Source organism: Pseudomonas flavocrustae, assembly GCF_029872515.1.
Lineage (GTDB): Bacteria > Pseudomonadota > Gammaproteobacteria > Pseudomonadales > Pseudomonadaceae > Chryseomonas > Chryseomonas aestiva.
The window spans coordinates 1-54,701 of the sequence record NZ_JAPDIQ010000007.1; the positions used below are offsets into that span (position 1 = coordinate 1).

Here is a 54,701-nt window from a genome sequence, read left to right on the forward strand (position 1 = left end):
CGCGGGCCGCCAGGGACAGGCCCTGGGCGTGGTTGCCGGCGCTGGCGGTGATCACCCCGCGGGCCTTCTCGCTGGCCGAGAGGCTGGCCAGCTTGGTGTAGGCGCCGCGGATCTTGAAGGAAAACACCGGCTGCAGGTCTTCGCGCTTGAGCAGCACCTGGCAGCCCAGCCGCTCGGACAGCGCCCGCGCCGGTTGCAGGGGCGTTTCGATCGCCACGTCGTAGACGGGGGCTTCGAGGATCTTGCGGGCATAGCGATGCAAGAGATCGGTGGCGGGTTCCTGGACGGTCATGGCGGGCTCCTGGGGTGTTTCGTCGGGGCCCAGGAGTCAGAAAGTACAAACCCGCCTCTTGGGCGGGTCTGGTTACGCAGCTAACGCTGTCCCGCCATCAGGTAATGGCGGTAATAATGCTGGGGCGTTGGCGGCTGCGCGTGTTCATGAGCGCTACCCTAGGGCCTGGCCGGGCACGGCGTCAAGCGGCGCCGATGGCTGTGGCACAATGGTCAACCTGTTGCCCACTTCCCGCGACCCGATCGCCTCTGCCGAGAATCCCGATGGCCCGCAAGAAAGCTCCCGACTTCGAACAATCCCTGGCCGAACTGCAGACCCTGGTGGAACGCCTGGAGAGCGGCGAGCTGTCCCTGGAGGACTCCCTCGGCGCCTTCGAACAGGGCATCCGCCTGACCCGCGAATGCCAGGGTGCCCTGGCCCAGGCCGAGCAGAAGGTGCAGATCCTGCTGGAAAAGGACGGCGAACTCAGCACCGCCCCCTTCGCCCCGGTCGGGGACGACGCATGATCGAGGCCTACCAGCAACGCTGCCAGACCCGCGTCGATACCGCCCTTGCCCCGCTCTTCACCGCCCCCCGCGCCGAACTCGCCCGGCTCTATGCCGCCATGGCCTACAGCGTCATGGGTGGCGGCAAGCGGGTACGGCCGTTGCTGGTCTATGCCGCCTGCGAAGCCCTGGGTGGCGATCCGGCGCGCGCCGACCAGGCCGCCTGCGCGGTGGAGCTGATCCACGCCTATTCCCTGGTCCACGACGACCTGCCGGCCATGGACGATGACGACCTGCGCCGCGGCCGGCCCACCACCCACAAGGCCTATGACGAGGCCTGCGCCATCCTTGCCGGCGACGGCCTGCAGACCCTGGCCTTCGAGACCCTGCTGGCGGCGCCCCAGGCTGCCGCGGTGCGACTGGAGATGATCGCGGTACTGGCGCGCGCCAGCGGTCCGGCGGGCATGGTCGGCGGCCAGGCCATCGACCTGGAGTCGGTCGGCCGGCGCATCGACCAGCCGGCGCTGGAGACCATGCACCTGCACAAGACCGGCGCCCTGATCGCCGCCAGCGTGCAACTCGGCGCCCTGGCCAGCGAAGCCGCCGGTGCCGCCGAGCGCGACGCCCTGGCCCGTTATGCCGAGGCCATCGGCCTGGCCTTCCAGGTCTGGGACGACGTGCTCGACATCGAAAGCGATACCCAGACCCTGGGCAAACGCCAGGGCGCCGATCTCGCCCGCGACAAACCGACCTACCCGGCGCTGCTCGGCCTGGACGCCGCCAAGGCCTATGCCCTGGAGCTGCGCGACACCGCCCTGGCCGCCATCGAGCCGCTTGGCACTCCGGCCGAACCCCTGCGCGCCCTGGCCCGCTACATCGTGGAACGACGTAGCTAGACGCGCCTCCGGCGGAAAAACTCGTGCCCCGGGCCGCATTTGCCCCCGGGTCCGTTGTCACAGGGGCATAACAAGACGCCCTGCCCGCTGTTGGGATGCCACGCGGGCATCGGGTAAACTGCCTAATTCTCTGCGCAAAGTGATCAGCCAGATGCCCAAGACGTTTCACGAGATTCCCCGCCAGCGTCCCGCGACGCCCCTGCTCGACCGCATCGACTCGCCGGTCCAGCTGCGCCAGCTCGGTGACGCCGAGCTGGAAGCCGTCGCCGACGAACTGCGCGCCTTTCTCCTGTGGACCGTGGGCCAGACCGGCGGTCACTTCGGCGCCGGCCTGGGTGTCATCGAACTGACCGTGGCCCTGCACTACGTCTTCAACACCCCGGAAGACCGGCTGGTGTGGGATGTCGGTCACCAGGCCTATCCGCACAAGATCCTCACCGGCCGTCGCGAAGGCATGGCCAGCCTGCGCCAGAAGGACGGCCTGGCCGCCTTCCCGCGCCGCAGCGAGAGCGAGTACGACACCTTTGGCGTCGGTCACTCCAGCACCTCCATCGGCGCCGCCCTGGGCATGGCCATCGCCGCCCAGCTGCAGGGGCTCGAGCGCAAGTCGGTCGCTGTGATCGGCGACGGCGCCCTGACCGCGGGCATGGCCTTCGAGGCGCTCAACCACGCATCTGACACCGGCGCCAACATGCTGGTGGTGCTCAACGACAACGACATGTCCATCTCGCGCAACGTCGGTGGCCTGTCCAACTACCTGGCGCGGCTGCTTTCCAGCCGCACCTACCAGCACCTGCGCGAGAACGGCAAGAAGGCCCTCTCCAAGCTGCCCGGCGCCTGGGAAATCGCCCGCCGCACCGAAGAGGCCGCCAAGGGCATGCTGGTACCCGGCACCCTGTTCGAGGAGCTGGGCTGGAACTACATCGGCCCCATCGACGGCCACGACCTGCCGACCCTGGTCACCACCCTGCGCAACCTGCGCGATGCCAAGGGTCCGCAGTTCCTCCACGTCATCACCCGCAAGGGCAAGGGCCTGTCCATCGCCGAGGCCGATCCCATCAGCTACCACGCCATCACCAAGCTGGAGCCGCTGGACGCCAAGCCCAAGCGCCCGGGCGCACCCAAGTACTCCAACATCTTTGGCGACTGGCTGTGCGACATGGCCGCCGCCGATACCAAGCTGGTGGGCATCACCCCGGCGATGAAGGAAGGCTCCGACCTGGTCCGCTTCGCCGAACGCTATCCCGAGCGCTACTTCGACGTGGCCATCGCCGAGCAGCACGCGGTGACCCTGGCCGCGGGCCTGGCCTGCGATGGCATGAAGCCGGTGGTGGCCATCTATTCCACCTTCCTGCAGCGTGGCTACGACCAGCTGATCCACGACGTGGCGGTGCAGAACCTGGACGTACTCTTCGCCATCGACCGCGCCGGCCTGGTCGGCGAAGACGGCCCGACCCACGCCGGCAGCTTCGACCTGTCCTACCTGCGCTGCATTCCCGGCATGGTGATCATGGCGCCCAGCGACGAAAACGAGCTGCGCCGCCTGCTCACCACCGGCTATCGCCACCAGGGCCCCGCCGCGGTGCGCTACCCGCGCGGCAGCGGTCCCAACGCCGCCCTCGATCCGGGCCTGGAACCCCTGCCCATCGGTAAGGGCGTGGTGCGTCGCCAGAGCGGCCTGAAGAGCGGCCCCAAGGTCGGCTTCCTGGTGTTTGGCGTGCAACTGGCCGAGGCCCTGCAGGTCGCCGAGCGCCTGGACGCCAGCGTGGCCGACATGAGATTCGTCAAGCCGCTGGACGAGGCGCTGATCCGCCAGTTCGCCGCGGACCACGATCTGCTGGTCACCGTCGAGGAAAACAGCGTCATGGGCGGCGCCGGCAGTGCGGTCAACGAATTCCTGCAGGCCAGTGCCCTGGTCCAGCCCGTGCTCAACCTGGGCCTGCCGGACAGCTACATCGAACACGCCAAGCCGGCCGACATGCTGGCCGAGTGCGGCCTTGATGAAGCCGGCATCGAGCGCGCGGTCCGCGAGCGCCTGGCCCTCCCGGACCTTGCGGCAGCGCCGACCGGTCTGCGCAAGGAAGCCTGAGCGGCAGCCAGGCTGAGATGAAAAAAGGCGCCCTAGGGCGCCTTTTCCACGTCTTCGTTCTGATGCAGATTGCCGAGCATATGGCCGAGCTTGCCGGCCTTGGTCAGCAGATAGCGGCGATTGTGCGGATTGAGGCCTTCCTGCAGCGGCACCCGCTCGGCGACCGGAATGCCCAGGACCTCGAGCGCCTTCACCTTGCGCGGATTGTTGGTCATCAGGCGCAGCGAAGTGACCCCCAGGTGGTCGAGCATCGGCTTGCACAGCGCATAGGTGCGCTGGTCGGCGCCGAAGCCCAGGCGCTCGTTGGCTTCCACGGTATCGGCCCCGGCATCCTGCAGCTCATAGGCGCGGATCTTGTTGAGCAGGCCGATGCCACGCCCTTCCTGACGCAGATAGAGCAGCACGCCACGACCGGCTTCGGCGATGGCGCGCAGCGCCGCCTCCAGCTGGAAGCCGCAGTCGCATCTCAGGCTGAACAGCGCGTCGCCGGTCAGGCACTCGGAATGCAGGCGGCCCAGCACCGGCTCGCCATCGGCCACGTCACCGAAGGTCAGGGCGACATGCTCCTTGCCATCGGTCTCGTCGAGGAAACCGTGCATGGTGAACAGGCCGAAGGGGGTGGGCAATTGGGAGGCGGCGACAAAGACGACGGACACCTGCGGGCTCCTGGCGGGGAAAGACGTACATTGTAACCTTTTCCCCGGGCCCGGCGTCATCGCCAGGGGTTATGACGTCGATACCCGCTGATCTATCAGCGTGCCTGCACGTAGAAGATGCCCTGGGCCTCCCGCCAGCCCACGCGATTGAGGAAACTCATGCCCAGCAGGCCCTGGCTGGGATAGTTGCCCTCCAGGACCATGGCGTCCACCCCGACCACCTCGATATCACCCAGGCGCACCTGCTTGAGCGTGGTGCGCCAGGCGCGGGCATGACCGCTGGCGGTTTCCACCCAGCCCGGGGTGCCGTCGCGATAGCTGATGCCCAGCTGATCGGCCTGGGCGCCACTCAGGGCGACACTGGTGGCGCCGGTGTCCACCAGCAGCGACACCGGACGGCCATTGACGTTGGCGGTGACCTGGTAATGACCGTTGTTGCTGCGCGGCACGCTGAATTCTCGGCGCTGCGGAGCGCTGTAGCCGTCGCTGTATTCGCGGTCGAGGGCAAAGGTCTGGGTCCGGCCGTCGATACGCAGCACCGCCTGCTGGGGATCGGCGCTGACCACCTCGACGTCGTCCAGGCGCTGGCCGACTCGCAGCAATTTGCGCTGGCCATTGACGTTGACCACCGCGGCGCCATTGAACAACCCCACGACCCTGACCTGGGGTTGCGCCCAGGCGAGCGTACCGACGGCCCAGATGAGGCCGCACGCGCCCAGTCTCTTCACTGCCCTGCTCCTTGGGCCTGCGTCTCGTCAGCCGACGAGATGACCCCAACCGATGTGTAATCCCTGAACCACCAGCCAGGCGAGGATGCCGGCCAGTACATCGTCGACCATGATGCCGACGCCGCCGCGGACATTGACATCCAGCCAGCGGATTGGCCAGGGCTTGCAGATGTCCAGCACGCGGAAGGCGACGAAACCCACCAGCAGCCAGATCAAGCCCGGAGGCGCCAGCCAGAAGGTGATCCAGATGCCGACCATCTCGTCCCAGACGATGCCCTCGTGGTCGTGCACGCCCAGCTCCCGGGCGACCTTGCCGCACAGCCAGCAGCCGAACACGGAGAGCAGCACCAGCAGCAGCGGATAGCTCCAGCCGCTGAGCAACTGCCAGAGCGGCACGAAGGGCAAGGCGATCAGTGACCCCCAGGTGCCGGGCGCCTTGGGCAGGGTGCCGGAACCCAGGCCAAAGGCCAGGAAGTGCCAGGGATCGCGCCAGACCGACAGGGGGACCGGCTGGGCGGGGGCTTGCTGTTCGCTCAAGGATGGACTCCGCGCCAGGGCGCTAGAAATGTTGGAAACCGGTGTGTATCGGCGTCAGCGGCTGACCGTCGGCGGCGAGCACCTGGACGCCGCTACCCGTCTCGACCCGCCCGATCACCTGTGCCTGGGGCCAGGCGGCGGCCAGGGCCGGCGCCTGCTCGGGCGGCAGGGTGAAGACCAGCAGGTAGTCGTCGCCGGCGCCCAGGGCCAGGCGCAGCACCTCGTCGGCGGGGAAGAGTTCGGTCAGCGCAGGACTCACCGGCAGCCGCGCCGTCTCCACGACCAGGCGGACGCCGGAGGCGGCGGCGATGTGGCCGCAATCGGCGACCAGGCCGTCGGAAACGTCCTGGGCCGCCGTCGCCCGCCCGCGCAGCCAGAGGCCGAGCTCGAATTGCGGCTGGGGTGCCCAGTAGCGCGCCAGCAGGTGCCGACTGGCGGCGCCCTCCGCTGCACGCTGACCGAGGACGAAGGGCAAGGCCCCGCCCGCCTCACCCGGCGCACCGCCCAGGCACAGCAGATCGCCCGGGCGGGCACCGCTGCGCAGCAGCGCCTGGCCGGCCGGCACCTGGCCGAAGACCGTGAGGGTGAGGGACAGCGGACCGCGAGTGGTGTCACCACCGACCAGGCGCAGCTCGCACTGTTCGGCCATCTGCGCGAGGCCTGCCGCCAGGCCTTCCAGCCAGGCGGGCTCGACGGACGGCAGGGTCAACGCCAGGGTGAAACCCAGGGGCGCGGCGCCCATGGCGGCCAGGTCGCTGGCGCTCACTGCCAGGGCACGCTGGCCGAGGCCATGGGCATCCGGGCAGGGATCGGGGAAATGCACCCCGGCGGTCAGGGTGTCGGTGGAGACCGCCAGTTGCTCACCGGGAGCGGGTGCCAGCAGCGCGCAGTCATCGCCGATGCCCAGCGCCACGCCGGGACCGCCGCGAGCGCAGGGCGCCGCGGCGAAATAGCGACGGATGAGTTCGAATTCACCCATGCCGACGTGGGCAATCAGCGCTTGCCGCGCAACTCGGCGCTGCGCAGCTTGGGCGCCAGCTTGTCCAGCACGCCGTTGACGAACTTGTGGCCATCGGTGGCGCCGAAGATCTTGGCCATCTCGATGCCTTCGTTGATCACCACCCGGTAGGGCACGTCGATGCGCTTGAGCAGCTCGTAGCAGGACAGCCGCAGCACGGCCAGCTCGACCGGATCCACCTCGTTCATGGCGCGGTCCAGGCAGGGCAGGATCAGACCGTCGATCTCGCTCTTGTTGGCCGGGACGCCATGCAGGACTTCATGGAAGTAGGCGCCGTCGACCTTGGCGAAATCGTTGTCGACGCGAAACTGCGCCTCGATCTCGTTGATCGCCTGGCCCGCCATGTGCCACTGGTACAGGGCCTGGACCGACAGGCTGCGCGCTTCGCGGCGAGCAGCCAGTTTGCCGGTGGGGGCCTTCTTGCCCGCGGGCTTGCCGGCCGCGGGCGGAGTCAGATCGCCGCTCACTTGGCCTCCAGCTGCGCCAGCAGGCTGACCATTTCCAGAGCGGACAGGGCCGCTTCGGCGCCCTTGTTGCCGGCCTTGGTGCCGGAGCGCTCGATGGCCTGCTCGATGGAGTCGACGGTGAGGACGCCAAAGGACACCGGTACGCCGAATTCCATGGAGACCTGGGCCAGGCCCTTGGTGCACTCGCCGGCCACGTATTCGAAGTGGGGGGTGCCGCCACGGATCACCGCGCCGAGGGCGATGATGGCGTCGAATTCGTCGCGCTGGGCGATCTTCTGCACCGCCAGCGGGATCTCGAAGGCGCCAGGGACGCGGATGATGGTCAGGTCGTCCGGCTTGATGCCGTGACGCACCAGGGCGTCGATGGCGCCCTGCAGCAGGCTTTCGACGACGAAGCTGTTGAAACGACCGACCACCAGGGCGAAGCGGCCCTGGGGAGCGATGAAGGTGCCTTCAAAGGTCTTGATGTTCATGTGCGGGTCCAGTTGTCAAAGAGCCGGACGGCCGGCAGTGCCAGGCCGTCCGTGGAAATCCAGGTGAAGCGCGCCGCACCACCCGGGCGGGGCGCGCCAGGCGGAAGGGTCATTCTTCAGGAGGCAGATAGTCTACTACTTCCAGGTCGAAGCCGGATATGGCGTTGAACTTCATCGGCGAGCTGAGCAGGCGCATCTGACGAATGCCCAGGTCGCGGAGGATCTGCGAACCGGCACCGACGGTGCTGTAGGTGGACAGCGCCTTGGGCACCGGCAGCGGCTCGCGCAGGTGCGCCAGCAGGTCGTCGCCCTCGATCGAGTGACCGAGCAGCAGCACCACGCCGGTGCCCTCGCGGGCCACGCGCTCCATGGCGCCACGCAGACTCCAGCGACCCGGTTGCTGCACCTGCAGCAGGTCGCGCAGCGGATCCATGTTGTGCACCCGCACCAGCGGCAGCTCCTGGCCGGCCAGGTCGCCACGGATCAGCGCCAGGTGGACGTCGCCCTCCACCTCGTCGCGGTAGGTCACCAGCTTGAACGGACCGAGCTCGGTCTCCAGCTGCTGCTCGTCGATGCGCTTGACGGTGTGCTCGTGGAGCAGGCGGTAGTGGATCAGATCGGCGATGGTGCCGACCTTGAGGCCATGCTGCTCGGCGAAGGCTTCGAGTTCGTCGCGACGGGCCATGGTGCCGTCGTCGTTCATCACCTCGCAGATCACCCCGCTCTCGGCGAAACCGGCCATGCGCGCCAGGTCGCAGGCGGCTTCGGTATGGCCGGCACGGGCCAGCACGCCGCCGGGCTGGGCCATCAGCGGGAACATGTGGCCGGGGCTGACCACGTCGCCGGCCTTGGCGTCCTTGGCGATGGCGGCCTGCACGGTACGGGCGCGGTCGGCGGCGGAGATGCCGGTGCTGATGCCCTCGGCGGCCTCGATGGAGACGGTGAACTTGGTGCCGAAGCCGGAGGCGTTGCGGCTGGCCATCATCGGCAGGTTGAGGCGCTCGCAGAGGCCCTTGCTCATGGGCATGCAGATCAGGCCCCGCGCGTGGCGGGCCATGAAGTTGATGTGTTCGGCGGTGACGCATTCGGAGGCGATGATGATGTCGCCTTCGTTCTCGCGGTCCTCGTCGTCCATGAGGATGACCATCTTGCCCGCGCGGATGTCCTGGATGATGTCTTCGATGCTGGAAAGTGCCACGGTGTCGTCCTTAGCGCTGCAGATAGCCGTGTTCGGCGAGAAAGGTTTCGGTGACGCCGCCCTTGCTGGACTCGGCGGCCTTGTCGCCCAGTAGCAGGCGCTCCAGGTAGCGGGCCAGCAGGTCCACCTCCAGGTTCACCCGCCGACCGGGGCGGTAGTCGGCCATGATGGTCTCGCCGAGGGTGTGGGGGACGATGGTCAGCTCGAATTCGGCGCCGTCCACCGCGTTCACCGTGAGGCTGACGCCGTCCACGGTGATCGAGCCCTTGAGGGCGATGTAGCGGGCCAGCTCGGCCGGGGCACGCAGGCGAAACTGCACGGCGCGGGCATTATCGGTGCGGGAGACCACTTCGCCGAGGCCGTCCACGTGGCCGCTGACCAGGTGGCCGCCGAGGCGACTGGTGGGCATCAGCGCCTTTTCCAGGTTGACCTTGCTGCCGGGCTTGAGGCCGCCCAGGCTGGTGAGGCTCAGGGTCTCGCGACTGACGTCGGCCCAGAAGCCGTCGCCAGGCAAGTCCACGGCGGTAAGGCAGACTCCGTTGACGGCGATGCTGTCGCCGAGCTTGACGTCGGCAAGGTCGAGCTTGCCGGTGGCGACATAAAGGCGCACGTCTCCGCCCTTGGGCGTGAGCGCGCGGATCTCGCCGAGGGCTTCGATGATTCCGGTAAACATCAGCTCAGGCCTCCGCGAGGTAGAGCCAGAAAGGCGGTGCAGCTAGACATCGACGAACTCCTGTTTCGGTGAAAAAACAGGGCGTACGGACAGAAGGGAAATCAGACGGACGAGGGGCTCGCACCCCTGCCAGGCAAGGCTATCCCGTTCTCTCTCATCCGGACTATGACCGTCGGCCCCGGAATCCAACCGGGTCTGCTGACCTCTCCCGCCGCAGAGGACGAGAGAGCGCTCGCGGGCTCGTCCCGACTTATCGGGCGTTACCGCCGGTGGGGAATTGCACCCCGCCCTGAGAACTCGCCACCCGAGGGCAGCGCAGGTTTTGTAACACAGTTCGCCGCCGCGGGGCCAGGGGCGTCAGGTGTCCCTGGCCGGTCGGGCGATCAGGTGCAGGTCGGCGCCTACCGGGGTGACGCTGAGGATCTCCAGCTGCGGGGCCTCGGCCAGGTGCACCAGCGGCCAGTCCAGCAGCGGCCGGGCGCTGGAACCGAGGAACCTGGGCGCCAGGAACAGGTGATATTCGTCGACCAGCCCGGCCTGGGCGAAGGCACCGGCCAGACGCGGCCCGGCTTCCACCAGGACGTCATTGACCTGCTCGCTGCCCAGGCGGGTCAGCAGGGCCGCCAGATCGACCTGGCCCTGGCTACCGGGCAGCGCCAGGTAGTCGTGACCGGCCGCTGCATAGCCGGGCGCCGCCGCGGCCATACCGGCGACCCGTGCCGCGCCGGCCTGAAAGAAGGGGGCATCCAGCGGCACCCGGCCACGGCCGTCCACCAGCAGCCGCTGCGGCGTACGCAGGGTGGCCAGTTGCAGTTCGTCTCCGCTCAGGCCCAGTTCCGCCTGACGCACGGTCAGGCGGGCGCCATCGGCCAGCACGGTATCGGCGCCGGTGATCACCACCCCCGCCTCGGCGCGCAGCCGCTGGACGCTCTGGCGCGCCGCCGGGCCGGTGATCCACTGGCTTTCGCCATTGGCCATGGCGGTGCGGCCATCCAGACTCAGGGCCAGCTTGACCCGCACGAAGGGCCGCCCGGTGAGCATGCGCTGGATGAAGCCGGCGTTGAGCGCTCGCGCCTCGGCTTCCAGGACGCCAGCGCGGGTGGCGATGCCGGCGGCGGAGAGCCGCGCCAGGCCGCGCCCGGCCACCAGCGGATTGGGATCGGTCATGGCCGCCACCACCTCGGCCACGCCGGCGGCTACCAGGGCATCGGCGCAAGGCGGGGTGCGGCCATGATGGCTGCAGGGCTCCAGGGTCACATAGGCAGTGGCGCCACGCGCCGCCTCCCCCGCCTGGCGCAGCGCGTGCACCTCGGCATGGGGACCGCCGGCCTGGCGGTGCCAGCCTTCGCCTACCACCTGGCCGTCGCGGACGATGACGCAGCCCACCCGCGGATTGGGCGCCGTGCTGTAGCGGCCGCAGGCGGCCAGCGCCAGGGCGCGGGCCATCCAGACTTCGTCGCTCCCCATGGCGCTCATACCGGCTGCTTGCCCGGATCCTGGGCCAGGCGCTCGATCTCGTCGCGGAATTCGGCCAGGTCCTGGAATTGCCGATAGACCGAGGCGAAGCGGATGTAGGCCACCTGGTCCAGCTTGCGCAGTTCGTCCATCACCAGTTCACCCACCACCCGCGAACGGATCTCGCGCTCGCCAGTGGCGCGCAGGCGGTGCTTGATCAGGGCGATGGCTTCTTCCAGACGCTCGACGCTGACCGGCCGCTTCTCCAGGGCACGCTGCATGCCGGCGCGCAACTTGTCCTCGTCGAAGGGCTGGCGGGTGCCGTCCTGCTTGATCAGCCGTGGCAGCACCAGTTCGGCGGTCTCGAAGGTGGTGAAGCGCTCCTGGCAGGCCAGGCACTCACGTCGCCGGCGCACCTGCTCACCGGCCGCGACCAGCCGGGAATCCGTGACCTTGGTGTCGTGGGCGCCGCAGAAGGGACAATGCATGAGAGAGTCGATCGCCGGAAGGGAAAGCCCTCATGGTACCCGATCACTCCCTGCCGGGAACCTCCGGGTGCCTGACGAATCGACAGCCAGGGGCCGCCGGGCTATAAGAGCGCCCTGTGTTCGACGACCTCTCCAGCCTCCCGTGCAGCCCTCGCCGGCCGCGACCTCCGGATCCCGCCATGACCCCACGCGCCCTCCTGCCCCTGCTCTTCACCGGTCTGCTCGCGGCCTGCTCCAGCCCACCCGAAACCACGCCGCCGCAGCCCACCACCCCGGCCGACGAACCGGTTCCGGTGGTCGGTGCCCCCACTCCGGCCAACCTGCGCGAGATCTCCGGGGTGCTGCGCAATGCCCAGGGTCTGGTCCCGGCGGGTGCCCAGGTCGAGATCGCGCTGCTGGCGGTCAACGCCAAGGGCCTGCCCCAGCGTCTGCTGGCCAGCGAGACGGTGACCGGCAAGGGCGCGCCCCTGGCCTTCCGCCTGCCCTTCAATCCAGAGATCTTTCCCACCCGCCCGGATCTCAAGGTGGAATTCCACGCGCGCCTGATCCAGGCCGGGCAACTGGCCAGCTATCTGCCGCCGGTGAATGTCGGCGGACCGACCACGCAGAATCTCGGCGAACTGGTGCTGAACCAGACCCCGTGACGCCCCCTGCCGATCTCGCTGCCGCCCTGACCGCCCTGCTGGGCGACGCCTGCCTCTCCTTGCAGGCATTGCCCGGCAGCGACCTGTCGCTGTGGCTGATCGATCCGGCCAATATGGCGCGGGCCTTTTCCCCGGCGGAAACCCAGCGCCTGCTGGAGGCACCGCCCTACTGGGCCTTCTGCTGGGCCAGCGGTCTGGCCCTGGCGCGCTGGATCGTCGCCCATCCCGAGCACGTCGCCGGCCGCCAGGTGCTGGATTTCGGCAGCGGCTCGGGCATCGCCGGACTCGCCGCCGCGCGGGCCGGCGCGGCGCGGGTGGTCTGCTGCGACCTCGATCCGCTGGCCTTGAAAGCCTGCCGTGCCAATGCCCGGGCCAACGCCGTGCAGATCGAGACGCTGGACGATCTGCACGCCAGCACCGAGCGCTTCGAGCTCATCCTGGCCGCCGATGTGCTCTACGACCGTGCCAACCTGCCGCTACTGGCGCTCCTGCAGACGCGTGCAGAACGGATCCTGCTGGCCGACTCGCGGATGCGCGACCTGGCCCACCCCGGCTTCACCCGCATCACCGAACTCCACGCCTGCACCCTGCCGGATCTGGCCGAGCCGGACGAATTCCGCCGCGTGGCGCTCTATCGGGGTTGAGCTGGCCCGCCTTGTTTCCAAGCCCGGCGCCCCCACCTATAGTGCATCTTTCGGTGCGACACGAATGCTCGTGTTGTGCTTGGTCGACCAGCTTAGTCTTGGCGCCGAAACCCTTGTTCTCCAGGGGTTTGAAGCCTAAATAAAGCACGAGAGCCGGCTCTGCCGCGCCTGATTCGACCCACTTGTGGGGACAATGCGATCCCTGCTTGCCAGGGTAAGTACGTCTCAAATTTGGCCATTTTTGGCTATAAATTGATCAGTCAGACGTAACAGAGAGCAGTTTCCGCCATGGAAATTGTATCTAAATGTAACAAGAATCCCTGTGGGTGATTTGACCCCGCAAGGGGTCAATCCATCTCTGGGATGCCTTGGTCTCATTTGGCCCATGCCAACGTCGTGAGACGCTAGGGTATCTCGTCCAAGCACGGAGCAACCGCTCCGCTTGTGCATTGCTCAACCTTGCTAATACAGGGGGTACCGAGCCTGGCATGTACCTGCCAGTTCACTACATCGGCATGCGTCGGGGGCCAACCCTGAGGTGTGAAGCCCGGTGGACAACGTCCTATCCCTCACGGGACACGCAGGTCTGGCAACAGCAGCGTGACGCTTCCGAATTGCACGGAGGCAAGGGGCTAGTGACCCAACCCGCATGGTTAACTCATGTGAATCATCGTTCGAACCCTCGTAAGCACTACTGGGCCCACGGCAATTTATGGGCCCTGGCCAAAATCGGCAAAGCAGATCGGCGCTCGCTGTCGAAAGAAGCGACGCGGTACCACTACGACTGCCGGGGGAAAGATGGAACCTAACCGGGGAATCGATGCACAGCGGGGAACGTGGCAATCCCGACCACCCGCCTAACCAGCAACATCGGAAGGCAGGCAATCCGCAAGGAAAGCTGTTGGGTGTGGGGAATGGGAGGGTGCAAAAAGCGAATGGCTGTCTGTAATGGGCGGCATATCGGTTGAAACATCATCGACAGGGGCAACCCTGGCTGACGTGCACCTGGTTTACGGGCGCATGATCTAGTGCTGATTTCCAGCGAAACGACCCTAGGGGTGACTTCAACCCCTAGGGGGAGAAGTCCGTCCCGAAGGTTACTGACCTGAGGAGGACTGTATGAATACGCAACCAGAAACATCGGTTTCGTCTGCGTCTCCTGAAGGCGTGAAGGGCTGGCACGATCTCGATTGGGCCAAGATCCAGATCTCCGTTCGGAAAACGCAGTTGAAGATTGCGCAGGCAACAATGGCCGGTGACTGGCGTAGGGTTAAACGCCTACAACGGTTACTGACCCATTCGTTTTATGGCCGCTGTATGGCTGTAAGACGGGTGACGGAAAACCGGGGTCGCAAGACTCCGGGCGTCGATGGAGAAACCTGGGGGACGCCTCCAGCCAAGCTCCACGCCGCGAAGCGTCTATCGGAGAAACGAGGCTATCGGCCCAAACCGCTAAAAAGGGTTTGGATACCGAAGCCAGGGAAGAAGGAAAAGCGCCCGCTAGGCATACCGACGATGTTTGATCGGGCCATGCAAGCGCTCTACCTGTCCGCCCTGGAACCCGTCATCGAAAGCACCAGCGACCCGAAAAGTTTCGGCTTCCGGCCGGATCGCTCGACCGCTGATGCGATGGTTGAAATCTTTCAGTTAATGTCGCAAGACGACTCACCTATGTGGGTTCTGGAAGGTGACATCAAGGGGTTCTTCGACAACATCAATCACGAGTGGCTGTGCCAGAACGTCCCTATGGACAAAAAGGTACTGCGGCTTTGGTTGAAGGCCGGGGTCATTGACCGGCGACACTTCATGGCTACGGAGGCCGGGACGCCACAAGGTGGGATTATTTCGCCCTGTTTGGCTAACGCCACCCTTAACGGTTTGGAGAAGCAGCTCAAAGGCCATCTGGCCAGAAAGCTAGCGGGTACCAACGCCGATACGCCCAGAGTGCATGTGGTGCGATACGCGGACGACTTCATCATCACAGCAGCTACCAAAGAGCTGTTGACTGACGAGGTCATACCTTGGGTCGAGCAATTCCTGTCAATACGAGGAGTGAGCTTGTCCCAAGAGAAAACGCAGATAACCCACATCCTTCAGGGCTTTGATTTCCTAGGGTGGAATTTCAGGAAATACGTGCCGAAATCGCCTTACCGACGGACCAAACTGTTTACCAAACCCTCGAAGAAGAACATCTCGACGTTCTATCGAAAGGTAAGGGACATAGTGAGATCCAGTGGGGCTCTGACTCAGGAAGAGTTGATCAGCCGTCTGAACCCGGTACTACGAGGGTGGGCTCAATACCATTCTCAGGCTGTTGCTAAAGCTACCTTCAAGAAACTAGATAACTTGATTTTCTGGTTGCTGCGAAGGTGGGCGAAGCGCCGACATCCGAAGAAGCTAGCTACGTGGAGCTGGAACAAATACTTCCATTCCATCGGCGGGCGGAAACAGGTGTTCGCGCATCCCTATAGAGGCAAGAAGGGAGAGCGAAAGTATCGTGAGCTTTATGAGCTAGCGAAGACCGTAATCAAGCGCCAAAAGCGTCTATCAGGCGGGTACCACCCGTACGACGCTGCGCTTGAGCAGAAATGGGAAAAGCTAAGGGTTCAAAGGATGCAGCACAAGCTGCGTTTCAGGAAACAAATCCTAAGCCTTTACCGGCGCCAGAAAGGGAACTGCGCTCTGTGCGGTCACGCGATTACCAGGGAAACGGGCTGGGACGACCACCATGTCATTCGACGGGTGGACGGCGGCAAGGACACTCTGAAAAATCGCGTACTTCTCCATCCCAACTGTCACTCGCTGATTCACAGCCAGCGTAAACAAGTGACTCTGCGACACAGCGGTCTGTAATGATAGGATCGTTAGTCAACGTTGCCGGTCAGCCTCTGGGCTGACTTTTCGTAAGCTTGAGCCGTGTGCTGTGAAAGTCGCAAGCACGGTTCTTAGGGGGCTCCGGATCAGGAATGATCTGGGGCCACCCGCCTCTGCCGAGTCCGCCATGAGCCAGGTCCCCTACATTTTCGACGCCACCCTCGACACCTTCCAGCAACAGGTCATCGACGCCTCCTTCAGCACCCCGGTGCTGGTGGACTTCTGGGCCGAGTGGTGCGCGCCCTGCAAGGTGCTGATGCCGCTGCTGGCCAAGATCACCGAGTCCTATGGCGGCGCCCTGCACCTGGCCAAGGTCAACTGCGACATCGAGCAGGAACTGGTGATGAGATTCGGCATCCGCAGCCTGCCCACGGTGGTGCTGTTCAAGGATGGCCAGCCGGTGGACGGCTTCGCCGGCGCCCAGCCCGAATCGGCCATCCGCGCCCTGCTCGAACCCCATGTCCAGGCCTTGCCGCCGGCCGAGGAAGATCCGCTGGACGCCGCCCAGGCGATGTTCGCCGAGGGCCGCTTCGCCGAGGCCGAGGCGCTGCTCAAGGCGCTGCTCGAAGAAGACAACAGTGACGCCCTGGCGCTGATCCTCTATGCCCGCTGCCTGGCCGAGCGCAACGAACTGGACGACGCCCAGGCCGTGCTGGACGCGGTCAAGGGCGATGAGCACAAGCAGGCGCTGGCCGGCGCCCGGGCCCAGCTGACCTTCCTGCGCCAGGCCGCCAGCCTGCCCGAGGTGGCCGAGCTCAAGAGTCGCCTGGCGCGCGATGCCGGCGACGATGAAGCCGCCTACCAGCTGGCCGTGCAACAACTGGCCCGCCAGCAATACGAACCCGCCCTGGATGGTCTGCTGGACCTGTTCCGCCGCAATCGCGGCTACGGTGACGACCTGCCGCGCAAGACCTTGGTGCAGGTCTTCGATCTGCTGGGCAACGATCACCCGCTGGTCGCCACCTATCGCCGCCGCCTGTACCAGGCACTGTACTAGGCACCTATTGATAACGGCTGCGTCGCCCCAGGCGCAGCCTTGTCCACAGCCGGCGCCAGCCTGGCGCTGCGGACCTTTCGTAGCGTGGAAAACCGCGCAGCGTTTTCCACTCACCTACCCCCAGTCTCATCCCTGCCAGATATAGAACTGCGCCTCCCCCACCCGCTCCATGCGCACCTGGGGACTGTGCCTCAGCCGTACCAGCAGCTGCTTGGCCACGCCCAGATTGCCGGTCAGCTTTTCCAGGGCCACCAGGATGTCCGGCCCGCTGAGTCGGCCAGCCTGGCTGAGCAATTTCACCACCTGATCCCAGAGCATGTCGCCGCCCGACTTGGGCCCGCTGGGGGCGGCGGCCACCGCCGCAGCAGGGAGGGACGCTGCCGTCGGCTGCAGGGCTGCGGCCAGGCGCTGCCAGTCGGTCTCGTCCAGTTCCACCGTGAGATCCACAGGCTGGCTGCCGATGGTTCCGCGAATGCGTACCATGGTGTTCTCCTCGTCGTGCAGAGGCCCATGCTCCCACAGCCATCGGCCGACGCCAAACCGAGGTTGCGACAGGCAAATGCAACAACATAACATAGCGCCTTTCCACCCACTGGAAGCCATCCATGCGCCTGCCCCTGCTGACCCTCTGCCTCGCCGCCGCGCTCGCTCAACCGGCCTTTGCCCAAGGCACCGCTAGTGACCATGACGAACACGAGCACGGTGCCCTGGGCGCCCATGTGCACGGCGAATCCCACCTCGACCTGGCCCAGACGGAAACCGGCCTGGAATTGCAGTGGCGCAGTCCGGCGGCCGATCTGCTGGGCTTCGAACATGCCCCGCGCAACCAGCAGGAAGAGGACGCCGTCGCGGCTCTGCGCCAAAGCCTGGAGAATCCCCAGCCGCTGGTGAAGCTGCCCGCGGCAGCCGATTGCCGCCTGACCGAAGCCAGCGCCATCAGCCCGCTGTTCGCCAAGGACGCCAGCGCGAGCGGCCATCTCGACGTGGACGCCAGCATGAGCTTCAGCTGCAGCAAGCCGGGCGCGCTCGCCAGCCTGGATCTCTCCGGCTGGTTCGCCCGCTTCCCCAACAGTCACAGTGTCGAGGCCCAGGCCATCGTCGCCAGCGGTCAGCAAGGCGCCGAACTGACCGCCAAGCAACCGCAGCTGAAATGGTAAGACGGTCGTGACCGCCGCCCCGCTGGTCGAGATCCAGGACCTCGGCTTCGCCTGGCCGGGCCAGGCGGAATGCCTGGACATCCGGCACTTCCAGCTGGCACCCGGCGAGGCGCTGTTCCTCGAAGGCCCTTCGGGCAGTGGCAAGACCACCCTGCTCGGCCTGCTGGGTGGCGTGCAGCGCCCCGGTCGCGGCCAGGTGCGCCTGCTCGGTCAGGACCTGGGGACGCTCGCCACCGCCCGGCGCGACCGCTTTCGCGTCGACCACACCGGCTTTCTCTTCCAGCAATTCAACCTGCTGCCCTTTCTCTCGGTGCTGGACAACGTCCTGCTTCCCTGCCAGTTCTCGGCGCTGCGCCGCGAGCGCGCCACCGCGCGGCACGGCGATCCGCGGGGTGCGGCCCTGACCCTGCTCTGCGCCCTGGGGCTGAGCGATCCCGCGCTGCCGCGCCGTCCAGCCCGCGAACTCTCCATCGGCCAGCAGCAGCGGGTCGCCGCCGCCCGCGCCCTGATCGGCCAGCCGGAGCTGGTGATCGCCGACGAACCCACCTCGGCGCTGGACACCGATCACCGCGATGCCTTCCTGCAGCTGCTGTTCTCCGAGTGCGCCGCCGCCGGCGCCGGCCTGCTGTTCGTCAGCCACGACCGCAGTCTGGCCAGTCGTTTCGACCGCCACCTGACCCTGGCCCAACTCAACGCCGCCCGGCCGGAGACCTAGGATGCCGCTTCTGCCGCTGGCCTGGGCCAGCCTGCGCAATCGTCGCGCCACCGCCCTCCTCACCGTCTTCACCATCGCCGTCTCGGTGGCCCTGCTGCTGGGCGTCGAACGGTTGCGCACCGAGGCCAAGGCCAGCTTCGCCAGCACCATCGCCGGTACCGACCTGGTGGTGGGCGCCCGCTCCGGTGCGGTCAATCTGCTGCTCTACTCGGTGTTCCGCATCGGCAATGCCACCAACAACATCCGCTGGGAGAGCTACGAGAAGCTCGCCGCCGATCCCCGCGTCGCCTGGACCATCCCGCTGTCCCTCGGCGACTCCCACCGCGGCTACCGGGTGCTGGGTACCGACGGCAACTACTTCGCCCACTATCACTACGGGCGCAACCAGCCGCTGCGGCTGGCCCAGGGTCGCCCCTTCAACGACGTCTTCGAGGTGGTGCTGGGCGCCGAGGTGGCCAAGGCGCTGCACTATCAACTGGGCGACAGGGTCGTGCTGGCCCATGGTGTCGCCACCATCAGCCTGACCGAGCATAGCGACCACCCCTTCACGGTGGTCGGCATCCTCGCCCCCACCGGTACCCCCGTCGACCGCACCCTGCACATCCCGCTGAGCGGCATGACCGCCCTGCACCTGGACTGGCGCGGTGGCATGCCCGGTCCTGCGCTGAGCGACGCCGAGGTGCGCCGGCGCGATCTCACGCCCCAGGACCTGACCGCCGCCCTGGTCGGCCTCAAGAGTCGGGTGGCCACCTTTGCCGTGCAGCGCGCGGTCAACGAGTACCGTGGCGAGCCGCTGCTGGCCATCCTGCCCGGCGTGGCCCTGCAGGAACTCTGGGGCCTGCTCGGCACGGCGGAACAGGCGCTGCTGGTGATGTCGCTGTGCGTGGTGCTCACCGGGCTGGTGGGCATGCTCACCGCCCTGCTCGCCAGTCTCAACGAACGACGCCGCGAGATGGCCATCCTGCGCTCGGTGGGCGCCCAGCCGCGTCATCTGTTCGGCCTGCTGCTGGCCGAAGCCCTGGCCCTTACGCTGGCCGGCTGTCTCGCCGGGCTGGCGCTGCTCTATGGCGCCATCGCGCTGGGCCGGCCCTGGCTGCTGGCGGAATACGGCCTGGCATTGCCGCTGGACTGGCCCTCGCTCTACGATGGGCAACTGCTCGGCGGTATCCTGCTCGCGGCGCTGGTGCTCGGCTGCATTCCGGCCTGGCGCGGCTGTCGCCAGGCCCTCACGGACGGGTTGTCCGTGCGTTTGTAGACGAGGCTTCCCCATGCGCCTGGCGCTCCTGCTGTTGCTCTGCTGGCTGTCCTGGGCCCAGGCCGACCCCCGCCAACTCGCCTGGCGCGAACTGGTGCCGGCCGATGCGCCGCGCTTCAATCCCGACAGCGTCGACCACGGCCTCGGCGAAGACGGCCCGGCCGCCAGCCAGCCCTGGCCGGACGCGCCAACGGTGGCCGCCCTGGACGGCCAGGAGGTGCGCCTGCCCGGCTACGTGGTGCCGCTGATGGTCACCGAAGAGGGCGAAGTCACCGAATTCCTGCTGGTCCCCTATTACGGCGCCTGCATCCACGTACCGCCGCCGCCCGGCAACCAGATCGTCTACGTCAAGGGCAGCCACGATCTCTGGCTGTCCAAGCTGCACCTGCCCTACTGGGTGGAAGGCCGCCTGGGCGTGGGCACCCAGCGCAGCGAGGTGGCCGTCGCCGGCTACTGGCTGCAGGCCCAGCGCATCCAGCCCTACATCCTCAAGGGCGACGGCTCCTGAGGGATCTGCCCTGCGCTTGAGCGAGATCAAGAGTCCGCCGTTCCGGCTTCGCTAGGCTGCTCCCAGCCATTTTTCAATGCCTTCGGAGCCCTCGCCATGCGTCCTCTCTTCCGTCTCAGCCTGCTCGCCCTCGCGCTGGCCGCCCCCTTCGCCCAGGCCCACCAGGCCGGCGACATCATCCTGCGCGCCGGCGCCATCACCGTGGATCCCCACGAGCGCAGCTCCGACGTCAAGATCGACAGAGGCGCCCTGAGTGGCGCCAATCTGGGCGGCAAGGCGACCATGGACAGCGACACCCAGCTGGGGCTGAACGTCGCCTACATGCTGACCGACCACCTGGGCCTCGAATTGCTCGCGGCCACGCCCTTCGAGCACCAGGTCAACATCAAGGGCACCGGGCTCGACGCCGCCAATGGCAAGCTGGGCAGCCTCAAGCACCTGCCGCCGACGCTGAGCCTGGTCTACTACCCGCTGGACGCCAAGGCGACGTTCCAGCCCTATGTCGGCGCCGGCCTCAACTACACCTGGATCTATGACGAGCACGTCGGCAGCGGCGCCAGCGCGGCCGGCTTCGACAATTTCCGCGCCGACAACTCCTGGGGCTGGTCCGCCCAGGTCGGTGCCGATCTCATGCTCACCGACCGGGTGATGCTCAATGCCCAGATCCGCTACATCGACATAGCCACCACCGCCCACGTCGACAACACCGCCCTCGGCGCCCGCGCCAAGGTCGATCTGGACGTGGATCCCTGGGTCTACATGGTCGGCCTGGGCTATCGCTTCTAGGCCACCGCCAGCCACTCGCGCCTTAGGTTGGCGCCGAGACGGCTCCAGCGGCGCAGCTCAACAGGCCAGGGCTTGCCCCTGGCCTCGCCTGCTAGTCCCGCAGCAGCGCCGCCAACCCCGTGCCCATGGCGGTAGGCTGGCTGAAGTCGAAACGCTCGCGCAGACGACGGTTGTCCGCCTTCGAATGGCGGATGTCTCCCGCCCGCGCGACCCCATGGGTCACCTGCGGCAGGCCACCGAGCACCTGACCGATCTCTGCCAGCAGGCCGTTCAGGCTGATGGTCTCGCCGCGCCCCACGTTCACCGCCCCGGCCGTTACTTCGGTGGCTTCCAGCGCCTGCACCAGGATGCCCACCAGATCGGCCACATAGACGAAATCGCGGGTCTGCTCGCCATCGCCGAACACCGTGATCGGCGTCTGGCGGCGGGCACGCTCGGTAAAGATGCTGATCACCCCGGAATAGGGCGAAGACGGATCCTGCCGTGGGCCGTAGATGTTGAAAAAGCGGAAGATCGCCGGCTCCAGCCCGTGCTCGCGGCGATAGAAGTCGAAGTAGTACTCGCCGGCCAGTTTGTCGGCCGCATAGGGCGTCAGGGGCGCCTTGGGCAGCTCTTCGTCGATGGCCTGGCCCTGACCGTTGGCGCCATAGACCGCCGCGCTGGAGGCATAGACCACGCGCTTGATGCCGGCCTTGCGCATGGCCTCGCACAGATTCAGGGTGCCGATGAAATTGGCCCGGTGGGTACCCACCGGGTCTTCCACCGACGCCTGCACCGAGGCCACCGCGGCCAGGTGCACCACCGCTGCGCAGCCGGCCACCGCGGCTTCCAGCGTCGCGGTATCAGCCACGTCGCCCACCCGCAGCTCGATACGTTCGTTGTCCAGCGGCAGATTCTCGCGCTTGCCGGTGCTGAGATCGTCCAGCACCCGCACCCGCCGGCCCCGCGCCAGCAGCGCGTCGGCCAGATGGGAGCCGATGAAACCGGCACCGCCAGTGATCAGAATGGGCGCATCACTCATGGAAACCTACCTCGTCCTACCGAAAGCCCTGCAACAGCGCGGGCAGCTCCTGCTGCCAGCGCCGCGCCTTGATTCCAAAGGTGTTGAGCAGCTTGCGACTGATCAACACCCCCTGTTGTGGCTCTTCCGCGGCATCCGCGCGCTCGAGGTGCGTCACCTCTTGCCATTCGCAGCGCACCGGCCGGTCGAACTCCTGCCAGAGCTGGGCGACGGTCTCGGCCAGGCCCAATTCCGATACCGCTTCCTGGGCGCCATAGTGATAGGTCCCCCAGAGCGGCGCGCCGCAGTCGAGTTGCTTGACCACCGCCAGCAACACCCGCGCGGCATCGCCCACGGTGGTCGGATTGCCGCGCCGGTCGCCCGCCATCGGCACCACCTGCTCGGTATCCAGCTGCTGCAGCAGACGCCCCAGACGCCCGTCGCGGGAGTCGTCCAGCACCCAGCCCAGGCGCAGCAGGATATGCATCGGGCACAGCGCTCGCACCAGTTGCTCGACCCGCCAGAGCGCTTCGCCACGCGCCCCGGGGGGCCGCGGAAGATCCTTTTCACTATAGCCGGCCACGCGGGAGCCATCGAACAGCTGATAACTGGACGGTTGGATCAGCGGAATCTGATAGTGCTGGCAGAGGCCTGCCAGGCGCTGCACGGCCAGCGCCTGGCGCTGCATCAGGGCCGGATCGAAGTCTGCGGCCTGCAACCAGTCGCGGTAGTAGGCGAGATTGATCACCGCTCCCGGCCGTACCCGGTCGAGGACCTCGGTCAGTCCGGCAGCGTACCAGCCCTCCGCGGGAGTCTCGGGGGCGACGAATTCGATGCCCGCTTCGGCACCGGCGGCGAGTAGCGCCTTGCCCAGGGCGCTCTCCCCGCCCACTACTAGAAGACGCATACGCATGTGTTGGAACAGCCTTCAAACCAGCATAAACAGGCGTCGAAAGATTCGACGGACATCGGTCAACATAGCGCGTCGCGCCAACCTTGCTCAAGCACCGGCGGCAACCGCTGCCGGTTCCTCGCGGGTTTGTTCGCGCAGGGTATGGTTGGCGGCGCTCTTGAGATTGGGTAGCAGCCGGCAGATCAGCGCCAGCTGGGTGCACACCAGTCGATAGCCGTCGTCGTTATCATCCGCCGCGGCTTCCAGTTGGTCGGCCAGGCTGCTTTCCTCTTCGGCGGTAGGCGGCAGACTGCGCCGCTCCGCCACCGCGGCGGCTATGGTCTCCATGCCCTCGGCGATACGGGTCACGGCGCGCTCCACCAGGGCATCGTGCTCGGCCGCTTCCAGCTGGCGGCGATGCGCGCCCAAGGCCGACAGATAACCCAGCAAGGTGTTGGACAACGCCAGATAGCGAAAGCCCGCTTCCAGGTTGCGCCGGAAATGCCCGGGATCGCGCAGCATGTTGGCCAGCGCCGCCGACAGCGTCGCATCGGCATTGTGGGCGTTGCGCCGCGCCACGCGGTAATCGAGGTCGTCGCGCTTGCCGGTGCGGTACTGCTCGTGCAACCGGCGCAGATAGAGGGCGTTGGTGCGCAGGGTGTTGGCCATCACCAGGTGCAGGCGGCGCCCCTGCCAGTCCGGCAGGACGAAGAACACCGCCAGCACCGCGATCAGGCAACCCAGCAGGGTGTCCAGCAGCCGCGGCCAGATCAGCATGAAACCGTTGCCCACCTGGTTGAAGCAGAACAGCACCATCAGGGTGATGGCCGCGGTGGCGACGGTGTAGCGATCGGTCCGGGTGATGAAGAACACCAGACCGGCGACCAGCGCCAGCAGCAGCTGGATCTCCGGTTGCGCGAACAGCTCCAGCAAGGCACTGCCCAGCAACAGGCCGATTACCGTGCCGACGATCCGCTGCACCAGCCGCACCCGGGTCGCCCCGTACTGCGGGCGGCAGACGAACACCGTGGTCAGCAGGATCCAGTAGCCGTTGACCGGGTGGATCAGGTGCAGCACCCCATAGCCGGCCATCAGCGCCAGCGCCATGCGCAGGCCATGGCGGAACAGCAGCGAGGTCGGGGTCAGCTGCAGGCGGATACGCTGTAACACCTCGCGCAACGAGCGCGCCGCCGGATCCAGCAGACTGGTATCCAGATCCGCCGCCCCCGAGTCGCTGTTGCCCGCCTCGGAAAATTGCCGCTCCAGGGTCGAGAGATTGTGCCCGAGCAGGTCCAGGGAGCGCAGCAGGCCTCGCCAGCGCGGATTCTGCTGCTGCTTGAGATACTCCAGCGAGGCCTGCAGATCGGTCAGCCCCTGCTGACTCTGCTGGCCATATTCGAAGGGCTGCCCCAGTCGGATCGCCTCGCCCATGTTGCGGCAGGCTGCGGCCTGCAGCTTGAGCAGGCGCTGGCAGCGAAAGAGGATATCACTGTGAAAGAAGGCCTCGGTCAGGGCGCTGTAGGGATAGTGCGAGGAGCTGGCGCGCTCATGGATATCCTGCGCCATGAAATACAGGCGGAAGTAGCGCCCTGAACGTGCGCCCGGCCGCCCCGAGCGGCCGAAGCGATTGAGAATGGTCGCCTTGGCCTGGTTCAGCGCCTGCACCACCTTGCCGTTCTGCTGGGCCAGCAGCACCCGCCGCCGATGCAGATCCACCCCGCGCACCGGTTCGAGCATCTCCGCCTTGAGCCGGAGCAGGGTCTCCAGTTCGCCATAGAGCGCGGACAGATTCTGCCGCACCGGCTGGTGGGCGAACAGCGCGCACCAGAGCACCGAGAGCAGGCCGTACCACAGCGCCCCGGCCAGCAGGTGCGCCGGCTCGTACCACAACGGCACCTGGGTACCCAGCCGCTGATCCACACCGATCATGGCGTAGATCGACAGGATCACCGTAGCCTGGGCGATGGACGCGTAGCGCTCGCCGATGGCGCCGAGCATGGTCAGGCTGAAGGTGGCCAGGCCCAGGCCCACCACAAAGATCCAGGGATAGGGAAACAGCAGTTCGACCGCGAAGGCGGCCACCGCGAAGCACAGCAGGGTGACCACCAGGGACTTGAGACGGCCCAGCCAGCTGTCATCGGTTTCCGCCAGGGCGCTGGCGATGATGCCGAGAAACACCGGCGACAACGCGCGCAGATCGCCCAGCGACCAGCAGACAGCCATGGCGCCGCTCAGGGCGACAAAGACGCGAACGCCATAGCTGGCCTTTTCGTGCGCCCAGAGCTGGCGCAAAGACACTCCAAACACAGTCATGACGGGAGAGCGAGCCTCGTGTTTTCGCGCTTGATGCGAACCTTAGCACTGCGACGTCGCAAGTGGCGTCCGAGGCAGCCTTTCCCGCACTTTTTTAGCGGCGAAAAAAAGCCCGGCATCCGCCGGGCTCCTTCTACCCCTTGGGTCAGGCCACTTCGCTGGGATCCATCCCCAGCCCCTTGGCGATACCCATGCCATAGGCAGGATCGGCCTTGAGAAAATGACCGATCTGCCGCAGCTGGACATCCCGGGTCACCGAAGCCATGGCACCGACGATATTGTCGATCAGCAACGCCTGCTGGTCCGCGTTCATCAGGCGGAACAGCGCACCGGCCTGACTGTAGTAATCCTCGTCCACCCGGTGGTCGTAGCGATCGGCCGGACCGGCGAAATTCAGCGCCGGCTCACGATATTGCGGCGCCTGCCTGGGCGTATGGCTATAGCTGTTGGGCTCGTAGTTCGGCTGGGAACCGCCATTGCCATCGAATCTCATGGCCCCGTCACGCTGGTTGTTGGCATAGGGGCAGCGCGGCGCATTGACCGGCAACTGCTGGTAGTTGGTTCCCACCCGATAGCGCTGGGCATCGGCATAGGCGAACACCCGTCCTTGCAGCATGCGATCCGGCGACAGGCCGATGCCCGGTACCACGTTGCTTGGCGCGAAGGACGCCTGCTCCACCTCGGCGAAGTAGTTCTGCGGATTGCGATTGAGCTCCAGCAGGCCTACCTCCTGCAACGGATAGTCCTGCTGCGACCAGACCTTGGTGACGTCGAAAGGATTTTCGGCGCGACCGGCCGCTTCCTGCTCGCTCATCACCTGGATGCACAGCTTCCAGCGGGGGAATTCGCCGCGCTCGATGGCCTGGAACAGGTCGCGCTGGCTGTAGTCCGGATCGCTCCCGGCCAGACGTGCGGCCTCGGTCGGCGCCAGGTTCCTGATCCCCTGCTGGCTCTTGAAGTGAAACTTCACGAAGTGCCGTTCGCCCTGGGCATTGATCAGGCTGAAGGTATGGCTGCCGAATCCATGCATGAAGCGATAGCCATCCGGGATGCCGCGATCGGAAAACAGGATGGTCACCTGATGTAGCGATTCCGGCGACAGCGACCAGAAGTCCCACATCATCTGCGGACTCTTCAGATTGCTCCAGGGATCGCGCTTCTGGGTGTGGATGAAGTCGGGAAACTTGAGCGGATCGCGGATGAAGAACACCGGGGTGTTGTTGCCGACGATGTCCCAGTTGCCTTCTTCGGTATAGAACTTGAGGGCGAAGCCACGCGGATCGCGCTCGGTATCCGCAGAGCCGCGCTCACCACCCACGGTGGAAAAGCGCAGGATGGTCTCGGTCTGCTTGCCGACGCTGGCGAACAGCTTGGCGCTGGAGAGATGGGTGATGTCCTGGGTGACAGTAAAGGTGCCATAGGCGGCAGAACCCTTGGCGTGCACGCGTCGCTCGGGAATGACCTCACGATTGAAGTGGGCCAGCTTCTCGATCAGATGGAAGTCGTCGAGCATCAGCGGACCGCGCGGGCCGGCGGTACGGGAATTCTGGTTGTCGGCCACCGGAATACCGCTGGCGGTGGTGAAGATCTTGGTATCGGTCACAGGTTGTCTCCCTTGAATAGCGCTTGCTGATCTCGTGGGAGAAGTATCGCCAAGGCAATACTTTAGGACTATTTTATTGATCCTAGCATCCTGATAGAAAATCCAAGTAGAAGGACCCTGCCTGCGGCTTCGCCAAACGCTAGGCATGAAAAAGCCGGGCAGGAGCCCGGCTTTTTCCAGAACAGCGCTACTTATTCAGCAGCTTGTTCCACAGTACCGCCGACCGGACGGTCGATCAGCTCGACGTACGCCATGGGCGCATTGTCGCCAGCGCGGAAGCCGCACTTCAGGATACGCAGGTAGCCACCCGGACGGTTGGCGTAGCGCTTGCCCAGGTCGTTGAACAGCTTGCCAACGGCAGCTTTCGAGCGGGTGCGGTCGAAAGCCAGACGACGGTTGGCGACGCTGTCTTCCTTGGCCAGGGTGATCAGCGGCTCGGCAACGCGGCGCAGTTCCTTGGCTTTCGGCAGGGTAGTTTTGATCAGCTCGTGCTCGAACAGCGACACAGCCATGTTCTGGAACATGGCCTTGCGATGTGCGCTCGTGCGGCTCAGATGACGACCACTTTTACGATGACGCATGATTGAAATTCCTTCCCAAACTATCGTTCGGTGAACAATGACGATCAGGCAGTAGCCTTGTCGTCCTTCTTAAGGCTTGCAGGGGGCCAGTTGTCCAGGCGCATACCGAGCGACAGACCACGCGAGGCCAGAACGTCCTTGATTTCGGTCAGGGACTTCTTGCCCAGGTTCGGGGTCTTGAGCAGCTCCACTTCGGTACGCTGAATCAGGTCACCGATGTAGTAGATGTTCTCCGCCTTGAGGCAGTTGGCCGAACGGACGGTCAGTTCCAGATCGTCCACCGGACGCAGCAGGATCGGATCGATCTCGTCTTCCTGCTCGACCACGACCGGCTCGCTGTCGCCCTTGAGGTCGACGAACGCTGCCAGCTGCTGCTGCAGGATAGTGGCGGCACGACGGATGGCTTCTTCCGGATCCAGGGTACCGTTGGTTTCCAGGTCAAGCACGAGCTTGTCCAGGTTGGTACGCTGTTCGACCCGGGCGTTTTCCACCACATAGGCCACGCGACGAACCGGGCTGAACGTAGCATCGAGCTGGAGACGACCGATTGCGCGGGTTTCGTCTTCTTCGCTCTGACGCGCGTCGGCGGGCTCATAGCCACGACCGCGAGCGATTTTCAGCTTCATGTTCAGCGAACCGTTGTCCGCCAGGTGGGCGATGACGTGATCGCCGTTGACGATCTCGACGTCGTGATCGACCTGAATGTCAGAGGCCAGAACCGGCCCCTGACCTTTCTTGCTCAGGCTCAGGGTGACTTCGTCACGGCCGTGCAACTTGATGGCCAGACCCTTGAGATTGAGCAGGATCTCGATCACGTCTTCCTGCACGCCTTCGATGGCGCTGTACTCGTGCAGGACACCGTCGATCTCTGCTTCGACTACCGCGCAGCCAGGCATGGAGGACAACAGGATACGCCGCAGCGCGTTGCCCAAGGTATGGCCGAAACCACGCTCGAGAGGCTCGAGGGTGATCTTGGCACGGGTCTGACTAACCGCCTGCACATCGATATGGCGGGGGGTCAGGAACTCATTTACCGAACTCTGCATGGATGCACCTACTTTCTAGCCCTTACTTGGAGTAGAGCTCGACAATCAGGTTTTCGTTGATGTCGGCGGAGAGATCACCACGGGCCGGCACGCTCTTGAAGGTGCCTTCCTTTTTCTCGGTGCTCACTTCGACCCACTCAACCCGGCCACGCTGGCCGCACAGCTCGAGAGCTTGAGCGATACGCAGCTGGTTTTTGGCCTTTTCACGGACCGCGACGACGTCGCCGACCTTGACCTGATAGGAGGGAATGTTGACGGTCTGACCGTTGACGGTGATCGACTTGTGGGAGACCAGCTGGCGCGATTCAGCGCGAGTGGCACCGAAGCCCATGCGATACACCACGTTGTCCAGACGGCATTCGAGCAGTTGCAGCAGGTTTTCACCGGTAGCACCCTTGCGACGGGCAGCTTCCTGGTAGTAACCGGCGAACTGACGCTCGAGGACGCCATAGATACGGCGGACTTTCTGCTTTTCACGCAGCTGCAGACCGTAGTCGGACAGACGACCGCGACGCTGACCATGCTGGCCAGGAACGGTTTCCAGCTTGCACTTCGAGTCGAGGGCACGAGCGCCGCTCTTCAGGAAGAGGTCAGTGCCTTCGCGGCGGGACAGTTTGCACTTGGGACCAATGTAACGAGCCATTTCTCACTGTCTCCTATTACACGCGACGCTTCTTCGGCGGACGGCACCCGTTATGCGGGATAGGCGTCACGTCGGTGATGCTGGCGATCTTGTAACCACAGGCATTCAGGGCGCGAACAGCGGACTCGCGGCCGGGGCCGGGACCTTTGACGTTCACGTCCAGATTCTTCAGACCATATTCCAGAGCGGCTTGGCCGGCACGTTCGGCTGCAATCTGGGCAGCGAACGGGGTGCTCTTACGGGAGCCACGGAAGCCGGAGCCACCGGAGGTCGCCCAGGACAATGCATTGCCCTGACGATCGGTGATGGTCACGATGGTGTTGTTGAAAGACGCATGGATGTGGGCGATGCCATCAACCACTGTCTTTTTGACTTTCTTACGAGGACGAGCAGCAGGTTTTGCCATGACTAGATTCCTGTCGATTCGCGGATGCGATTACTTGCGGATCGGCTTGCGCGGGCCCTTACGGGTACGGGCATTGGTCTTGGTGCGCTGACCACGGACCGGCAGACCACGGCGGTGACGCAGACCGCGGTAGCAACCCAGATCCATCAGGCGCTTGATGTTCATGTTGATTTCGCGGCGCAGGTCACCCTCGGTGAGGATTTTGGCGACCTCGTTACGCAGCTGATCGACCTGCTCGTCGCTCAGTTCTTTGATCTTGGCGGTCGGCTGGATGCCGGTGGCCGCGCAGATCTTCTGAGAGGTGGTGCGACCGACACCATAGATGTAGGTCAGCGAGATAACAGTGTGTTTGTTATCTGGAATGTTGACGCCTGCAATACGGGCCATTCAGAAAAACTCCAATTGACAGCTACCGACGCCCCGGAAGCCAAGAAAAGGGCGCGCGATATTAACGCTGTAGGAACAAATGATCAACCCGGCAGCACACTAGCTGCCGGGTTAGACGCGTGATTCACACTCAGCCTTGGCGCTGCTTGTGACGCGGTTCAGCGCTGCAGATCACGCGCACGACGCCTTCGCGGCGAATGATCTTGCAGTTACGGCACAGCTTCTTGACCGATGCACGAACTTTCATGACAACTCCTCTAACCTTACGGGTAACGGATCAGCGCATCATGCCGCCGCCGTAGCCCTTCAGGTTGGCTTTCTTCATCAGGGACTCGTATTGATGAGATACGAGATGGGATTGGACCTGAGACATGAAGTCCATGACCACTACCACCACGATCAGCAACGACGTCCCACCGAGATAGAACGGCACGTTCGCCGCGACCACCAGGAACTGGGGCAACAAGCACACCGCCGTCATGTACAGGGCACCGAACATGGTCAGTCGGGTCAGCACGCCATCGATATAGCGCGCGGACTGCTCACCAGGACGAATACCCGGAATGAACGCTCCGGATTTCTTCAGGTTCTCGGCCACGTCCTTGGGGTTGAACATCAGCGCTGTATAGAAGAAGCAGAAGAAGATGATCCCTGCACTAAACAGCAAGATGTTCAGCGGCTGACCGGGAGCGATGGCCTGAGCCACGTCCTGCAACCAGCCGAGACCTTCGGACTGACCAAACCACGAACCGAGCGATGCCGGGAACAGCAGGATGCTGCTGGCGAAGATCGCCGGGATAACCCCAGCCATGTTCACCTTGAGCGGCAGATGGCTGTTCTGCGCCGCGAAGACCTTGCGGCCCTGCTGACGCTTGGCGTAGTGCACGGCAATACGACGCTGCCCACGCTCGATGAACACCACGAAGGCGATGATGGCAACCGCTACCACACCCACCATGATCAGCGCGAAGATGTTGATATCGCCCTGCCGTGCCGACTCGAAGGACTGACCGATGGCGCGGGGCAAGCCCGCGACGATACCGGCGAAGATCAGCATCGAGATGCCATTGCCGATACCGCGCTCGGTGATCTGCTCACCCAGCCACATCATGAACAGCGCGCCGGCGACAAACGTGGTGACAGCGACGAAATAGAAGCTGAAGCCCACGCTGAACGCGACGCCCTGACTGGCGAGTCCAACCGACATCCCGGTGGCCTGAACGAGCGCCAGAACCAGCGTGCCGTAACGGGTGTACTGGCTGATCTTGCGACGACCAGACTCACCCTCTTTCTTCAATTGCTCCAGCTGTGGGCTGATGGCGGTAAGCAGCTGCATGATGATCGAGGCCGAGATGTACGGCATGATCCCCAGTGCAAAGATGCTCATCCGCTCCAGCGCACCGCCAGAGAACATGTTGAAGAGGCTAAGAATGGTCCCCTCGTTCTGCCTGAACAGTGCGGCCAGCTGATCGGGATTGATACCCGGAACAGGGATGTGCGCACCGATCCTGTAGACGATGATCGCCAGGAACAGGAATCGGAGGCGGGTCCACAGCTCGGACATACCACCGGTCTTGCTGAGCGCAGAGAGAGCACCTTGCTTAGCCATTTATTCCTCGATCTTGCCGCCAGCTGCTTCGATGGCTGCACGTGCGCCCTTGGTGGCACGAATGCCCTTCAGGGTGACGGCACGAGTGACGTCGCCGGACAGCACAACCTTGACACGCTTGATGTCGCGGCTGATCACGTTGGCGTCTTTCAGCGCCTGCAGATCGACCACATCGACATCAACCTTGGCCAGCTCGGAGGTACGAACCTCGGCACGGTCCAGGGCTTTCAGCGAGACGAAGCCGAATTTCGGCAGACGACGGTGCAGCGGCTGCTGGCCACCCTCGAAACCGGGGGCAACCTTGCCACCGGAACGGGAGGTCAGACCCTTGTGGCCGCGGCCACCGGTCTTGCCCAGGCCGCTACCGATACCACGACCGGGACGCAGCTTCTCGCGGCGAGCGCCGGGAGCGGAACGCAGATCATTCAGTTTCATGACTTAACCCTCCACACGCAGAAGGTAGTAGGCCTTGTTGATCATGCCGCGATTTTCAGGGGTGTCCTGAACTTCGACGGTGTGACCGATGCGACGCAGGCCGAGACCCTTGACGCAAGCCTTGTGATTGGCCAGACGGCCGTGGACGCTCTTGATCAGCGTGACCTTGACGGTTGCGTTAGCCATGATCAGAGAATCTCCTCGACGCTCTTGCCACGCTTGGCGGCAACAGCTTCCGGCGCCTGCATGTGCTTGAGACCTTCAAAGGTCGCGTACACAACGTTTACCGGGTTGGTGGAGCCGTAGCACTTGGCCAGGACGTTCTGCACACCAGCGACTTCCAGGACGGCGCGCATGGCACCACCGGCGATGATGCCGGTACCGTCGGAAGCGGGCTGCATGTACACCTTGGAGGCGCCATGGGCGGCCTTGACCGGGTACTGCAGGGTGGTGCCATTCAGATCCACCTGGATCATGTTGCGGCGAGCAGCTTCCATAGCCTTCTGGATGGCGGCAGGCACTTCACGGGCCTTGCCACGGCCGAAGCCAACGCGGCCTTTGCCATCGCCAACCACGGTCAGAGCGGTGAAGGCGAAGATACGGCCGCCTTTCACGGTTTTGGCTACGCGGTTAACTTGAACCAGCTTCTCGATATAGCCTTCGTCGCGCTTTTGATCGTTATTTGCCATGACTTAGAACTCCAGCCCGCCTTCACGAGCAGCGTCGGCCAGCGCTTTGACGCGACCATGGTACTTGAAGCCAGAACGATCAAAGGCCACCTGGGTAACGCCAGCGGCCTTGGCACGCTCGGCGACCAGCAGACCAACTTTCTTGGCCGCCTCGACGTTGCTGGTAGCGCTTTCGCGCAGTTCTTTGTCCAGCGTAGAAGCGCTGGCCAGGACCTTGCTGCCATCGGCCGCGATGACCTGGGCATAGATGTGCTGGGAAGAGCGGTACACGCACAGACGGACCACTTCCAGCTCGCGCATCTTCAGGCGAGCCTTGCGAGCGCGACGCAGTCGGGTTTCTTTCTTGACGGTCATTTGCTATGCCCTACTTTTTCTTGGCTTCTTTACGGTGGACGACTTCGTCGGCATACCGTACACCCTTGCCCTTGTAGGGCTCCGGCGGACGGAAACCACGAATCTCAGCCGCAACCTGGCCGACCAGCTGCTTGTCGATACCCTTGATCAGGATTTCGGTCTGGTTGGGGGTTTCTGCGGTGATGCCTTGCGGCAGGTCGTAGTCCACGGGGTGAGAGAAGCCCAGAGCGAGGTTCAGCACCTGACCTTTGGCCTGGGCCTTGTAGCCCACACCGACCAGTTGCAGCTTGCGCTCGAAGCCCTGGCTAACGCCGACCACCATGTTGTTGACCAGGGCACGGGTAGTGCCGGCCATCGCACGGGTCTGCTGATCGCCATTGCGAGCGGCGAAACGCAGCTCACCGGACTCTTGAGTGACTTCAACGGACGGATGGACCTTCAGTTCCAGAGCGCCCTTGGCACCCTTGATCGAAAGAGCCTGACCGGCCAGATTAACTTCGACGCCTGCAGGCAGTCTTACAGGGTTTTTAGCAACGCGAGACATGCTGATTCCCCTTAGAAGACTGTGCAGAGCACTTCGCCGCCAACACCAGCAGCACGGGCTGCGCGATCAGTCATCACACCTTTGTTGGTGGAAACGATCGACACGCCCAGACCGCCACGCACTTTCGGCAGCTGGTCAACGGCTTTGTACTGGCGCAGACCGGGACGGCTGCTACGCTTCAGCTCTTCGATGACAGGCTTGCCTTCGAAGTACTTCAGCTCGATGGACAGCGACGGCTTGGATTCCGCGCTGACCTGAAAATCCGCGATGTAACCTTCGTCCTTGAGGACTTTGGCAACGGCAGCCTTCAGCTTGGAAGAAGGCATGCTCACAACGGCCTTTTCAGCCATCTGGGCATTACGGATACGAGTTAGCATGTCTGCTAACGGGTCCTGCATACTCATGGGCTATTAGCTCCTAATACAGAAATTGAGCCTACCGGCTCTCAAAATCACCCCTCGGCAATAGGCCGATTCGGGCGAGCCGAGCATTCTAGAGACCAGCCTGAAACGAATCAAGCCCCAAAAGGGGCTTGATTCAATTACCGCGATGAAAGGCGCTAGCTGTTACCAGCTGGCCTTCACCAGGCCGGGCACGTCACCGCGCATGGCTGCTTCACGCAGCTTGATGCGGGACAGACCGAACTTGCGGTACACGCCATGCGGACGACCGGTCAGGCGGCAGCGGTTACGCATGCGGCTGGCGCTGGCGTCACGGGGCTGCTTCTGCAGGGCGACCTGGGCATTCCAACGGTCCTCGGGGGAGGCGTTGACATTACCGATGGTCGCCTTCAGCTCGGCGCGCTTCTTGGCGTACTTGGCAACCGTCTGCTGACGCTTCAGCTCGCGGTTAATCATGCTTTGCTTAGCCATCTGAAGACCTCAATCAGTTACGGAACGGGAAGTTGAACGCGCGCAGCAGCGCACGGCCTTCCTCGTCGGTACGAGCGGTGGTGGTCAGGGTGATGTCCATACCACGCAGCGCATCGATCTTGTCGTAATCGATTTCCGGGAAGATGATCTGCTCTTTCACGCCCATGCTGTAGTTGCCACGACCATCGAAGGACTTGGCATTCAGGCCGCGGAAGTCACGCACGCGCGGCAGGGAGATGGACAGCAGACGATCCAGGAATTCATACATGCGATCGCTACGCAGGGTCACCTTGACGCCGATCGGCCAGCCTTCGCGAATCTTGAAGCCAGCAATGGAATTGCGGGCATAAGTCACGACCGGCTTTTGACCAGCGATCTTTTCCAGGTCAGCTACAGCGTTGTCGATGATTTTCTTATCACCGACCGCTTCGCCCAGACCCATGTTCAAGGTGATCTTGGTGATGCGCGGAACTTCCATCACGTTACCCAGCTGAAGCTGCTCTTTCAGCTTGGGCGCGATTTCCTTCCGATAAATCTCTTTCAATCGAGCCATGGTGATCTACCTAGCAGCTTCAGGCCTGGACCGCTTTTTGGGTCGACTTGAAGATACGAATCTTCTTGCCGTCTTCGACTTTGAAACCAACGCGGTCAGCCTTGTTGGTCTCGGAGTTGAAAATGGCAACGTTGGAGACATGCAGAGGAGCTTCTTTCTCTACGATGCCACCCTGAACACCCAGCATGGGGTTGGGCTTGGTGTGGCGCTTGATCAGGTTGACCCCACCAACGACCAGACGGTCATCGGCGAGCACCTTCAGCACCTTGCCACGCTTGCCCTTGTCCTTGCCGGCAATGACGATTACCTCGTCGTCACGACGAATCTTTTGCATGTCGGCTACTCCTTACAGCACTTCGGGGGCAAGGGAGACGATCTTCATGAACTTCTCGGAGCGAAGTTCACGGGTCACCGGCCCAAAGATACGGGTGCCAATCGGCTCTTGCTTGTTGTTCAGCAGAACCGCGGCGTTGCCGTCGAAGCGGATGATGGAACCGTCGGTGCGGCGGACGCCGTGCTTGGTACGCACGACGACTGCAGTCATCACCTGACCTTTCTTCACCTTGCCGCGCGGAATTGCTTCCTTGACGGTGACTTTGATGATGTCGCCAATGCCGGCGTAACGGCGGTGGGAACCGCCGAGCACCTTGATGCACATCACGCGACGAGCGCCGCTGTTGTCGGCGACGTCAAGCATGGATTGAGTCTGGATCATGGCTCTCTACCCTTATACCTGAACGGCGCGCTCGACGACGTCAACCAGGGTCCACGCCTTGGTCTTGGCCAGCGGGCGGGTTTCGCGAATGGTGACCAGGTCACCAATGCGGCACTGATTGGTTTCGTCGTGAGCGTGCAGCTTGGTGGAACGCTTCACGTATTTGCCGTAGATCGGGTGCTTGACGCGACGCTCGATCAGTACGGTGACGGTTTTGTCCATCTTGTCGCTGACCACTCGGCCGGTCAGCGTACGGACAGTTTTTTCAGCTTCAGCCATGATCACTTACCTGCTTGCTGGTTCAGCACAGTCTTGACGCGAGCGATGTCGCGCTTCACTTGCGAGAGCATGTGAGACTGACCCAACTGGCCAGTTGCCTTCTGCATACGCAGATTGAACTGGTCACGCAGCAGGTTGAGAAGCTGCTCGTTCAGCTCCTCTACGGATTTCTCACGCAAATCTTTCGCTTTCATCACATCACCGTCCGCTTAACAAAGGAGGTTTCGAGCGGAAGCTTGGCAGCGGCCAGGGCAAATGCCTGACGAGCCAGATCCTCGGAAACACCCTCGATCTCGTACAGGACCTTGCCCGGCTGGATCTGGGCTACCCAGTACTCGACACTACCCTTACCTTTACCCATCCGCACTTCGAGAGGCTTCTTGGTGACAGGCTTGTCAGGGAAGACGCGGATCCAGATCTTGCCGCCACGCTTCACGTGACGGGTCAGCGCACGACGTGCGGATTCGATCTGGCGAGCGGTCAGACGGCCACGGCCGACAGCCTTCAGCGCGTACTCGCCGAAGCTGACCTTGCTACCGCGATGAGCCAGACCACGGTTGTGGCCGGTCATCTGCTTGCGGAATTTTGTACGCTTGGGTTGCAGCATGTTGCGTACTCCTTACTTAGCAGCAGCTTTTTTGCGCGGAGCCGGGGCGACGGGCTTGAGCTCTTCCTGGCGGCCACCAATGACCTCACCCTTGAAGATCCAGACCTTCACACCGATCACACCGTAAGTGGTGTGAGCTTCCGCAGTGGCGTAGTCGATATCGGCACGCAGGGTGTGCAGGGGCACACGACCTTCGCGATACCACTCGGTACGGGCGATTTCAGCACCGCCCAGACGACCGCTCACCTGAATCTTGATGCCTTTGGCACCAATGCGGATCGCGTTCTGCACGGCGCGCTTCATGGCACGACGGAACATCACACGACGCTCAAGCTGCTGCGCAACGCTCTGCGCAACCAGGGCACCGTCGAGCTCCGGCTTGCGGATCTCTTCGATGTTGATGTGCACGGGCACACCCATTCTTGCGGTCAGGTCCTGACGCAGCTTCTCGACATCCTCACCTTTCTTGCCGATCACGATACCGGGACGGGCGGTGTGGATGGTGATGCGTGCGGTTTGAGCCGGGCGATGAATATCGATACGGCTTACGGACGCGCTTTTTAGTTTGTCCTGGAGGTACTCACGAACCTTCAGGTCGGCCAGCAGATAGTCCGCATAAGTGCGCTTATCCGCGTACCAGACCGAAGTGTGCTCCTTGACGATACCCAGGCGAATGCCATTGGGATGTACTTTCTGACCCATCTGATCGACTCCGTTACTTGTCCGCAACCTTGACCGTGATATGGCAAGACCGCTTCACGATGCGATCAGCACGACCTTTGGCACGCGGCATGATGCGCTTGAGCGAACGACCTTCGTTTACGAAGACAGTGGAAACCTTCAGGTCGTCCACGTCGGCGCCTTCATTGTGCTCGGCGTTGGCAACAGCCGACTCCAGCACCTTCTTCATGATTTCAGCGGCTTTCTTGCTGCTGAAAGTCAACAGGTTGAGCGCTTCGCCCACCTTCTTCCCGCGGATCTGGTCGGCGACCAAGCGGGCTTTCTGGGCGGAGATACGAGCGCCCGACAGCTTAGCGGCTACTTCCATCTTCCTTACCCCTTAACGCTTGGCTTTCTTGTCAGCCGCATGACCGCGATAGGTGCGGGTAGCAGCGAACTCGCCGAGTTTGTGGCCGACCATGTCTTCGTTCACCAGAACGGGGACATGTTGACGACCGTTGTGCACAGCGATGGTCAGACCGACCATCTGCGGCAGGATCATCGAACGACGCGACCAGGTTTTGATCGGTTTGCGTTCGTTCTTTTCCACCGCGACTTCGATCTTCTTCAACAGGTGAAGATCGATAAAAGGACCTTTCTTCAGAGAACGGGGCACAGTCGAATCCTCTACTGATTACTTGCCGCGACGGACAATCATCTTGTCGGTACGCTTGTTGGAGCGCGTCTTGAGACCCTTGGTCTTGACGCCCCACGGCGAAACCGGATGACGGCCACCGGAAGTACGACCTTCACCACCACCGTGCGGGTGATCGACCGGGTTCATGGCAACACCACGAACGGTCGGACGCACGCCACGCCAGCGGGTGGCACCGGCCTTACCCAGCGAACGCAGGCTGTGCTCACCGTTGGACACTTCGCCCAGGGTGGCACGGCACTCGGACAGCACCTTGCGCATTTCACCGCTGCGCAGACGCACGGTGACGTAGGCGCCTTCGCGGGCGACCAGCTGAGCGGAGGTACCCGCGGAGCGAGCGATCTGAGCGCCTTTGCCAGGCTTCAGCTCGATACCGTGGATGGTGCTACCGACCGGCACGTTACGCAGCGGCAGGTTATTGCCAGCCTTGATGGGCGCGCCAGCACCGGACAGCAGCTGGTCACCGGCAGCAACGCCCTTGGGGGCGATGATGTAGCGACGCTCGCCATCGGCGTACTTCAGCAGAGCGATGTGTGCAGTACGGTTCGGATCGTATTCGATACGCTCAACGACGGCAGGGATGCCATCCTTGTTGCGACGGAAATCGACCAGACGGTAGTGCTGCTTGTGACCACCGCCGATGTGGCGAGTGGTGATACGACCATTGTTGTTACGGCCGCCGGACTTGCTCTTCTTCTCCAGCAAAGGAGCGTAGGGCGCGCCTTTGTGCAGATCGGAGTTGACCACCTTGACCACAAAGCGGCGGCCAGCGGAGGTCGGCTTGCATTTTACGATTGCCATGATGCCCCCTGATTACTCGGCGCTGCTGGAAAAGTCGAGATCCTGGCCCGGCTGGAGCGCGATGTACGCTTTTTTCCAGTCGTTACGCTTGCCCAGACCACGAGCGGTACGCTTGGTCTTGCCCTGGACGTTCAGGGTGCTGACGCTGCGGACCTTGACCTCGAACAGCTGCTCGACGGCCTTCTTGATTTCCAGCTTGGTTGCATCGGTGGCAACCTTGAATACGAACTGCTTCTGGCTGTCCGCCAGCATGGTGGCCTTCTCGGAGATGTGCGGGCCAAGCAGCACTTTGAATACGCGTTCCTGGTTCATGCCAGCAGCTCCTCGAATTTCTTCACGGCGGACACAGTGACCAGCACCTTGTCGTAGGCGATCAGGCTGACCGGGTCGGAACCCTGGACATCACGCACGTCGACGAAAGGCAGGTTGCGGGCGGCCAGATACAGATTCTGGTCGACAGCGTCGGTCACGATCAGCACGTCGCTCAGACCCAGGCCGTCCAGCTTGCTGACCAGGGTCTTGGTCTTGGGCGCGTCGACGGCGAAGTCGTCAACCACGACCAGACGATCCAGACGGACCAGCTCGGCGAGGATGGAGCGCAGTGCAGCGCGGTACATCTTCTTGTTCAGCTTCTGGCTGTGATCCTGGGGCTTGGCTGCGAAAGCCACGCCACCGGAGCGCCAGATGGGGCTGCGGATGGTACCGGCACGGGCACGACCGCTGCCCTTCTGACGCCAAGGCTTCTTGCCGCCGCCACGGACTTCGGAACGGGTCTTCTGGGCACGGGTGCCCTGACGACCGCCAGCCATGTAGGCGACGACTGCCTGGTGAACCAGGGTCTCGTTGAATTCACCGCCGAAGGTGTGCTCAGAGACTTCGATAGCTTGAGAGCCATTCACATTGAGTTGCATGTTCTCTCTCCTCTCAACCACGGGCCTTGACAGCGGGACGCACGATCACGTCACCACCCGGCGCGCCGGGGACGGCACCCTTGACCAGCAGCAGGTTGCGCTCGGCGTCTACACGCACGACTTCCAGCGACTGAACGGTTACACGCTCCGCACCCAGGTGACCGGACATTTTCTTGCCCTTGAACACTCGACCAGGAGTCTGGCACTGGCCGATGGAACCAGGTGCACGGTGGGAAACGGAGTTACCGTGGGTGTTGTCCTGACCACGGAAGTTCCAGCGCTTGATGGTACCGGCGTAGCCCTTACCTTTGGACTGACCAGTTACATCAACCATCTGACCGGCTTCGAACAGGGCTACGGTGACTTCGTCACCTGCCTTGTACTCACCGTCTTCCAGGCGGAATTCGAGGACGCTACGACCAGCAGCAACGCTGGCCTTGGCGAAGTGACCGGCTTGCGCCTTGGTCACGCGGGAAGCACGACGCTCGCCCACGGTTACCTGAATGGCGCGATAGCCATCGGTTTCTTCGCTCTTGAATTGGGTTACGCGATTCGGCTCGATCTCAATGACCGTGACCGGAACGGAAACGCCTTCTTCGGTGAAAACGCGGGTCATACCGCATTTACGACCGACTAAACCAATCGTCATGTTGAGAACCTCTTGAGTGTACGGGGCTTTCACCCGCTATGGCCGCCCATTTCAGAGCGTTACACGACTGAAACCTTGACGGTCTCAGCCGAGGCTGATTTGCACTTCAACGCCAGCGGCGAGATCGAGCTTCATCAGCGCATCGACGGTCTTGTCGGTGGGCTGAACGATGTCGAGCACACGCTTGTGGGTACGAATTTCGTACTGGTCACGAGCGTCCTTGTTGACGTGCGGAGAAATCAGCACTGTGTAACGTTCCTTGCGGGTAGGCAGAGGAATCGGACCACGCACCTGAGCACCAGTACGTTTCGCAGTTTCTACGATTTCCTGGGTGGATTGATCGATCAGGCGATGATCAAAAGCCTTCAACCGAATACGGATTTGTTGATTTTGCATTTGACCTCAGACTCCAAGCTTTCCTCTCGGACAAAAAGGTGCCCGATTAAAGGAGGCGCAATTCTAAGGATGTCGCCAGCGGCTGTCAAGAACGCCTCTTTTGCCATCTGTCAATTTCACGAGGCAAGAAAAAAGGCCCCGAGGGGCCTTTTTTCGTTTCAGATCAATCGATTACTCGATGATCTTGGCAACCACGCCGGCGCCGACGGTACGACCGCCTTCACGGATGGCGAAACGCAGACCGTCTTCCATCGCGATCGGAGCGATCAGGGTGACAACCATCTTGATGTTGTCGCCCGGCATCACCATCTCGACGCCTTCCGGCAGCTCGCAGTTACCGGTCACATCGGTGGTGCGGAAGTAGAACTGCGGACGGTAGCCCTTGAAGAACGGGGTGTGACGACCGCCTTCTTCCTTGGACAGCACGTACACTTCGCACTCGAACTTGGTGTGCGGCTTGATGGTGTTCGGCTTGGCCAGAACCTGGCCACGCTCCACGTCTTCACGCTTGGTGCCACGCAGCAGCACGCCGACGTTCTCGCCAGCACGGCCTTCGTCCAGCAGCTTGCGGAACATTTCAACGCCGGTGCAGGTGGTCTTGACGGTGGCCTTGATGCCCACGATCTCGACTTCTTCCTGGATGCGGACGATGCCACGCTCGACACGACCGGTTACCACGGTGCCGCGACCGGAGATCGAGAACACGTCTTCGATCGGCATCAGGAACGGCTTGTCGATGGCACGCTCGGGCTCGGGGATGTACGAGTCCAGGGTCTCGACCAGCTTGCGCACGGCAGAGGTACCCATTTCGTTGTCGTCGTTGCCGTTCAGCGCCATCAGCGCGGAGCCGATCACGATCGGGGTGTCGTCGCCCGGGAAGTCGTAGGTGTTCAGCAGATCGCGAACTTCCATCTCGACCAGTTCCAGCAGCTCGGCGTCGTCAACCATGTCGGCCTTGTTCAGGAACACGACGATGTAGGGAACGCCTACCTGACGGGACAGCAGGATGTGCTCGCGGGTCTGCGGCATGGGGCCGTCAGCAGCCGAGCAAACCAGGATCGCGCCGTCCATCTGGGCAGCACCGGTGATCATGTTCTTCACGTAGTCGGCGTGGCCGGGGCAGTCGACGTGCGCGTAGTGACGGATCGCCGAGTCGTACTCAACGTGGGAGGTGTTGATGGTGATACCACGAGCCTTTTCTTCCGGCGCGTTGTCGATCTGGTCGAAACCACGAGCGGAACCGCCCCAGGTGTCGGCACAGACTTTGGTCAGCGCAGCGGTCAGAGTGGTCTTGCCATGGTCAACGTGACCGATGGTGCCCACGTTCAGGTGCGGTTTGTTACGTTCGAATTTTTCTTTAGCCACGAGATAAAACCTCTAGTCAAAGCGCTGATTAAGCTTGTTTCTTGATGATGGCTTCGGCGATGTTCGACGGAGCTTCGGCGTACTTGGAGAACTCCATGGAGTAGCTTGCGCGACCCTGAGACATGGAGCGGACATCCGTAGCGTAGCCAAACATCTCGCCCAGCGGAACCTCGGCACGGATGACCTTGCCGGTCACGGTGTCTTCCATACCCTGGATCAGGCCACGACGACGGTTCAGGTCGCCCATGACGTCGCCCATGTAGTCTTCCGGGGTCACGACCTCGACCTTCATGATCGGCTCGAGCAGCACGGCACCACCCTTCTGGGTGAGCTGCTTGGTCGCCATGGAGGCGGCGATCTTGAACGCCATCTCGTTGGAGTCGACGTCGTGGTAGGAACCATCGAACACAGCGGCCTTCAGGCCGAGCAGCGGATAGCCGGCAACGATGCCGTTCTTCATCTGCTCTTCGATGCCCTTCTGGATCGCCGGGATGTATTCCTTCGGAATCACACCACCCACGACTTCGCTGACGAACTCCAGACCTTCCTGACCTTCGTCGGCCGGCGCGAAGCGAATCCAGCAGTGACCGAACTGGCCACGACCACCCGACTGGCGAACGAACTTGCCTTCGATCTCGCAGGTGTTGCGGATGGTTTCGCGGTAGGCGACCTGAGGCTTACCGATGTTCGCTTCCACGCCGAATTCGCGCTTCATGCGGTCCACCAGGATGTCCAGGTGCAGCTCGCCCATGCCGGAGATGATGGTCTGACCGGACTCTTCGTCGGTCTTGACGCGGAACGAGGGATCTTCCTGAGCCAGCTTGCCCAGTGCGATACCCATCTTTTCCTGGTCGGCCTTGGTCTTCGGCTCGACGGCGACCGAAATCACCGGCTCCGGGAAGTCCATGCGCTCGAGGATGATCGGCTTCTCGATCGAGCACAGGGTGTCACCGGTGGTGACGTCCTTCATGCCGATCAGGGCGGCGATGTCGCCAGCACGAACTTCCTTGATCTCTTCACGGGTGTTGGCGTGCATCTGCACCATACGGCCGACGCGCTCCTTCTTGCCCTTCACCGAGTTGATGACGGAGTCACCGGAGCTCAGTACACCCGAGTAGACGCGGGCGAAGGTCAAGGTACCCACGAAGGGGTCGGTAGCGATCTTGAACGCCAGAGCCGAGAAGGGCTCGTTATCGTCTGCGTGACGCTCGTCGTGGATTTCCTCGTTGTCCGGGTTGGTACCCTTGATCGCGGGAATCTCGACCGGCGCCGGCAGGAAGTCGATCACGGCGTCCAGAACCAGGGGCACGCCCTTGTTCTTGAAGGACGAACCGCAGACGGCCGGGACGATTTCGCAGGCGATGGTACGCTGACGCAGGCCGGCCTTGATCTCGTCGATCGACAGCTCGCCACCTTCCAGGTACTTGTTCATCAGCTCTTCGTTGGCTTCGGCCGCAGCCTCGACCATGTTGGAGCGCCACTGCTCGGCATCGGCCAGCATGTCCGCAGGAATGTCTTCCTCGCGATAGGTCATGCCCTGGTCGTCATCGTTCCAGAAGATGGCCTTCATCTTCAGCAGGTCGATCTGGCCCAGGAAGTTCTCTTCCGCGCCGATGGCCAGCTGAACCGGGACCGGAGTGTGGCCCAGGCGCTTCTTGATCTGCTCGACGACGCGCAGGAAGTTGGCACCGGCACGGTCCATCTTGTTGACGTAGACGATGCGCGGGACGCCGTACTTGTTGGCCTGACGCCATACGGTTTCGGACTGGGGCTCGACACCGGAGGTACCGCAGAACACCACGACCGCACCGTCCAGCACGCGCAGGGAACGCTCCACCTCAATGGTGAAGTCCACGTGACCGGGGGTATCGATGATGTTTACGCGGTACTTGTCGTACTGCTTGGTCGAACCGGACCAGAACGCGGTGGTGGCAGCGGAGGTGATGGTGATACCACGCTCCTGCTCCTGCACCATCCAGTCCATGGTCGCAGCGCCGTCGTGAACCTCACCCATTTTGTGGTTCACGCCGGTATAGAACAGAATCCGCTCGGTGGTAGTCGTCTTACCTGCGTCCACGTGGGCGCAGATACCGATGTTCCGATAGCGGTTAATAGCGGTTGTACGAGCCATAAGGTCCTCGCTTGATTGGAAGCGCTAGGCTTAGAAGCGGTAGTGCGAGAAGGCCTTGTTGGCTTCTGCCATGCGATGCACGTCTTCGCGCTTCTTGACTGCGGCACCCTTGCCTTCAAAAGCGTCCATGAGTTCACCCGCCAGGCGCAGAGCCATGGACTTCTCACCACGCTTGCGCGCGGAGTCCACCAGCCAGCGCATGGCCAGGGCATTACGACGGGAAGGACGAACCTCAACCGGCACCTGGTAGGTAGCACCGCCGACACGGCGGGACTTCACTTCGACCAGCGGAGCGATGGCGTCGAGCGCTTTTTCGAAAACTTCCAGGGGTTCGGCATTCTTGGAACGCTCTTTGACCTTGTCCAGAGCACCATAAACGATACGCTCGGCAACGGCTTTCTTGCCGCTCTCCATCACGTGGTTCATGAACTTGGCCAGGATCTGGCTTCCGTATTTCGGATCGTCAAGTATTTCGCGCTTGGCCGCTACACGACGTCTTGGCATTGATAAGCCCTCAAAACGGTCTTCAGGTTAGCTCGGGACTCGTTGCCCGACCTTACTCTTATCGACTCGAACAAAAAGAAAGGTGATTACTTCGGACGCTTGGTGCCGTACTTGGAACGGCCCTGCTTGCGGTCCTTCACACCGGTGGTGTCCAGCGAGCCGCGCACGGTGTGATAACGCACACCCGGCAGATCCTTGACCCGGCCACCGCGGATCAGCACGACGCTGTGTTCCTGCAGATTGTGACCTTCACCGCCGATGTAGGAGGTGACTTCGAAGCCGTTGGTCAGACGTACACGGCAGACCTTCCGCAGTGCAGAGTTGGGCTTCTTGGGAGTGGTGGTGTACACGCGGGTGCACACGCCACGACGTTGCGGGCAGTTTTGCAGCGCAGGCACGTCGGATTTCTCGACGATACGCTTGCGTGCACTACGCACCAGCTGGTTGATAGTTGCCATCTATAGCTCCACTGATTGTCTTGCGACATAAACGAAATAGCAGAACGTCAGTCCTGCCCATTTTCGGGGAACGAAAGTCTAAAGAGCTTGGGCGCTCCAGTCAAGACAAAGCCCCCGGACGCCTGGGGCGCCGGGGGCTTTGTCAAGCGAGACCTGCTACCGAACTCAGCTGGCGCTGGAGTTCAGCGCCTCGGTCAGGGCGGCTTCGGCCTCGCTGGCGCTCACGCGCTGCGGCTTGCCGAGTTCGCGCTGACGCTTGCGCTCGCTGTGGTAGGCCAGACCGGTACCGGCCGGGATCAGACGACCCACTACCACGTTTTCCTTCAGGCCGCGCAGGAAGTCGCGCTTGCCGGTCACGGCGGCTTCGGTCAGGACACGGGTGGTCTCCTGGAAGGAAGCGGCCGAGATGAAGGACTCGGTGGACAGCGAAGCCTTGGTGATACCCAGCAGGACGCGCTCGTACTTGGCGACGAAACGATCATTGCCCACCAGTTGCTCGTTCTCTTCCAGGACGTGGGTCAGTTCGACCTGATCGCCCTTGATGAAGCTCGAGTCGCCGGTGTCGCTCACTTCGACCTTGCGCAGCATCTGCCGCAGGATGGTCTCGATGTGCTTGTCGTTGATCTTCACGCCCTGCAGACGGTACACGTCCTGGATCTCGTTGACGATGTACTTGGCCAGCGCGCTGACACCCAGCAGACGCAGGATATCGTGCGGGTTGCTCGGACCGTCGGAGATAACTTCGCCGCGGCTTACCTGTTCGCCTTCGAAGACGTTCAGGTGGCGCCACTTCGGAATCAGCTCCTCGTAGGGATCGGTGCCATCGGTCGGGGTGATGACCAGACGACGCTTGCCCTTGGTTTCCTTGCCGAAGGAGATGGTACCGCTGATCTCCGCCAGGATTGCCGGCTCCTTGGGACGACGCGCCTCGAAGAGGTCAGCCACGCGGGGCAGACCACCGGTGATGTCGCGGGTCTTGGAGGTTTCCTGGGGGATACGGGCGATAACGTCACCCACATGCACCTTGGCACCGTCGCTCAGGTTGACCAGCGCGTTCGGCGGCAGGAAGTACTGGGCCGGTACGTCGGTACCCGGCAGCAGCAGGTCCTTGCCATTGGCGTCGATCAGCTTGACCGCCGGACGGATGTCCTTACCGGAAGTCGGACGATCCTTGGCGTCGAGCACCTCGATGTTGGTCAGACCGGTCAGTTCGTCGGTCTGGCGCTTGATGGTGATGCCCTCCTCCATGCCGACGAAGGCCACGGTACCGTCCATCTCGGTAACGATGGGGTGGGTGTGCGGGTCCCACTTGGCGACGATGGCGCCAGCGTCGACCTTGTCGCCTTCCTTGACCGAAATCACCGCACCGTAGGGCAGCTTGTAGCGCTCGCGCTCGCGACCGAAGTCGTCGGCGATGGCCAGCTCACCGGAACGGGACACGGCAACCAGGGCGCCATCGGCACGTTCGACGTGCTTCAGGTTGTGCAGACGGATGGCACCGCCATTCTTGACCTGGACGCTGTCGGCCGCGGAGGTCCGGCTGGCCGCACCACCGATGTGGAAGGTACGCATGGTCAGCTGGGTACCCGGCTCACCGATGGACTGGGCGGCGATGACGCCGACCGCTTCACCGATGTTGACCTGGTGACCGCGAGCCAGATCGCGACCGTAGCACTTGGCGCAGATGCCATGACGGGTTTCGCAGGTGATCGGCGAACGCACCACGACTTCGTCGACGCTGTTGAGCTCGAGGAACTCGACCCAGCGCTCGTCGACCAGGGTGCCGGCCGGCACGATGATCTCGTCGGTACCCGGCTTGGGCACGTCACGGGCGATGACTCGACCCAGCACGCGCTCACCCAGGGGCTCGACCACGTCGCCGCCTTCGATGTGCGGCGTCATGATCAGGCCGCGCTCGGTACCGCAATCGACTTCGGTCACCACCAGGTCCTGGGCCACGTCGACTAGACGACGGGTCAGGTAACCGGAGTTCGCGGTCTTCAGTGCGGTATCCGCCAGACCCTTACGGGCACCGTGGGTGGAGATGAAGTACTGGAGTACGTTCAGGCCTTCACGGAAGTTGGCGGTAATGGGCGTCTCGATGATGGAGCCGTCCGGCTTGGCCATCAGGCCACGCATGCCGGCGAGCTGACGAATCTGGGCCGCGGAACCCCGGGCGCCGGAATCGGCCATCATATACATGGAGTTGAAGGACTCCTGATCGACTTCCTTGCCCTCGCGGTCGATGACCTTCTCTTTCGAGAGGTTGGTCATCATCGCCTTGGACACTTCGTCGTTGGCCTTCGACCAGAGGTCGATCACCTTGTTGTACTTCTCGCCCTGGGTCACCAGGCCGGAGGCGTACTGGCTCTCGATCTCCTTCACCTCGGCGGTGGCAGCATCGATGATGCGCGCCTTCTCATCCGGAATGACGAAGTCGTTGACGCCGATGGAGACGCCGGACAGGGTCGAATAGGCGAAACCGGTGTACATCAGCTGGTCGGCGAAGATGACGGTGTCCTTCAGACCCACCACGCGGTAGCAGTGGTTGATCAGCTTGGAGATGGCCTTCTTCTTCATCGACTGGTTGACCACGTCATACGGCAGACCGGCAGGCACGACCTGGAACAGCAGCGCGCGGCCGACGGTGGTGTCGACGATGCGGGTGTTCTTGGTCAGGCTGCCGTCCTTGTGACGGATGGTCTCGTTGATGCGCACCTTGACCTTGGCATGCAGGGCGGCTTCGCCGGCACGGAAGACGCGATCGACTTCCTGCAGGTCGGCGAACACGCGGCCTTCGCCCTTGGCGTTGATGGCTTCGCGGGTCATGTAGTACAGACCCAGCACCACGTCCTGCGACGGCACGATGATCGGCTCGCCGTTGGCGGGCGACAGGATGTTGTTAGTCGACATCATCAGGGCGCGCGCTTCCAGCTGGGCTTCCAGCGTCAGCGGCACGTGCACGGCCATCTGGTCACCGTCGAAGTCGGCGTTGTACGCGGCGCAGACCAGCGGGTGCAGCTGGATGGCCTTGCCTTCGATGAGGACCGGCTCGAACGCCTGGATACCCAGACGGTGCAGGGTCGGGGCGCGGTTGAGCAGCACCGGGTGTTCGCGGATGACTTCGGCGAGAACGTCCCAGACCTCGGGCAGTTCGCGCTCGACCATCTTCTTGGCGGCCTTGATGGTGGTCGCCATGCCGCGGGCTTCCAGCTTGCCGAAGATGAACGGCTTGAACAGCTCCAGCGCCATCTTCTTGGGCAGACCGCACTGGTGCAGACGCAGGGTCGGGCCCACGGTGATAACGGAACGACCGGAGTAGTCGACGCGCTTGCCCAGCAGGTTCTGACGGAAACGACCCTGCTTGCCCTTGATCATGTCGGCCAGGGACTTCAGCGGGCGCTTGTTGGAGCCGGTGATGGCCCGGCCGCGACGGCCGTTGTCCAGCAGGGCGTCAACGGCTTCCTGCAGCATGCGCTTCTCGTTGCGCACGATGATGTCGGGCGCGGCGAGGTCGAGCAGCCGCTTGAGGCGGTTGTTCCGGTTGATGACGCGACGATAGAGATCGTTCAGGTCGGAGGTCGCGAAGCGACCGCCATCCAGCGGTACCAGCGGACGCAGGTCCGGCGGCAGCACGGGCAGCACGGTCATGACCATCCACTCCGGCTTGTTGCCGGAACCCTGGAAGGCTTCCATCAGCTTCAGGCGCTTGGACAGCTTCTTGATCTTGGTCTCGGAGTTGGTCTGCGGAATCTCTTCGCGCAGGCGACCGATCTCGTGCTCCAGATCAATGGCGCCGAGCAGCTGGAATACGGCTTCCGCACCCATGCGGGCGTCGAAGTCGTCACCGAATTCTTCCAGTGCCTCGAAGTACTGCTCGTCGTTCAGCAGCTGGTACTTCTCGAGGGTGGTCATGCCCGGATCGATCACCACGTAGCTCTCGAAATAGAGCACGCGCTCGATGTCACGCAGGGTCATGTCCAGCAGCAGGCCGATACGCGACGGCAGCGACTTCAGGAACCAGATGTGGGCGACGGGCGAAGCCAGCTCGATGTGACCCATGCGCTCGCGGCGCACCTTGGCCAGGGCGACTTCCACGCCGCACTTCTCGCAGATCACGCCGCGGTGCTTGAGGCGCTTGTACTTTCCGCACAGGCACTCGTAGTCCTTGACCGGGCCAAAGATCTTGGCGCAGAACAGACCATCGCGCTCGGGCTTGAAGGTACGGTAGTTGATGGTCTCCGGCTTCTTCACTTCACCGAACGACCAGGAACGAATCATCTCGGGCGAGGCCAGACCGATACGGATGGCATCGAACTCCTCGAGTTGACCCTGGTTTTTCAACAGATTGAGCAAGTCTTTCAAGGCCTTTCCTCCTCACGGACCGGAGGCGACCGCCGCGCGGTCGCCTCCTCTAGGGTCTCGTGTTATTCGGTTTCCAGTTCGATATCGATGCCGAGCGAGCGGATTTCCTTGATCAGTACGTTGAAGGACTCGGGCATGCCGGCCTCCATGCGGTGATCCCCGTCCACGATGTTCTTGTACATCTTGGTCCGGCCGTTCACATCGTCCGACTTCACCGTCAGCATTTCCTGCAGGGTGTAAGCCGCGCCATAGGCCTCCAGTGCCCAGACCTCCATCTCCCCGAAACGCTGACCACCGAACTGCGCCTTACCACCCAGCGGCTGCTGGGTAACCAGGCTGTAGGAACCAGTGGAACGAGCGTGCATCTTGTCGTCCACCAGGTGGTTCAGCTTGAGCATGTACATGTAGCCGACGGTGGTGGTGCGCTCGAAGGCATTGCCGGTGCGGCCGTCGTACAGACGCATCTGGCCACTCTCCGGCAGATCGGCCAGCTTCAGCATAGCCTTGATCTCGCTTTCCTTGGCACCGTCGAACACCGGGGTGGCCATGGGTACACCGCCACGCAGGTTCTTCGCCAGGTCGAGAACTTCCTTATCGCTCAGGTCGTCGAGCTTCTCCTGACGGCCACCGATCTCGTTGTAGATCTCGTGCAGGAAGCTGCGCAGTTCGGCAACCTTGCGCTGCTCTTCGATCATCACGTTGATCTTCTCGCCCAGGCCCTTGGCCGCGAGGCCCAGGTGGGTTTCGAGGATCTGACCGACGTTCATCCGCGAAGGTACGCCCAGCGGGTTCAGCACGATGTCCACCGGCGTGCCGTTGGCGTCGTAGGGCATGTCTTCGACCGGCATGATCACCGAGACCACACCCTTGTTACCGTGACGACCGGCCATCTTGTCGCCCGGCTGGATGCGGCGCTTGATGGCGAGGTAGACCTTGACGATCTTCAGTACGCCCGGCGCCAGGTCATCGCCCTGCTGCAGCTTGCGCTTCTTGTCTTCGAACTTGTCATCCAGCAGCTGGCGACGGTCGGACAGATAGGCCTGGGCCTTTTCCAGCTGCTCGTTGTGAGCATCTTCCGCCATGCGCAGCTTGAACCACTGACCACGCTCGAGGCCGTTCAGGTACTCGTCGGTGATGACGGCACCCTTCTTGACCGCCGGGCCGCCTTCGGCGACCTGACCGACCAGGGCCTGACGCAGACGCTCGAAGGTCGCGCCTTCGACGATGCGGAACTCCTCGTTCAGATCCTTGCGGATCTCGTCGAGCTGGGACTTCTCGATGGCCAGGGCGCGGGAGTCGCGCTCGACGCCGTCACGGGTGAAGACCTGGACGTCGATGACGGTACCCTTGGTGCCGGTGGGCACACGCAGGGAGGTGTCCTTCACGTCGCTGGCCTTCTCGCCGAAGATGGCGCGCAGCAGCTTCTCTTCCGGAGTCAGCTGGGTTTCGCCCTTGGGCGTGACCTTGCCGACCAGGATGTCACCGGCACCGACTTCGGCACCGACGTAGACGATACCGGCCTCGTCCAGCTTGTTCAGCGCAGCCTCACCCACGTTCGGGATGTCGGAGGTGATTTCCTCCGGGCCGAGCTTGGTGTCACGGGCCACACAGGTCAGTTCCTGGATGTGGATGGTGGTGAAGCGATCTTCCTGGACCACGCGCTCCGACAGACAGATGGAGTCTTCGAAGTTGAAGCCGTTCCAGGGCATGAAGGCCACGCGCATGTTCTGACCCAGTGCCAGCTCGCCCATGTCGGTCGAGGGGCCATCGGCCAGGATGTCGAACTTGGCCACCTGATCACCCTTGCTCACCAGCGGACGCTGGTTGATGCAGGTGTTCTGGTTGGAACGGGTGTACTTGGTCAGGTTGTAGATGTCGACGCCGGCTTCACCGGTCTCGACTTCGTCATCGTTGACGCGCACCACGATACGGCTGGCATCGACGGAGTCGATCACGCCACCCCGACGGGCGACGACGCAGACGCCGGAGTCACGGGCGACGTTGCGCTCCATGCCGGTACCGACCAGCGGCTTGTCCGAACGCAGGGTCGGCACGGCCTGACGCTGCATGTTGGAACCCATCAGCGCGCGGTTGGCGTCGTCGTGCTCGAGGAACGGAATCAGCGAGGCGGCGACGGAGACGACCTGCTTGGGCGAAACGTCCATCAGGGTGACGTCTTCGGGCGCCTTGACGGTGAATTCGTTCAGGTGACGCACGGCTACCAGTTCGTCGATCAGCCGGTTGTTCTCGTCCAGCCCTGCAGAGGCCTGGGCGATCACATGGTTGGCTTCTTCGATGGCCGACAGGAAGACGATCTCGTCGGTGGCCACGCCGTCCTTGACCATGCGGTACGGGCTTTCGAGGAAGCCGTACTGATTGGTGCGGGCATAGGCAGCCAGGGAGTTGATCAGGCCGATGTTCGGACCTTCCGGCGTTTCGATCGGGCAGACCCGGCCGTAGTGCGTCGGGTGTACGTCACGGACTTCGAAGCCGGCACGCTCACGGGTCAGACCGCCCGGGCCGAGTGCGGAGACGCGGCGCTTGTGGGTGATCTCCGACAGCGGGTTGTTCTGGTCCATGAACTGGGACAGCTGGCTGGAGCCGAAGAATTCCTTGATCGCGGCGGCCACGGGCTTGGCGTTGATCAGATCCTGCGGCATCAGGCCTTCGCTCTCGGCCATGGACAGGCGTTCCTTGACGGCACGCTCTACCCGCACCAGACCCACGCGGAACTGGTTCTCGGCCATTTCACCGACGCAACGGACACGGCGGTTACCCAGGTGGTCGATGTCGTCGACGATGCCCTTGCCGTTACGGATGTCGACCAGGGTCTTGAGCACATCGACGATGTCTTCGCGACTCAGGACGCCCGAGCCTTCGATGGCGTCGCGACCGATACGGCGGTTGAACTTCATGCGGCCGACAGCGGACAGGTCGTAACGCTCGGCGCTGAAGAACAGGTTGTTGAACAGGGTCTCGGCAGCTTCCTTGGTCGGCGGCTCGCCGGGACGCATCATCCGGTAGATCTCGACCAGGGCTTCCAGTTGATTGCCGGTGGAGTCGATCTTCAGGGTATCGGAGATGAACGGACCGCAGTCGATGTCGTTGGTGTACAGCGTCTCGAACTGCACGACATTGGCCTTGGCCATCTTGGCCAGCATGTCCAGGGTCAGTTCGGTGTTGCACTCGGCGATGATCTCGCCAGTGGACGGATGCACGACAGCCTTGGCGGTGGTACGGCCAATGACGTAATCGAAGGGCACTTCCAGCTCGCTCAGACCGGATTTTTCCAGCTGGTTGATGTGGCGAGCGGTCACCCGACGGCCCTGCTCCACGATCACCTTGCCGCTGCCATCCTTGATGTCGAAGCTGGCGATGTCGCCGCGCAGGCGCTGGGGCACCAGCTCGAACGTCAGCATCTCACCCTTGATGTGGAAGGTGTTGGTGTCATAGAACGCATCCAGCACCTCTTCGGTGCTGTAGCCGAGCGCGCGTAGCAGTACCGAGGCCGGCAGCTTGCGGCGACGGTCGATACGGACGAATACCGCGTCCTTGGGATCGAACTCGAAGTCGAGCCAGGAGCCGCGGTAGGGAATGATGCGCGCCGAGTACAGCAGCTTGCCCGAGCTGTGGGTCTTGCCGCGGTCGTGGTCGAAGAACACGCCCGGGCTGCGGTGCAGCTGGGACACGATGACGCGCTCGGTACCATTGATGATGAAGGTACCGTTCTCGGTCATCAGGGGGATTTCCCCCATGTAGACTTCCTGCTCCTTGATGTCCTTGATCGCCTTGTTCGACGACTCGCGGTCGAAAATGATCAGGCGAACCTTGACCCGCAGCGGGACGGCGAAGGTCACGCCGCGCAGGACGCATTCCTTCACATCGAAAGCCGGCTCGCCCAGGCGATAGCCGACGTATTCCAGGGCCGCATTGCCGGAATAGCTGATAATCGGGAAAACGGACTTGAAGGCCGCATGCAGGCCGATATCGCGGAACTGGTCTTTGCCTGCGCCCGCCTGCAGGAATTCGCGGTACGAATCCAGTTGGATAGCCAGCAAATAGGGCACGTCCATGACGTGCGGCAACTTGCTAAAGTCCTTGCGGATACGTTTTTTCTCAGTGTATGAGTAAGCCATCAGCGTTCCCCAGCTTGGTCACCAGCTTGTTTGGCCTCTCCGACGGGAGCAGCCGGAAAATCGTGCAAACCCTTGGTTTGCCGCACCCCGAGAGCGAGGTGGATACAGCGCATCTTGTCAGGCGGATATGCTCGCTCTGTACAAAACGGCAAAAGGCCGGTGGCGTTCGCCACCAGCCATCAGCCGAACGTGAAACGTTGCGGCTGTAGACGCAAGAACCGAACTTACTTGAGCTCGACCTTGGCGCCTGCTTCTTCCAGAGCCTTCTTGGCAGCTTCGCCTTCCTCTTTGGAGACGCCTTCCTTGACCACGCCCGGGGCGCCGTCAACGACAGCCTTGGCTTCTTTCAGGCCCAGGCCGGTCAGTTCACGAACGACCTTGATGACGTTCACTTTCTTGTCGCCGGTCTCGGTCAACATGATGGTGAATTCGGTCTGCTCTTCGACGACGGCAGCGGCAGCAGCCGGGCCAGCGGCAGCGGCGGCAGCGGCGGTCACGCCGAACTTCTCTTCCATCGCCTTGATCAGTTCCACCACTTGCATGACGGACATTTCGGATACGGCGTTGATGATGTCTTCGTTGGTCAGAGCCATGACTCTAGATTCCTATAACAGGGTGCGGCTTCAGGCCGCAAATAATAAGAAAGACTTGCAGGAAACGCAGCACGCGCGATTAGGCGGCGGCAGCTTCCTTTTGGTCGCGAATGGCGGCGAGGGTACGAGCCAGCTTGCTGGTAGCGCCCTGGATGACACTCATCAGCTGGGACACAGCTTCGTCGTAGGTCGGCAGAGTTGCCAATACGTCGATCTGGTTAGCCGGGATGAGCTTGCCTTCGAACGCGGCGGCCTTGATCTCGAACTTGTCCTGACCCTTGGCGAAATCCTTGAAGATACGGGCGGCAGCGCCCGGATGCTCTTGGGAGAACGCGATCAGGGTCGGGCCCTTGAACGTGTCGTTGAGAACGTCGAAAGACGTGCCTTCAACGGCACGACGCAGCAGGGTGTTACGTACGACACGTACATAGACACCAGCCGCGCGGGCCTCTTT

General features: G+C 63.2%; 64 protein-coding genes and 1 riboswitch (1 of these 65 running past the window's edge). Of the genes, 12 read left to right on the plus strand and 52 right to left on the minus strand.

Going from position 1 to position 54,701, the window contains the following annotated elements; translation table 11 throughout:
* The coding region (locus tag OMP44_RS15835) for a pyridoxal-phosphate dependent enzyme (protein WP_280309634.1) at nt 1–292 on the minus strand (292 nt) is incomplete at its 3' end.
* Between the two features lie 263 nt (nt 293–555).
* Between OMP44_RS15835 and OMP44_RS15840 the strand changes: the two genes are divergently transcribed.
* The 3 genes from OMP44_RS15840 to dxs all read left to right on the plus strand — a co-directional run bounded on the left by OMP44_RS15840 (nt 556) and on the right by dxs (nt 3,762).
* Nucleotides 556–798: an exodeoxyribonuclease VII small subunit gene (locus OMP44_RS15840; protein WP_187980969.1), complete on the plus strand. Its 243-nt coding sequence runs from the start codon at nt 556–558 to the stop codon at nt 796–798.
* The gene (locus OMP44_RS15845; RefSeq protein ID WP_187980968.1) at nt 795–1,673 is read left to right on the plus strand and encodes a polyprenyl synthetase family protein; all 879 of its coding nucleotides are present in this window, start codon (nt 795–797) and stop codon (nt 1,671–1,673) included. Before OMP44_RS15840 ends, OMP44_RS15845 begins: the two co-directional genes overlap by 4 nt.
* Nucleotides 1,674–1,824: 151 nt before the next feature.
* Nucleotides 1,825–3,762: a 1-deoxy-D-xylulose-5-phosphate synthase gene (dxs, locus tag OMP44_RS15850; RefSeq protein WP_280309639.1), complete on the plus strand. Its 1,938-nt coding sequence runs from the start codon at nt 1,825–1,827 to the stop codon at nt 3,760–3,762.
* Nucleotides 3,763–3,794: 32 nt separating this feature from the next.
* On the opposite strand, the gene ribA is transcribed toward dxs, so the two are convergent.
* The 10 genes from ribA to nrdR all read right to left on the minus strand — a co-directional run bounded on the left by ribA (nt 3,795) and on the right by nrdR (nt 11,455).
* Nucleotides 3,795–4,418 carry a GTP cyclohydrolase II gene (gene ribA, locus OMP44_RS15855; RefSeq protein ID WP_273861315.1) on the minus strand — a complete coding sequence of 208 codons (624 nt, stop codon included), beginning with the start codon at nt 4,416–4,418 and terminating at the stop codon, nt 3,795–3,797.
* Between the two features lie 95 nt (nt 4,419–4,513).
* Nucleotides 4,514–5,146 (minus strand): retropepsin-like aspartic protease family protein, encoded by a 633-nt coding sequence (locus OMP44_RS15860; protein WP_187980965.1) that lies wholly within the window; start codon nt 5,144–5,146, stop codon nt 4,514–4,516.
* A gap of 27 nt (nt 5,147–5,173) precedes the next feature.
* On the minus strand, nt 5,174–5,683 hold the full coding sequence (locus OMP44_RS15865; protein ID WP_280309642.1) for a phosphatidylglycerophosphatase A family protein: 510 nt from the start codon (nt 5,681–5,683) through the stop codon (nt 5,174–5,176).
* 22 nt (nt 5,684–5,705) lie between these two features.
* Nucleotides 5,706–6,662, minus strand: coding sequence for a thiamine-phosphate kinase (thiL, locus tag OMP44_RS15870; protein ID WP_187980964.1), 957 nt, complete (start codon nt 6,660–6,662; stop codon nt 5,706–5,708).
* Nucleotides 6,663–6,676: 14 nt separating this feature from the next.
* On the minus strand, nt 6,677–7,168 hold the full coding sequence (gene nusB, locus OMP44_RS15875) for a transcription antitermination factor NusB (RefSeq protein ID WP_133860576.1): 492 nt from the start codon (nt 7,166–7,168) through the stop codon (nt 6,677–6,679).
* Nucleotides 7,165–7,641, minus strand: coding sequence for a 6,7-dimethyl-8-ribityllumazine synthase (gene ribH, locus OMP44_RS15880; protein ID WP_007161209.1), 477 nt, complete (start codon nt 7,639–7,641; stop codon nt 7,165–7,167). Before ribH ends, nusB begins: the two co-directional genes overlap by 4 nt.
* Nucleotides 7,642–7,750: 109 nt before the next feature.
* Nucleotides 7,751–8,839 carry a bifunctional 3,4-dihydroxy-2-butanone-4-phosphate synthase/GTP cyclohydrolase II gene (gene ribBA, locus OMP44_RS15885; RefSeq protein WP_133860575.1) on the minus strand — a complete coding sequence of 363 codons (1,089 nt, stop codon included), beginning with the start codon at nt 8,837–8,839 and terminating at the stop codon, nt 7,751–7,753.
* Between the two features lie 10 nt (nt 8,840–8,849).
* A complete protein-coding gene (locus OMP44_RS15890; protein WP_187980963.1) occupies nt 8,850–9,512 on the minus strand; it encodes a riboflavin synthase in 663 nt (220 codons plus the stop codon).
* Nucleotides 9,513–9,654: 142 nt separating this feature from the next.
* A riboswitch (FMN riboswitch) is annotated at nt 9,655–9,813 on the minus strand.
* A gap of 56 nt (nt 9,814–9,869) precedes the next feature.
* Nucleotides 9,870–10,988 carry a bifunctional diaminohydroxyphosphoribosylaminopyrimidine deaminase/5-amino-6-(5-phosphoribosylamino)uracil reductase RibD gene (gene ribD, locus OMP44_RS15895; RefSeq protein WP_273861320.1) on the minus strand — a complete coding sequence of 373 codons (1,119 nt, stop codon included), beginning with the start codon at nt 10,986–10,988 and terminating at the stop codon, nt 9,870–9,872.
* Entirely contained in the window at nt 10,985–11,455 is a 471-nt protein-coding gene (gene nrdR, locus OMP44_RS15900) for a transcriptional regulator NrdR (protein ID WP_007161213.1), read from the minus strand. The genes ribD and nrdR overlap by 4 nt, the downstream gene beginning before the upstream one ends.
* Before the next feature lie 179 nt (nt 11,456–11,634).
* On the opposite strand from nrdR, the gene OMP44_RS15905 reads away from it, so the two are divergent.
* From OMP44_RS15905 to trxA, 4 genes are all read left to right on the plus strand, one after another.
* Nucleotides 11,635–12,099, plus strand: coding sequence for a YbaY family lipoprotein (locus OMP44_RS15905; protein ID WP_133860572.1), 465 nt, complete (start codon nt 11,635–11,637; stop codon nt 12,097–12,099).
* Nucleotides 12,096–12,743: a class I SAM-dependent methyltransferase gene (locus OMP44_RS15910; protein WP_280309651.1), complete on the plus strand. Its 648-nt coding sequence runs from the start codon at nt 12,096–12,098 to the stop codon at nt 12,741–12,743. The genes OMP44_RS15905 and OMP44_RS15910 overlap by 4 nt, the downstream gene beginning before the upstream one ends.
* Nucleotides 12,744–13,862: 1,119 nt before the next feature.
* Entirely contained in the window at nt 13,863–15,596 is a 1,734-nt protein-coding gene (gene ltrA, locus OMP44_RS15915; RefSeq protein ID WP_280309653.1) for a group II intron reverse transcriptase/maturase, read from the plus strand.
* Between the two features lie 148 nt (nt 15,597–15,744).
* Entirely contained in the window at nt 15,745–16,614 is an 870-nt protein-coding gene (gene trxA, locus OMP44_RS15920; RefSeq protein ID WP_133860570.1) for a thioredoxin, read from the plus strand.
* 126 nt (nt 16,615–16,740) lie between these two features.
* Here trxA and OMP44_RS15925 read toward each other — a convergent pair whose 3' ends face one another.
* Nucleotides 16,741–17,097 (minus strand): hypothetical protein, encoded by a 357-nt coding sequence (locus tag OMP44_RS15925; RefSeq protein ID WP_133860569.1) that lies wholly within the window; start codon nt 17,095–17,097, stop codon nt 16,741–16,743.
* A 122-nt stretch (nt 17,098–17,219) separates the two neighbouring features.
* Here OMP44_RS15925 and OMP44_RS15930 point away from each other — a divergent pair, with 122 nt between their 5' ends.
* From OMP44_RS15930 to OMP44_RS15950, 5 genes are all read left to right on the plus strand, one after another.
* Nucleotides 17,220–17,771 carry a ZrgA family zinc uptake protein gene (locus OMP44_RS15930; RefSeq protein WP_273861324.1) on the plus strand — a complete coding sequence of 184 codons (552 nt, stop codon included), beginning with the start codon at nt 17,220–17,222 and terminating at the stop codon, nt 17,769–17,771.
* 7 nt (nt 17,772–17,778) lie between these two features.
* On the plus strand, nt 17,779–18,486 hold the full coding sequence (locus tag OMP44_RS15935; RefSeq protein WP_273861325.1) for an ABC transporter ATP-binding protein: 708 nt from the start codon (nt 17,779–17,781) through the stop codon (nt 18,484–18,486).
* A 1-nt stretch (nt 18,487) separates the two neighbouring features.
* A complete protein-coding gene (locus OMP44_RS15940; RefSeq protein WP_187980956.1) occupies nt 18,488–19,741 on the plus strand; it encodes an ABC transporter permease in 1,254 nt (417 codons plus the stop codon).
* 13 nt (nt 19,742–19,754) lie between these two features.
* Nucleotides 19,755–20,249, plus strand: coding sequence for a DUF3299 domain-containing protein (locus tag OMP44_RS15945; RefSeq protein WP_280309658.1), 495 nt, complete (start codon nt 19,755–19,757; stop codon nt 20,247–20,249).
* Nucleotides 20,250–20,345: 96 nt separating this feature from the next.
* A complete protein-coding gene (locus OMP44_RS15950) occupies nt 20,346–21,035 on the plus strand; it encodes an OmpW/AlkL family protein (RefSeq protein ID WP_027601114.1) in 690 nt (229 codons plus the stop codon).
* A gap of 91 nt (nt 21,036–21,126) precedes the next feature.
* Here OMP44_RS15950 and OMP44_RS15955 read toward each other — a convergent pair whose 3' ends face one another.
* The 40 genes from OMP44_RS15955 to rplJ form a co-directional block, all read right to left on the minus strand.
* On the minus strand, nt 21,127–22,056 hold the full coding sequence (locus tag OMP44_RS15955) for an NAD-dependent epimerase/dehydratase family protein (protein ID WP_280309663.1): 930 nt from the start codon (nt 22,054–22,056) through the stop codon (nt 21,127–21,129).
* A gap of 16 nt (nt 22,057–22,072) precedes the next feature.
* Nucleotides 22,073–22,948 carry a sugar nucleotide-binding protein gene (locus OMP44_RS15960; RefSeq protein WP_280309665.1) on the minus strand — a complete coding sequence of 292 codons (876 nt, stop codon included), beginning with the start codon at nt 22,946–22,948 and terminating at the stop codon, nt 22,073–22,075.
* A gap of 87 nt (nt 22,949–23,035) precedes the next feature.
* Nucleotides 23,036–25,240 carry a YccS family putative transporter gene (gene yccS / locus OMP44_RS15965; protein ID WP_273861328.1) on the minus strand — a complete coding sequence of 735 codons (2,205 nt, stop codon included), beginning with the start codon at nt 25,238–25,240 and terminating at the stop codon, nt 23,036–23,038.
* Nucleotides 25,241–25,385: 145 nt separating this feature from the next.
* Nucleotides 25,386–26,843, minus strand: coding sequence for a catalase (locus OMP44_RS15970; RefSeq protein ID WP_280309667.1), 1,458 nt, complete (start codon nt 26,841–26,843; stop codon nt 25,386–25,388).
* A 191-nt stretch (nt 26,844–27,034) separates the two neighbouring features.
* Complete coding sequence (gene rplQ / locus OMP44_RS15975) at nt 27,035–27,424, minus strand: 50S ribosomal protein L17 (RefSeq protein ID WP_007161227.1); 390 nt, start codon at nt 27,422–27,424, stop codon at nt 27,035–27,037.
* Nucleotides 27,425–27,468: 44 nt separating this feature from the next.
* The gene (locus OMP44_RS15980) at nt 27,469–28,470 is read right to left on the minus strand and encodes a DNA-directed RNA polymerase subunit alpha (RefSeq protein WP_017640290.1); all 1,002 of its coding nucleotides are present in this window, start codon (nt 28,468–28,470) and stop codon (nt 27,469–27,471) included.
* A 22-nt stretch (nt 28,471–28,492) separates the two neighbouring features.
* Nucleotides 28,493–29,113 (minus strand): 30S ribosomal protein S4, encoded by a 621-nt coding sequence (gene rpsD / locus OMP44_RS15985; RefSeq protein ID WP_017640289.1) that lies wholly within the window; start codon nt 29,111–29,113, stop codon nt 28,493–28,495.
* Nucleotides 29,114–29,129: 16 nt separating this feature from the next.
* The gene (gene rpsK, locus OMP44_RS15990) at nt 29,130–29,519 is read right to left on the minus strand and encodes a 30S ribosomal protein S11 (protein WP_003281811.1); all 390 of its coding nucleotides are present in this window, start codon (nt 29,517–29,519) and stop codon (nt 29,130–29,132) included.
* A gap of 30 nt (nt 29,520–29,549) precedes the next feature.
* Nucleotides 29,550–29,906 carry a 30S ribosomal protein S13 gene (gene rpsM / locus OMP44_RS15995; protein WP_017640288.1) on the minus strand — a complete coding sequence of 119 codons (357 nt, stop codon included), beginning with the start codon at nt 29,904–29,906 and terminating at the stop codon, nt 29,550–29,552.
* Between the two features lie 130 nt (nt 29,907–30,036).
* Nucleotides 30,037–30,153 (minus strand): 50S ribosomal protein L36, encoded by a 117-nt coding sequence (gene rpmJ, locus OMP44_RS16000; protein WP_002555468.1) that lies wholly within the window; start codon nt 30,151–30,153, stop codon nt 30,037–30,039.
* 30 nt (nt 30,154–30,183) lie between these two features.
* Nucleotides 30,184–31,515, minus strand: a complete 1,332-nt coding sequence (secY, locus tag OMP44_RS16005; protein ID WP_133860560.1) for a preprotein translocase subunit SecY — start codon at nt 31,513–31,515, stop codon at nt 30,184–30,186.
* On the minus strand, nt 31,516–31,950 hold the full coding sequence (gene rplO / locus OMP44_RS16010) for a 50S ribosomal protein L15 (RefSeq protein ID WP_133860559.1): 435 nt from the start codon (nt 31,948–31,950) through the stop codon (nt 31,516–31,518).
* A gap of 3 nt (nt 31,951–31,953) precedes the next feature.
* Nucleotides 31,954–32,136 (minus strand): 50S ribosomal protein L30, encoded by a 183-nt coding sequence (gene rpmD, locus OMP44_RS16015; protein ID WP_007161233.1) that lies wholly within the window; start codon nt 32,134–32,136, stop codon nt 31,954–31,956.
* A gap of 2 nt (nt 32,137–32,138) precedes the next feature.
* Nucleotides 32,139–32,639 carry a 30S ribosomal protein S5 gene (rpsE, locus tag OMP44_RS16020; RefSeq protein WP_007161234.1) on the minus strand — a complete coding sequence of 167 codons (501 nt, stop codon included), beginning with the start codon at nt 32,637–32,639 and terminating at the stop codon, nt 32,139–32,141.
* 3 nt (nt 32,640–32,642) lie between these two features.
* Entirely contained in the window at nt 32,643–32,993 is a 351-nt protein-coding gene (gene rplR, locus OMP44_RS16025; protein WP_007161235.1) for a 50S ribosomal protein L18, read from the minus strand.
* 10 nt (nt 32,994–33,003) lie between these two features.
* The gene (gene rplF / locus OMP44_RS16030) at nt 33,004–33,537 is read right to left on the minus strand and encodes a 50S ribosomal protein L6 (RefSeq protein WP_017640286.1); all 534 of its coding nucleotides are present in this window, start codon (nt 33,535–33,537) and stop codon (nt 33,004–33,006) included.
* An 11-nt stretch (nt 33,538–33,548) separates the two neighbouring features.
* Entirely contained in the window at nt 33,549–33,941 is a 393-nt protein-coding gene (gene rpsH, locus OMP44_RS16035) for a 30S ribosomal protein S8 (RefSeq protein WP_017640285.1), read from the minus strand.
* A gap of 162 nt (nt 33,942–34,103) precedes the next feature.
* Nucleotides 34,104–34,409 (minus strand): 30S ribosomal protein S14, encoded by a 306-nt coding sequence (rpsN, locus tag OMP44_RS16040; RefSeq protein ID WP_017640284.1) that lies wholly within the window; start codon nt 34,407–34,409, stop codon nt 34,104–34,106.
* A gap of 13 nt (nt 34,410–34,422) precedes the next feature.
* Nucleotides 34,423–34,962, minus strand: a complete 540-nt coding sequence (rplE, locus tag OMP44_RS16045) for a 50S ribosomal protein L5 (RefSeq protein ID WP_007161239.1) — start codon at nt 34,960–34,962, stop codon at nt 34,423–34,425.
* A gap of 19 nt (nt 34,963–34,981) precedes the next feature.
* A complete protein-coding gene (gene rplX, locus OMP44_RS16050; protein WP_017640283.1) occupies nt 34,982–35,296 on the minus strand; it encodes a 50S ribosomal protein L24 in 315 nt (104 codons plus the stop codon).
* Nucleotides 35,297–35,308: 12 nt separating this feature from the next.
* The gene (gene rplN, locus OMP44_RS16055) at nt 35,309–35,677 is read right to left on the minus strand and encodes a 50S ribosomal protein L14 (RefSeq protein ID WP_007161241.1); all 369 of its coding nucleotides are present in this window, start codon (nt 35,675–35,677) and stop codon (nt 35,309–35,311) included.
* A 12-nt stretch (nt 35,678–35,689) separates the two neighbouring features.
* Nucleotides 35,690–35,956 (minus strand): 30S ribosomal protein S17, encoded by a 267-nt coding sequence (gene rpsQ / locus OMP44_RS16060; protein WP_007161242.1) that lies wholly within the window; start codon nt 35,954–35,956, stop codon nt 35,690–35,692.
* Nucleotides 35,957–35,958: 2 nt separating this feature from the next.
* Nucleotides 35,959–36,150, minus strand: a complete 192-nt coding sequence (rpmC, locus tag OMP44_RS16065) for a 50S ribosomal protein L29 (protein WP_007161243.1) — start codon at nt 36,148–36,150, stop codon at nt 35,959–35,961.
* Complete coding sequence (gene rplP, locus OMP44_RS16070; RefSeq protein ID WP_017640282.1) at nt 36,150–36,563, minus strand: 50S ribosomal protein L16; 414 nt, start codon at nt 36,561–36,563, stop codon at nt 36,150–36,152. The genes rpmC and rplP overlap by 1 nt, the downstream gene beginning before the upstream one ends.
* A 12-nt stretch (nt 36,564–36,575) precedes the next feature.
* Nucleotides 36,576–37,265, minus strand: a complete 690-nt coding sequence (gene rpsC, locus OMP44_RS16075; RefSeq protein ID WP_007161245.1) for a 30S ribosomal protein S3 — start codon at nt 37,263–37,265, stop codon at nt 36,576–36,578.
* 13 nt (nt 37,266–37,278) lie between these two features.
* Nucleotides 37,279–37,611 (minus strand): 50S ribosomal protein L22, encoded by a 333-nt coding sequence (rplV, locus tag OMP44_RS16080; protein ID WP_007161246.1) that lies wholly within the window; start codon nt 37,609–37,611, stop codon nt 37,279–37,281.
* 12 nt (nt 37,612–37,623) lie between these two features.
* A complete protein-coding gene (gene rpsS / locus OMP44_RS16085; RefSeq protein WP_007161247.1) occupies nt 37,624–37,899 on the minus strand; it encodes a 30S ribosomal protein S19 in 276 nt (91 codons plus the stop codon).
* Nucleotides 37,900–37,917: 18 nt separating this feature from the next.
* Nucleotides 37,918–38,739, minus strand: a complete 822-nt coding sequence (gene rplB / locus OMP44_RS16090; protein WP_007161248.1) for a 50S ribosomal protein L2 — start codon at nt 38,737–38,739, stop codon at nt 37,918–37,920.
* A gap of 12 nt (nt 38,740–38,751) precedes the next feature.
* Nucleotides 38,752–39,051, minus strand: a complete 300-nt coding sequence (rplW, locus tag OMP44_RS16095) for a 50S ribosomal protein L23 (RefSeq protein ID WP_007161249.1) — start codon at nt 39,049–39,051, stop codon at nt 38,752–38,754.
* Nucleotides 39,048–39,650 carry a 50S ribosomal protein L4 gene (rplD, locus tag OMP44_RS16100; RefSeq protein ID WP_017640279.1) on the minus strand — a complete coding sequence of 201 codons (603 nt, stop codon included), beginning with the start codon at nt 39,648–39,650 and terminating at the stop codon, nt 39,048–39,050. The genes rplW and rplD overlap by 4 nt, the downstream gene beginning before the upstream one ends.
* A gap of 13 nt (nt 39,651–39,663) precedes the next feature.
* A complete protein-coding gene (rplC, locus tag OMP44_RS16105; RefSeq protein WP_007161251.1) occupies nt 39,664–40,299 on the minus strand; it encodes a 50S ribosomal protein L3 in 636 nt (211 codons plus the stop codon).
* An 84-nt stretch (nt 40,300–40,383) separates the two neighbouring features.
* Nucleotides 40,384–40,695, minus strand: a complete 312-nt coding sequence (rpsJ, locus tag OMP44_RS16110; RefSeq protein ID WP_003243886.1) for a 30S ribosomal protein S10 — start codon at nt 40,693–40,695, stop codon at nt 40,384–40,386.
* Nucleotides 40,696–40,866: 171 nt separating this feature from the next.
* The gene (gene tuf, locus OMP44_RS16115; protein ID WP_133860552.1) at nt 40,867–42,060 is read right to left on the minus strand and encodes an elongation factor Tu; all 1,194 of its coding nucleotides are present in this window, start codon (nt 42,058–42,060) and stop codon (nt 40,867–40,869) included.
* 28 nt (nt 42,061–42,088) lie between these two features.
* Nucleotides 42,089–44,191 carry an elongation factor G gene (gene fusA, locus OMP44_RS16120; protein ID WP_133860558.1) on the minus strand — a complete coding sequence of 701 codons (2,103 nt, stop codon included), beginning with the start codon at nt 44,189–44,191 and terminating at the stop codon, nt 42,089–42,091.
* Nucleotides 44,192–44,221: 30 nt separating this feature from the next.
* On the minus strand, nt 44,222–44,695 hold the full coding sequence (rpsG, locus tag OMP44_RS16125; RefSeq protein ID WP_007163088.1) for a 30S ribosomal protein S7: 474 nt from the start codon (nt 44,693–44,695) through the stop codon (nt 44,222–44,224).
* 86 nt (nt 44,696–44,781) lie between these two features.
* Entirely contained in the window at nt 44,782–45,153 is a 372-nt protein-coding gene (rpsL, locus tag OMP44_RS16130) for a 30S ribosomal protein S12 (protein WP_007163089.1), read from the minus strand.
* Between the two features lie 165 nt (nt 45,154–45,318).
* Entirely contained in the window at nt 45,319–49,518 is a 4,200-nt protein-coding gene (gene rpoC, locus OMP44_RS16135) for a DNA-directed RNA polymerase subunit beta' (protein ID WP_133860557.1), read from the minus strand.
* A 62-nt stretch (nt 49,519–49,580) separates the two neighbouring features.
* A complete protein-coding gene (gene rpoB / locus OMP44_RS16140; RefSeq protein WP_158893046.1) occupies nt 49,581–53,654 on the minus strand; it encodes a DNA-directed RNA polymerase subunit beta in 4,074 nt (1,357 codons plus the stop codon).
* Nucleotides 53,655–53,878: 224 nt separating this feature from the next.
* Entirely contained in the window at nt 53,879–54,247 is a 369-nt protein-coding gene (gene rplL / locus OMP44_RS16145; RefSeq protein ID WP_059316466.1) for a 50S ribosomal protein L7/L12, read from the minus strand.
* 79 nt (nt 54,248–54,326) lie between these two features.
* A protein-coding gene (gene rplJ / locus OMP44_RS16150; RefSeq protein WP_017641868.1) for a 50S ribosomal protein L10 crosses the window boundary here: on the minus strand, nt 54,327–54,701 show its 3' portion. 126 nt of this gene lie beyond the right edge of the window; the window shows 375 of its 501 coding nt (coding positions 127–501); its start codon lies off the right edge, out of view; it ends in the stop codon at nt 54,327–54,329.

What these genes read in the sequence shown, in the direction of transcription:
- ribD (WP_273861320.1), bottom strand. Translation starts at nt 10,988, where the DNA reads ATGAGCGCCATGGGGAGCGACGAAGTCTGGATGGCCCGCGCCCTGGCG.
- rplN (WP_007161241.1), bottom strand. Translation starts at nt 35,677, where the DNA reads ATGATCCAGACTCAATCCATGCTTGACGTCGCCGACAACAGCGGCGCT.
- rplO (WP_133860559.1), bottom strand. Translation starts at nt 31,950, where the DNA reads ATGAAACTGAATGATCTGCGTTCCGCTCCCGGCGCTCGCCGCGAGAAG.
- rpsC (WP_007161245.1), bottom strand. Translation starts at nt 37,265, where the DNA reads ATGGGTCAGAAAGTACATCCCAATGGCATTCGCCTGGGTATCGTCAAG.
- OMP44_RS15930 (WP_273861324.1), top strand. Translation starts at nt 17,220, where the DNA reads ATGCGCCTGCCCCTGCTGACCCTCTGCCTCGCCGCCGCGCTCGCTCAA.
- rpsG (WP_007163088.1), bottom strand. Translation starts at nt 44,695, where the DNA reads ATGCCAAGACGTCGTGTAGCGGCCAAGCGCGAAATACTTGACGATCCG.
- OMP44_RS15950 (WP_027601114.1), top strand. Translation starts at nt 20,346, where the DNA reads ATGCGTCCTCTCTTCCGTCTCAGCCTGCTCGCCCTCGCGCTGGCCGCC.
- dxs (WP_280309639.1), top strand. Translation starts at nt 1,825, where the DNA reads ATGCCCAAGACGTTTCACGAGATTCCCCGCCAGCGTCCCGCGACGCCC.
- OMP44_RS15940 (WP_187980956.1), top strand. Translation starts at nt 18,488, where the DNA reads ATGCCGCTTCTGCCGCTGGCCTGGGCCAGCCTGCGCAATCGTCGCGCC.
- thiL (WP_187980964.1), bottom strand. Translation starts at nt 6,662, where the DNA reads ATGGGTGAATTCGAACTCATCCGTCGCTATTTCGCCGCGGCGCCCTGC.
- OMP44_RS15845 (WP_187980968.1), top strand. Translation starts at nt 795, where the DNA reads ATGATCGAGGCCTACCAGCAACGCTGCCAGACCCGCGTCGATACCGCC.
- rplW (WP_007161249.1), bottom strand. Translation starts at nt 39,051, where the DNA reads ATGAACCAGGAACGCGTATTCAAAGTGCTGCTTGGCCCGCACATCTCC.
- OMP44_RS15905 (WP_133860572.1), top strand. Translation starts at nt 11,635, where the DNA reads ATGACCCCACGCGCCCTCCTGCCCCTGCTCTTCACCGGTCTGCTCGCG.
- rplB (WP_007161248.1), bottom strand. Translation starts at nt 38,739, where the DNA reads ATGGCAATCGTAAAATGCAAGCCGACCTCCGCTGGCCGCCGCTTTGTG.
- OMP44_RS15980 (WP_017640290.1), bottom strand. Translation starts at nt 28,470, where the DNA reads ATGCAGAGTTCGGTAAATGAGTTCCTGACCCCCCGCCATATCGATGTG.
- yccS (WP_273861328.1), bottom strand. Translation starts at nt 25,240, where the DNA reads ATGACTGTGTTTGGAGTGTCTTTGCGCCAGCTCTGGGCGCACGAAAAG.
- rplF (WP_017640286.1), bottom strand. Translation starts at nt 33,537, where the DNA reads ATGTCTCGCGTTGCTAAAAACCCTGTAAGACTGCCTGCAGGCGTCGAA.
- trxA (WP_133860570.1), top strand. Translation starts at nt 15,745, where the DNA reads ATGAGCCAGGTCCCCTACATTTTCGACGCCACCCTCGACACCTTCCAG.
- OMP44_RS15925 (WP_133860569.1), bottom strand. Translation starts at nt 17,097, where the DNA reads ATGGTACGCATTCGCGGAACCATCGGCAGCCAGCCTGTGGATCTCACG.
- fusA (WP_133860558.1), bottom strand. Translation starts at nt 44,191, where the DNA reads ATGGCTCGTACAACCGCTATTAACCGCTATCGGAACATCGGTATCTGC.
- rpsQ (WP_007161242.1), bottom strand. Translation starts at nt 35,956, where the DNA reads ATGGCTGAAGCTGAAAAAACTGTCCGTACGCTGACCGGCCGAGTGGTC.
- rplC (WP_007161251.1), bottom strand. Translation starts at nt 40,299, where the DNA reads ATGACGATTGGTTTAGTCGGTCGTAAATGCGGTATGACCCGCGTTTTC.
- rpsE (WP_007161234.1), bottom strand. Translation starts at nt 32,639, where the DNA reads ATGGCAAATAACGATCAAAAGCGCGACGAAGGCTATATCGAGAAGCTG.
- ribH (WP_007161209.1), bottom strand. Translation starts at nt 7,641, where the DNA reads ATGAACATCAAGACCTTTGAAGGCACCTTCATCGCTCCCCAGGGCCGC.
- OMP44_RS15960 (WP_280309665.1), bottom strand. Translation starts at nt 22,948, where the DNA reads ATGCGTATGCGTCTTCTAGTAGTGGGCGGGGAGAGCGCCCTGGGCAAG.
- rplE (WP_007161239.1), bottom strand. Translation starts at nt 34,962, where the DNA reads ATGGCTCGATTGAAAGAGATTTATCGGAAGGAAATCGCGCCCAAGCTG.
- rplD (WP_017640279.1), bottom strand. Translation starts at nt 39,650, where the DNA reads ATGCAACTCAATGTGAATGGCTCTCAAGCTATCGAAGTCTCTGAGCAC.
- OMP44_RS15955 (WP_280309663.1), bottom strand. Translation starts at nt 22,056, where the DNA reads ATGAGTGATGCGCCCATTCTGATCACTGGCGGTGCCGGTTTCATCGGC.
- OMP44_RS15945 (WP_280309658.1), top strand. Translation starts at nt 19,755, where the DNA reads ATGCGCCTGGCGCTCCTGCTGTTGCTCTGCTGGCTGTCCTGGGCCCAG.
- rpmJ (WP_002555468.1), bottom strand. Translation starts at nt 30,153, where the DNA reads ATGAAAGTTCGTGCATCGGTCAAGAAGCTGTGCCGTAACTGCAAGATC.
- rpmD (WP_007161233.1), bottom strand. Translation starts at nt 32,136, where the DNA reads ATGGCTAACGCAACCGTCAAGGTCACGCTGATCAAGAGCGTCCACGGC.
- nrdR (WP_007161213.1), bottom strand. Translation starts at nt 11,455, where the DNA reads ATGCATTGTCCCTTCTGCGGCGCCCACGACACCAAGGTCACGGATTCC.
- rplP (WP_017640282.1), bottom strand. Translation starts at nt 36,563, where the DNA reads ATGCTGCAACCCAAGCGTACAAAATTCCGCAAGCAGATGACCGGCCAC.
- secY (WP_133860560.1), bottom strand. Translation starts at nt 31,515, where the DNA reads ATGGCTAAGCAAGGTGCTCTCTCTGCGCTCAGCAAGACCGGTGGTATG.
- rpoB (WP_158893046.1), bottom strand. Translation starts at nt 53,654, where the DNA reads ATGGCTTACTCATACACTGAGAAAAAACGTATCCGCAAGGACTTTAGC.
- rplL (WP_059316466.1), bottom strand. Translation starts at nt 54,247, where the DNA reads ATGGCTCTGACCAACGAAGACATCATCAACGCCGTATCCGAAATGTCC.
- rpsL (WP_007163089.1), bottom strand. Translation starts at nt 45,153, where the DNA reads ATGGCAACTATCAACCAGCTGGTGCGTAGTGCACGCAAGCGTATCGTC.
- rpsN (WP_017640284.1), bottom strand. Translation starts at nt 34,409, where the DNA reads ATGGCTAAGCAAAGCATGATTAACCGCGAGCTGAAGCGTCAGCAGACG.
- rplX (WP_017640283.1), bottom strand. Translation starts at nt 35,296, where the DNA reads ATGCAAAAGATTCGTCGTGACGACGAGGTAATCGTCATTGCCGGCAAG.
- rpsH (WP_017640285.1), bottom strand. Translation starts at nt 33,941, where the DNA reads ATGAGTATGCAGGACCCGTTAGCAGACATGCTAACTCGTATCCGTAAT.
- ltrA (WP_280309653.1), top strand. Translation starts at nt 13,863, where the DNA reads ATGAATACGCAACCAGAAACATCGGTTTCGTCTGCGTCTCCTGAAGGC.
- OMP44_RS15840 (WP_187980969.1), top strand. Translation starts at nt 556, where the DNA reads ATGGCCCGCAAGAAAGCTCCCGACTTCGAACAATCCCTGGCCGAACTG.
- rplV (WP_007161246.1), bottom strand. Translation starts at nt 37,611, where the DNA reads ATGGAAGTAGCCGCTAAGCTGTCGGGCGCTCGTATCTCCGCCCAGAAA.
- OMP44_RS15890 (WP_187980963.1), bottom strand. Translation starts at nt 9,512, where the DNA reads ATGTTTACCGGAATCATCGAAGCCCTCGGCGAGATCCGCGCGCTCACG.
- rpsM (WP_017640288.1), bottom strand. Translation starts at nt 29,906, where the DNA reads ATGGCCCGTATTGCAGGCGTCAACATTCCAGATAACAAACACACTGTT.
- rpsK (WP_003281811.1), bottom strand. Translation starts at nt 29,519, where the DNA reads ATGGCAAAACCTGCTGCTCGTCCTCGTAAGAAAGTCAAAAAGACAGTG.
- rpmC (WP_007161243.1), bottom strand. Translation starts at nt 36,150, where the DNA reads ATGAAAGCGAAAGATTTGCGTGAGAAATCCGTAGAGGAGCTGAACGAG.
- rpsJ (WP_003243886.1), bottom strand. Translation starts at nt 40,695, where the DNA reads ATGCAAAATCAACAAATCCGTATTCGGTTGAAGGCTTTTGATCATCGC.
- rplQ (WP_007161227.1), bottom strand. Translation starts at nt 27,424, where the DNA reads ATGCGTCATCGTAAAAGTGGTCGTCATCTGAGCCGCACGAGCGCACAT.
- rpsD (WP_017640289.1), bottom strand. Translation starts at nt 29,113, where the DNA reads ATGGCTCGTTACATTGGTCCCAAGTGCAAACTGTCCCGCCGCGAAGGC.
- rplR (WP_007161235.1), bottom strand. Translation starts at nt 32,993, where the DNA reads ATGACCGTCAAGAAAGAAACCCGACTGCGTCGCGCTCGCAAGGCTCGC.